This is a genomic window from Nocardia brasiliensis ATCC 700358 (genome assembly GCF_000250675.2).
Lineage (GTDB): Bacteria > Actinomycetota > Actinomycetes > Mycobacteriales > Mycobacteriaceae > Nocardia > Nocardia brasiliensis_B.
The window spans coordinates 9,128,055-9,182,716 of sequence record NC_018681.1 but is presented as its reverse complement, the minus strand read 5'-3'; the positions used below and the strand labels follow the sequence as shown (position 1 = coordinate 9,182,716).

At 68.3% G+C, this 54,662-nt stretch carries 56 protein-coding genes (2 of these 56 cut by a window edge); 29 read left to right on the top strand and 27 right to left on the bottom strand.

Features of this window, described 5'->3' with window-relative positions; genetic code table 11:
• The 3 genes from O3I_RS41130 to O3I_RS41120 all read left to right on the top strand — a co-directional run.
• Positions 1-395, top strand: the 3' portion of a protein-coding gene (locus O3I_RS41130; RefSeq protein ID WP_014988997.1) for an EXLDI protein. It extends 121 nt beyond the left edge of the window; only the last 395 of its 516 coding nucleotides appear in the window; its start codon lies beyond the left edge, outside the window; the stop codon is at positions 393-395.
• Between the two features lie 129 nt (positions 396-524).
• Complete coding sequence (locus tag O3I_RS41125; protein ID WP_041564970.1) at positions 525-1,502, top strand: daunorubicin resistance protein DrrA family ABC transporter ATP-binding protein; 978 nt, start codon at positions 525-527, stop codon at positions 1,500-1,502.
• A complete protein-coding gene (locus tag O3I_RS41120; RefSeq protein ID WP_014988995.1) occupies positions 1,499-2,269 on the top strand; it encodes an ABC transporter permease in 771 nt (256 codons plus the stop codon). The genes O3I_RS41125 and O3I_RS41120 overlap by 4 nt, the downstream gene beginning before the upstream one ends.
• Before the next feature lie 89 nt (positions 2,270-2,358).
• On the opposite strand, the gene O3I_RS41115 is transcribed toward O3I_RS41120, so the two are convergent.
• The 3 genes from O3I_RS41115 to O3I_RS41105 all read right to left on the bottom strand — a co-directional run bounded on the left by O3I_RS41115 (position 2,359) and on the right by O3I_RS41105 (position 4,297).
• Positions 2,359-3,084, bottom strand: coding sequence for an anti-sigma factor family protein (locus tag O3I_RS41115; RefSeq protein ID WP_014988994.1), 726 nt, complete (start codon positions 3,082-3,084; stop codon positions 2,359-2,361).
• Positions 3,081-3,590 carry a sigma-70 family RNA polymerase sigma factor gene (locus tag O3I_RS41110; RefSeq protein ID WP_014988993.1) on the bottom strand — a complete coding sequence of 170 codons (510 nt, stop codon included), beginning with the start codon at positions 3,588-3,590 and terminating at the stop codon, positions 3,081-3,083. The genes O3I_RS41115 and O3I_RS41110 overlap by 4 nt, the downstream gene beginning before the upstream one ends.
• 62 nt (positions 3,591-3,652) lie before the next feature.
• Complete coding sequence (locus O3I_RS41105; protein ID WP_014988992.1) at positions 3,653-4,297, bottom strand: YqgE/AlgH family protein; 645 nt, start codon at positions 4,295-4,297, stop codon at positions 3,653-3,655.
• Between the two features lie 116 nt (positions 4,298-4,413).
• Here O3I_RS41105 and O3I_RS41100 point away from each other — a divergent pair, with 116 nt between their 5' ends.
• Positions 4,414-5,175 carry a lysophospholipid acyltransferase family protein gene (locus tag O3I_RS41100; RefSeq protein ID WP_014988991.1) on the top strand — a complete coding sequence of 254 codons (762 nt, stop codon included), beginning with the start codon at positions 4,414-4,416 and terminating at the stop codon, positions 5,173-5,175.
• On the opposite strand, the gene O3I_RS41095 is transcribed toward O3I_RS41100, so the two are convergent.
• Positions 5,169-5,480, bottom strand: coding sequence for a GNAT family N-acetyltransferase (locus O3I_RS41095; protein WP_014988990.1), 312 nt, complete (start codon positions 5,478-5,480; stop codon positions 5,169-5,171). The genes O3I_RS41100 and O3I_RS41095 overlap by 7 nt on opposite strands.
• 195 nt (positions 5,481-5,675) lie before the next feature.
• On the opposite strand from O3I_RS41095, the gene O3I_RS41090 reads away from it, so the two are divergent.
• From O3I_RS41090 to O3I_RS41070, 5 genes are all read left to right on the top strand, one after another.
• Positions 5,676-7,265, top strand: a complete 1,590-nt coding sequence (locus tag O3I_RS41090; RefSeq protein WP_014988989.1) for an alpha/beta hydrolase — start codon at positions 5,676-5,678, stop codon at positions 7,263-7,265.
• 150 nt (positions 7,266-7,415) lie between these two features.
• Complete coding sequence (locus O3I_RS41085) at positions 7,416-7,787, top strand: hypothetical protein (protein ID WP_014988988.1); 372 nt, start codon at positions 7,416-7,418, stop codon at positions 7,785-7,787.
• A gap of 141 nt (positions 7,788-7,928) precedes the next feature.
• On the top strand, positions 7,929-8,618 hold the full coding sequence (locus O3I_RS41080; protein ID WP_014988987.1) for a nitroreductase family protein: 690 nt from the start codon (positions 7,929-7,931) through the stop codon (positions 8,616-8,618).
• 146 nt (positions 8,619-8,764) lie between these two features.
• The gene (gene secY, locus O3I_RS41075; protein WP_014988986.1) at positions 8,765-10,084 is read left to right on the top strand and encodes a preprotein translocase subunit SecY; all 1,320 of its coding nucleotides are present in this window, start codon (positions 8,765-8,767) and stop codon (positions 10,082-10,084) included.
• A 29-nt stretch (positions 10,085-10,113) separates the two neighbouring features.
• Positions 10,114-10,983, top strand: a complete 870-nt coding sequence (locus O3I_RS41070) for a LuxR C-terminal-related transcriptional regulator (protein ID WP_081594255.1) — start codon at positions 10,114-10,116, stop codon at positions 10,981-10,983.
• A 42-nt stretch (positions 10,984-11,025) separates the two neighbouring features.
• Here O3I_RS41070 and O3I_RS41065 read toward each other — a convergent pair whose 3' ends face one another.
• The 5 genes from O3I_RS41065 to O3I_RS41045 all read right to left on the bottom strand — a co-directional run bounded on the left by O3I_RS41065 (position 11,026) and on the right by O3I_RS41045 (position 14,771).
• Complete coding sequence (locus tag O3I_RS41065; protein WP_014988984.1) at positions 11,026-12,060, bottom strand: medium chain dehydrogenase/reductase family protein; 1,035 nt, start codon at positions 12,058-12,060, stop codon at positions 11,026-11,028.
• Positions 12,061-12,133: 73 nt separating this feature from the next.
• Positions 12,134-12,703 carry a TetR/AcrR family transcriptional regulator gene (locus O3I_RS41060; protein WP_014988983.1) on the bottom strand — a complete coding sequence of 190 codons (570 nt, stop codon included), beginning with the start codon at positions 12,701-12,703 and terminating at the stop codon, positions 12,134-12,136.
• Between the two features lie 69 nt (positions 12,704-12,772).
• Positions 12,773-13,405, bottom strand: a complete 633-nt coding sequence (locus tag O3I_RS41055; protein ID WP_014988982.1) for a TetR/AcrR family transcriptional regulator — start codon at positions 13,403-13,405, stop codon at positions 12,773-12,775.
• Between the two features lie 43 nt (positions 13,406-13,448).
• Positions 13,449-13,817 carry an MmcQ/YjbR family DNA-binding protein gene (locus tag O3I_RS41050; RefSeq protein WP_014988981.1) on the bottom strand — a complete coding sequence of 123 codons (369 nt, stop codon included), beginning with the start codon at positions 13,815-13,817 and terminating at the stop codon, positions 13,449-13,451.
• A 150-nt stretch (positions 13,818-13,967) separates the two neighbouring features.
• Positions 13,968-14,771 (bottom strand): ArsR/SmtB family transcription factor, encoded by an 804-nt coding sequence (locus tag O3I_RS41045; protein WP_014988980.1) that lies wholly within the window; start codon positions 14,769-14,771, stop codon positions 13,968-13,970.
• 162 nt (positions 14,772-14,933) lie between these two features.
• Here O3I_RS41045 and O3I_RS41040 point away from each other — a divergent pair, with 162 nt between their 5' ends.
• The 3 genes from O3I_RS41040 to O3I_RS41030 are packed head-to-tail and all read left to right on the top strand — an operon-like array spanning position 14,934 to position 16,937.
• Positions 14,934-15,863: an ABC transporter ATP-binding protein gene (locus tag O3I_RS41040; RefSeq protein ID WP_014988979.1), complete on the top strand. Its 930-nt coding sequence runs from the start codon at positions 14,934-14,936 to the stop codon at positions 15,861-15,863.
• Positions 15,860-16,711 (top strand): ABC transporter permease, encoded by an 852-nt coding sequence (locus O3I_RS41035; RefSeq protein WP_014988978.1) that lies wholly within the window; start codon positions 15,860-15,862, stop codon positions 16,709-16,711. Before O3I_RS41040 ends, O3I_RS41035 begins: the two co-directional genes overlap by 4 nt.
• Complete coding sequence (locus O3I_RS41030; RefSeq protein ID WP_014988977.1) at positions 16,701-16,937, top strand: helix-turn-helix transcriptional regulator; 237 nt, start codon at positions 16,701-16,703, stop codon at positions 16,935-16,937. Before O3I_RS41035 ends, O3I_RS41030 begins: the two co-directional genes overlap by 11 nt.
• Positions 16,938-17,011: 74 nt before the next feature.
• On the opposite strand, the gene O3I_RS41025 is transcribed toward O3I_RS41030, so the two are convergent.
• Positions 17,012-17,893 (bottom strand): NAD(P)-dependent oxidoreductase, encoded by an 882-nt coding sequence (locus tag O3I_RS41025; RefSeq protein WP_014988976.1) that lies wholly within the window; start codon positions 17,891-17,893, stop codon positions 17,012-17,014.
• Positions 17,894-18,036: 143 nt separating this feature from the next.
• Here O3I_RS41025 and O3I_RS41020 point away from each other — a divergent pair, with 143 nt between their 5' ends.
• The gene (locus tag O3I_RS41020; protein WP_014988975.1) at positions 18,037-18,387 is read left to right on the top strand and encodes a winged helix-turn-helix transcriptional regulator; all 351 of its coding nucleotides are present in this window, start codon (positions 18,037-18,039) and stop codon (positions 18,385-18,387) included.
• Positions 18,388-18,478: 91 nt separating this feature from the next.
• Here the strand turns inward: O3I_RS41020 and O3I_RS41015 are convergent, their stop codons facing one another.
• Complete coding sequence (locus O3I_RS41015; protein WP_014988974.1) at positions 18,479-19,600, bottom strand: glycerate kinase; 1,122 nt, start codon at positions 19,598-19,600, stop codon at positions 18,479-18,481.
• Positions 19,601-19,781: 181 nt separating this feature from the next.
• On the opposite strand from O3I_RS41015, the gene O3I_RS41010 reads away from it, so the two are divergent.
• A complete protein-coding gene (locus O3I_RS41010; protein WP_014988973.1) occupies positions 19,782-20,228 on the top strand; it encodes a nitroreductase/quinone reductase family protein in 447 nt (148 codons plus the stop codon).
• Positions 20,229-20,265: 37 nt separating this feature from the next.
• On the opposite strand, the gene aroQ is transcribed toward O3I_RS41010, so the two are convergent.
• Both aroQ and O3I_RS41000 read right to left on the bottom strand, forming a co-directional pair.
• Positions 20,266-20,706 carry a type II 3-dehydroquinate dehydratase gene (gene aroQ / locus O3I_RS41005; RefSeq protein ID WP_014988972.1) on the bottom strand — a complete coding sequence of 147 codons (441 nt, stop codon included), beginning with the start codon at positions 20,704-20,706 and terminating at the stop codon, positions 20,266-20,268.
• 17 nt (positions 20,707-20,723) lie between these two features.
• Positions 20,724-21,335 carry a hypothetical protein gene (locus O3I_RS41000; RefSeq protein WP_014988971.1) on the bottom strand — a complete coding sequence of 204 codons (612 nt, stop codon included), beginning with the start codon at positions 21,333-21,335 and terminating at the stop codon, positions 20,724-20,726.
• A gap of 408 nt (positions 21,336-21,743) precedes the next feature.
• Between O3I_RS41000 and O3I_RS40995 the strand changes: the two genes are divergently transcribed.
• Positions 21,744-23,420 (top strand): NTF2-like N-terminal transpeptidase domain-containing protein, encoded by a 1,677-nt coding sequence (locus O3I_RS40995; protein WP_237748214.1) that lies wholly within the window; start codon positions 21,744-21,746, stop codon positions 23,418-23,420.
• Positions 23,421-23,506: 86 nt separating this feature from the next.
• Here the strand turns inward: O3I_RS40995 and O3I_RS40990 are convergent, their stop codons facing one another.
• From O3I_RS40990 to O3I_RS40980, 3 genes are all read right to left on the bottom strand, one after another.
• Positions 23,507-23,887: a DUF3054 domain-containing protein gene (locus O3I_RS40990; protein ID WP_014988969.1), complete on the bottom strand. Its 381-nt coding sequence runs from the start codon at positions 23,885-23,887 to the stop codon at positions 23,507-23,509.
• 65 nt (positions 23,888-23,952) lie between these two features.
• Positions 23,953-25,041 carry a lysylphosphatidylglycerol synthase transmembrane domain-containing protein gene (locus O3I_RS40985; protein WP_014988968.1) on the bottom strand — a complete coding sequence of 363 codons (1,089 nt, stop codon included), beginning with the start codon at positions 25,039-25,041 and terminating at the stop codon, positions 23,953-23,955.
• Positions 25,042-25,095: 54 nt separating this feature from the next.
• Positions 25,096-26,631, bottom strand: coding sequence for an adenylate/guanylate cyclase domain-containing protein (locus O3I_RS40980; RefSeq protein WP_051067098.1), 1,536 nt, complete (start codon positions 26,629-26,631; stop codon positions 25,096-25,098).
• Between the two features lie 182 nt (positions 26,632-26,813).
• Between O3I_RS40980 and O3I_RS40975 the strand changes: the two genes are divergently transcribed.
• From O3I_RS40975 to O3I_RS40960, 4 genes are all read left to right on the top strand, one after another.
• Complete coding sequence (locus O3I_RS40975) at positions 26,814-28,064, top strand: AI-2E family transporter (protein WP_014988966.1); 1,251 nt, start codon at positions 26,814-26,816, stop codon at positions 28,062-28,064.
• A complete protein-coding gene (gene macS / locus O3I_RS40970; protein ID WP_014988965.1) occupies positions 28,045-29,226 on the top strand; it encodes a MacS family sensor histidine kinase in 1,182 nt (393 codons plus the stop codon). Before O3I_RS40975 ends, macS begins: the two co-directional genes overlap by 20 nt.
• Positions 29,223-29,891 (top strand): response regulator, encoded by a 669-nt coding sequence (locus tag O3I_RS40965; protein ID WP_014988964.1) that lies wholly within the window; start codon positions 29,223-29,225, stop codon positions 29,889-29,891. The genes macS and O3I_RS40965 overlap by 4 nt, the downstream gene beginning before the upstream one ends.
• Positions 29,892-29,971: 80 nt before the next feature.
• Positions 29,972-30,673 carry a DUF1707 SHOCT-like domain-containing protein gene (locus tag O3I_RS40960; RefSeq protein ID WP_014988963.1) on the top strand — a complete coding sequence of 234 codons (702 nt, stop codon included), beginning with the start codon at positions 29,972-29,974 and terminating at the stop codon, positions 30,671-30,673.
• 30 nt (positions 30,674-30,703) lie between these two features.
• On the opposite strand, the gene O3I_RS40955 is transcribed toward O3I_RS40960, so the two are convergent.
• The gene (locus O3I_RS40955; RefSeq protein WP_014988962.1) at positions 30,704-31,894 is read right to left on the bottom strand and encodes a helix-turn-helix domain-containing protein; all 1,191 of its coding nucleotides are present in this window, start codon (positions 31,892-31,894) and stop codon (positions 30,704-30,706) included.
• Between the two features lie 147 nt (positions 31,895-32,041).
• Between O3I_RS40955 and O3I_RS40950 the strand changes: the two genes are divergently transcribed.
• Positions 32,042-32,515: a hypothetical protein gene (locus O3I_RS40950; protein ID WP_014988961.1), complete on the top strand. Its 474-nt coding sequence runs from the start codon at positions 32,042-32,044 to the stop codon at positions 32,513-32,515.
• Positions 32,516-32,533: 18 nt separating this feature from the next.
• On the opposite strand, the gene O3I_RS40945 is transcribed toward O3I_RS40950, so the two are convergent.
• The 3 genes from O3I_RS40945 to O3I_RS40935 form a co-directional block, all read right to left on the bottom strand.
• Positions 32,534-33,559: an isopenicillin N synthase family dioxygenase gene (locus O3I_RS40945; protein WP_014988960.1), complete on the bottom strand. Its 1,026-nt coding sequence runs from the start codon at positions 33,557-33,559 to the stop codon at positions 32,534-32,536.
• A gap of 275 nt (positions 33,560-33,834) precedes the next feature.
• Positions 33,835-34,254, bottom strand: a complete 420-nt coding sequence (locus O3I_RS40940; RefSeq protein ID WP_014988959.1) for a PIN domain nuclease — start codon at positions 34,252-34,254, stop codon at positions 33,835-33,837.
• Entirely contained in the window at positions 34,244-34,438 is a 195-nt protein-coding gene (locus tag O3I_RS40935) for a type II toxin-antitoxin system VapB family antitoxin (protein ID WP_014988958.1), read from the bottom strand. The genes O3I_RS40940 and O3I_RS40935 overlap by 11 nt, the downstream gene beginning before the upstream one ends.
• A 1,014-nt stretch (positions 34,439-35,452) precedes the next feature.
• Between O3I_RS40935 and O3I_RS40930 the strand changes: the two genes are divergently transcribed.
• Complete coding sequence (locus O3I_RS40930) at positions 35,453-37,186, top strand: DUF2339 domain-containing protein (RefSeq protein ID WP_014988957.1); 1,734 nt, start codon at positions 35,453-35,455, stop codon at positions 37,184-37,186.
• Positions 37,187-37,249: 63 nt separating this feature from the next.
• Here O3I_RS40930 and O3I_RS40925 read toward each other — a convergent pair whose 3' ends face one another.
• Genes O3I_RS40925 through O3I_RS40910 form a run of 4 tightly spaced genes read right to left on the bottom strand, consistent with a single transcriptional unit; the run spans position 37,250 to position 43,280 of the window.
• Complete coding sequence (locus O3I_RS40925) at positions 37,250-40,297, bottom strand: MMPL family transporter (RefSeq protein WP_014988956.1); 3,048 nt, start codon at positions 40,295-40,297, stop codon at positions 37,250-37,252.
• Positions 40,298-41,026, bottom strand: a complete 729-nt coding sequence (locus tag O3I_RS40920; RefSeq protein ID WP_014988955.1) for an NYN domain-containing protein — start codon at positions 41,024-41,026, stop codon at positions 40,298-40,300. It abuts the gene before it with no gap.
• Positions 41,026-41,877: a tRNA (guanosine(46)-N7)-methyltransferase TrmB gene (gene trmB, locus O3I_RS40915; protein WP_014988954.1), complete on the bottom strand. Its 852-nt coding sequence runs from the start codon at positions 41,875-41,877 to the stop codon at positions 41,026-41,028. Before trmB ends, O3I_RS40920 begins: the two co-directional genes overlap by 1 nt.
• Positions 41,878-41,936: 59 nt before the next feature.
• Positions 41,937-43,280, bottom strand: coding sequence for a lipase family protein (locus tag O3I_RS40910; RefSeq protein WP_051067097.1), 1,344 nt, complete (start codon positions 43,278-43,280; stop codon positions 41,937-41,939).
• 153 nt (positions 43,281-43,433) lie between these two features.
• Here O3I_RS40910 and O3I_RS40905 point away from each other — a divergent pair, with 153 nt between their 5' ends.
• The 5 genes from O3I_RS40905 to O3I_RS40885 all read left to right on the top strand — a co-directional run bounded on the left by O3I_RS40905 (position 43,434) and on the right by O3I_RS40885 (position 49,666).
• Positions 43,434-44,216: an SDR family oxidoreductase gene (locus tag O3I_RS40905; RefSeq protein WP_041563191.1), complete on the top strand. Its 783-nt coding sequence runs from the start codon at positions 43,434-43,436 to the stop codon at positions 44,214-44,216.
• A 62-nt stretch (positions 44,217-44,278) separates the two neighbouring features.
• Positions 44,279-45,412: a hypothetical protein gene (locus O3I_RS40900; protein WP_014988951.1), complete on the top strand. Its 1,134-nt coding sequence runs from the start codon at positions 44,279-44,281 to the stop codon at positions 45,410-45,412.
• Positions 45,399-46,988, top strand: a complete 1,590-nt coding sequence (locus tag O3I_RS40895; RefSeq protein WP_014988950.1) for a hypothetical protein — start codon at positions 45,399-45,401, stop codon at positions 46,986-46,988. The genes O3I_RS40900 and O3I_RS40895 overlap by 14 nt, the downstream gene beginning before the upstream one ends.
• A gap of 244 nt (positions 46,989-47,232) precedes the next feature.
• Positions 47,233-49,065 carry a phosphoenolpyruvate carboxykinase (GTP) gene (locus tag O3I_RS40890; RefSeq protein WP_014988949.1) on the top strand — a complete coding sequence of 611 codons (1,833 nt, stop codon included), beginning with the start codon at positions 47,233-47,235 and terminating at the stop codon, positions 49,063-49,065.
• A 235-nt stretch (positions 49,066-49,300) separates the two neighbouring features.
• On the top strand, positions 49,301-49,666 hold the full coding sequence (locus O3I_RS40885) for a hypothetical protein (RefSeq protein ID WP_014988948.1): 366 nt from the start codon (positions 49,301-49,303) through the stop codon (positions 49,664-49,666).
• A 77-nt stretch (positions 49,667-49,743) separates the two neighbouring features.
• On the opposite strand, the gene O3I_RS40880 is transcribed toward O3I_RS40885, so the two are convergent.
• Positions 49,744-50,499: a phosphohydrolase gene (locus tag O3I_RS40880; protein ID WP_014988947.1), complete on the bottom strand. Its 756-nt coding sequence runs from the start codon at positions 50,497-50,499 to the stop codon at positions 49,744-49,746.
• A gap of 104 nt (positions 50,500-50,603) precedes the next feature.
• Between O3I_RS40880 and O3I_RS40875 the strand changes: the two genes are divergently transcribed.
• Together O3I_RS40875 and O3I_RS40870 are read left to right on the top strand one after the other, a co-directional pair.
• Positions 50,604-51,554 (top strand): GlxA family transcriptional regulator, encoded by a 951-nt coding sequence (locus O3I_RS40875; RefSeq protein WP_014988946.1) that lies wholly within the window; start codon positions 50,604-50,606, stop codon positions 51,552-51,554.
• A 499-nt stretch (positions 51,555-52,053) separates the two neighbouring features.
• A complete protein-coding gene (locus tag O3I_RS40870; protein ID WP_014988945.1) occupies positions 52,054-52,257 on the top strand; it encodes a hypothetical protein in 204 nt (67 codons plus the stop codon).
• Positions 52,258-52,285: 28 nt separating this feature from the next.
• Here the strand turns inward: O3I_RS40870 and O3I_RS40865 are convergent, their stop codons facing one another.
• Entirely contained in the window at positions 52,286-53,731 is a 1,446-nt protein-coding gene (locus tag O3I_RS40865; protein WP_014988944.1) for an aldehyde dehydrogenase, read from the bottom strand.
• 210 nt (positions 53,732-53,941) lie between these two features.
• On the opposite strand from O3I_RS40865, the gene O3I_RS40860 reads away from it, so the two are divergent.
• The gene (locus O3I_RS40860) at positions 53,942-54,244 is read left to right on the top strand and encodes a hypothetical protein (protein WP_014988943.1); all 303 of its coding nucleotides are present in this window, start codon (positions 53,942-53,944) and stop codon (positions 54,242-54,244) included.
• A gap of 25 nt (positions 54,245-54,269) precedes the next feature.
• Here O3I_RS40860 and O3I_RS40855 read toward each other — a convergent pair whose 3' ends face one another.
• On the bottom strand, positions 54,270-54,662 hold the end of the coding sequence (locus O3I_RS40855) for a class I SAM-dependent methyltransferase (protein WP_014988942.1). Its footprint extends 393 nt past the window's final position; 393 of the gene's 786 nt are visible here — the last part of the coding sequence; the start codon falls outside the window, past its right edge; the stop codon is at positions 54,270-54,272.

The following is a 54,662-nucleotide window of genomic DNA, read 5'->3' as shown; positions in this document are numbered from 1 at the left end:
TGGAAGAGGGTCGCCAGGAGGGGTTCGAGGAGATTATCGCCCGGGTCGGCCACAACGGGGTCCGGCAGGTCCGCTTCTCCGGTGCGCTGCTCATCGAATCGAACGAGTACACCGACGAGCGGCAGGAACACATCCGCGTCTATCGCAGTCGCAAAGGCAAGTACGTGCTGCACGCGCACTACAACGACTGGTCCGAATTTCCCCAATCCACCAATTGGGTCAAGGATTTGACGAACTGGCGGCGCATGCTCGGTGTCGGCGACCAGGACTGGGGTGAGTACGTCCTGGAGGTCGTCGACACGATCGAGGAGTTGAAAGACAAACTGCCCCCGAAGCTTTACGAACGGGCGGTCGATCTCGCGAAACGCCCCCAGATCGAAGACCTCGACATCTAGTCCGATTCCCGTTCCGCACAACTGAACAGCAGCTGACCGGCCCCCAAGCCGCCCCGGGACACCGGGAGCGGTGTCGATCAGTCATGCATGCATGCGCATTCAACAATGAAAATCATCGAAAGGACCGTCATGGTCAACGGCCATCGCGCACCCGCCATTTCGGCGCTGGGCCTGCGCAAAGCATTCGGCGAGCAGGTGGTGCTCGACGGGATCGACATCGTCGTCCCCGAGGGCACGATCTACTCGCTGCTCGGTCCGAACGGTGCGGGTAAGACGACCACCGTGCAGATCCTCAGCACGCTCATCCACGCCGACGGCGGCGACCTGCGGGTCGGCGGCTACGACGTGGCAGCCGAGCGGGCGTCGGTGCGCGAAACCATCGGCGTCACCGGTCAATTCGCGGCGGTCGACGAATTGCTCACCGGCCGGGAGAACCTGCTGCTGATGGGCGATCTGCACCATCTGCCGCGGCGGGACACCAAGCGGCTGGCGGCCGACCTGCTGGAACGGTTCGACCTGGTGGCGGCCGCGGACAAGCCCGCGTCCACCTACTCCGGCGGCATGACCCGGCGCCTGGACCTGGCGATGACGCTGGTCGGCGATCCGCGCATCATCTTCCTGGACGAACCGACCACCGGCCTCGATCCGCGCAGCCGGCGGGTGATCTGGGAGCTGATCCGCGGCCTGGTCGACGACTACAACGTGACGGTCTTCCTCACCACGCAGTACCTCGAGGAAGCCGACCAGCTGGCCGATCGCATCGCCGTGCTCGACCACGGCCGGATCGTCGCCGAAGGCACCGCGGCGGAACTGAAGCGGATGGTGCCCGGCGGACACATCCGGTTGCAGTTCGCGGTGCGCGAGGACCTGTTCGCCGCCTCGGCCGCGCTGGGCGTGGCCGCCAGGATCGCCGCCGACGACGAGGACGAGGATCTGACACTCGCCGTGCCGAGCGACGGCAGCGTGAAATCGCTGCGCGCCGTGCTCGATCGGCTCGACTACGAGCAGATCCAGGTCGAGGGCCTGGCCGTGCACACGCCCAACCTCGACGATGTCTTCCTCACCCTCACCGGTCAGCCCACCTCCGAAAAGGAAACCGTCGCATGACTACCATGTCCTTCGCCCTGGCCGACTCGGCAACGATGTTGCGGCGCAACCTGACTCATGCGAAGCGCTATCCGAGCATGAGCATCGGCGTCATCATGATGCCGACGCTGTTCCTGCTGATCTTCAAGTTCGTCTTCGGCGGGGCGCTCGAAAAGTCCTCCGGCGGTAACTATGTCGACTATCTCGCACCCGGCATGCTGCTGATGGTGCCCGCCTACATCACGGCGTCGGTGGCGGTGTCCATCGCGAACGACGCGGCCAAGGGGATCGTCAACCGCTTCCGGACCATGGGCATCACCCAGTCGTCGATGCTGACCGGTCACGTGCTGGGCGCGCTGCTGCAGGCCCTGCTCGGTATCGCGGTCATGTGCGTGGTCGCGCTGCTGATCGGCTGGCGACCCGATGCCAACCCGGTGGAATGGGTCGCGGCGCTCGGCCTGCTCACGTTCATGATCTTCGGGCTGAACTGGCTCGCCGTGGCACTCGGGCTGCTCTCGCCGAATGCCGAGGGCGCGAGCAACATCGTGTTCCCGATCATCATGCTGCCGTTCCTCGGCAGCGGCCTGGTCTCGCCCGACACCATGCCCGCCGGTCTGCGCCAGTTCGCCGAGTACCAGCCGTTCACGCCGATCACCGAGACCGTCCGCGGTCTGCTGATGGGCAGCGAGATCGGCAACAACGGGATCATCTCGATCGGGTGGTGCCTGGTGCTCACCGTCGGCGGATTCTTCTGGGCCAACGCGATTTTCCGGCGCAAGACCGCCTGATCCACCGTCGCCGGCCCTGGCCGGCGCCGGAACCGAAATCCCCCGCCAGGAATGGGGCCCGGCGGGGGATTTCGCTGTCGAGTCAGGACTCAGACCACGCCGCGCAGGATGGTCTGATCCGTCTTCAGCGACCGGATCTCCACGCTCTGGATGCGCTCCGGGGCCACCTCCGTGGTCCTGGTCAAGGTCAGGGCGTCGCCCGGTCCGGCCGTCCAGCCGGCCAGTTCGGCGGTGCTGCCGTCCTTCAGCGTCATCCACATCTCGAAGTTCCAGCTGTAGTCCGGACCGCCCGCGGCATAGCTGCACGACATCTCGACGGTCGTCTTCCCTTCGCTCGCGAGCAGCTTGAAGCTCGCCTGCACCGGCGTCGGCACCAGCGGATCCATCTGCCGCTGTGCGAAAACCGCTGCGGCAGCGGGCGAATCGTGTGCGGTGACGGTGCTGACCACGGGTACGGCGATGGCCACCGCCGCGGCCGCGGCCGCCACCGCGGCTCCGATCGAGACCCACCGGCTGCGCCGCCTGCGCCGCTCGGCCGCCTCGGCGAGCCGCGGCAGCAACTGCGGTACCGGCGGACTCGTCTCGAACGTATCCGGCTCTGCCGCAAGGGTTTCGGGCGGTTCGATCAGCGCGAGCGCGGTGTCCTGGTCGACCATGGCGAGCATGCCCGGCAGGCCGGCCAGTTCCGCCACGGCGGCCTGGCAGGCCGCGCAGCCCGCGAGATGCGCCTCGTATTCCTGACGTTCGGTGCGAGTCAGGGAGCCGAGCACGTACGGGGCGTCCCACGTGGTGTAGTCGTCGGCAAGGTCCGTCATTGGTTCGTCACCCCCATCTCCTGTAATGCCAGTCGTAGCGCCCGCATGCCGTAGTGCATCCGGGATTTCACCGTGCCCGGTGGAATGTCGAGTTCCTCGGCGATCTGGTGGGTGGACAGACCCCGATAGTAGGCCCGCACGATCACCTCGCGATGGTCGGAACTCAGCTTGCCCAGCGCGTCCGCGACCAGCCATTTGTCCAGGGCGCGGTCGGCCTGGTCCGGCGCGGCCTGCTCGGGCGGGCTGTCGGTGCGGTACTCGCGCCGGTTGCGGGCGCTGCGGTGTTCATCCACGGCGAGATTGCGTGCCACCGTGAACAGCCACGCGCGCGCCGATGTCGTGGCCTGATCCAACACGTTCGGGCGTTGCCACGCCCGCAGCAAGGTCTCCTGCACGATGTCCTCGGCCCGGCCCGGGTCGCGGACCAAACCGAGTGTGTACCGCCACAGAGCAGACGCGTGTTCGTCGTAAAGGACCCGCAGCAACTCGCCCTGGTCGTCCGGCATTGCTCACCTCCCGCACATCCCACGAATCAGCAGGGGCGAACGGTTCAATACCGACCGACATCTCAATTGCGTTCGAGTTCGATCGGGTGGGTGGCGAGCAGGGAAAGGGGGAGAGGCTGGCGGCGCAGCACGTGCGCCCACAGGTCCGCGCGGCCGGTGCTGATCGGATCGGAGGGCAACGCGGACAACACGATCCAGTCGTCGTTTTCCAATTCGCCTTCCAGCTGCCCGAAAGTCCAGCCCGCATAACCTGCGAAAATGCGGATGCCTTCGACCAGCCGGCCGATTTCTTCCGGGTCGGCGTCCAGATCCACGAGCACCACCCGTCCGTCGATCCGGCGCAGGCCGGGCACGCCGTCGATGCTCGCGCCGACCCGGACGGTGCCCAGGCACAGCGCCGCGTCGCGTTTGACCGGACCGCCGATGAACAGGGTGCGCGGCGCCGCGGTCAGCTCGGTCCAGCGGGGCAACACGTCGTGCACGGCGGTATCGCTCGGCCGGTTCAGCACCACGCCGAGGCTGCCTGCCTCGTTGTGCTCGATGATGTAGACCACGGTGCGCCGGAAGGTCGGTTCAGCCAGTTCTGTCGCCGACACCAGCAGGGTGCCGGCGCGCACCACCTGCTCGCCGTGCCGGAAATCGCGCCGCTTGCGGTCGCCGTGCCCGCCGCGAGTTTTCCGATCATCCGGGTCGTCTGCGCGTGCCACTCGGACATCATCGCAGTTGTTTCGGCGATTTGCTCCTTCTGCGGTGGAGTTCGCGGTAACGGATTTCGGCTCGGGGGCTCGAACTCGGCACCGCGCGGCGTCGTAGAGTCCGTGTCATGGAACCGCCCGAGGTGCGCCTCGAGAACAGCGACACCGTGTACGACTTCTATCTCGACCACCGCCAGAATCGGCTGAAAGCCTGGGGTGCGTACGCCATTCTCGCCCGCCGCTATTACCCGCGCGTGGCCTATGCCGAGGGTGCCCGCGAGGGCTTGCGCACGGCGATAAAACAACGGCGACCGCTGTTGATCTCGATCAACCATCTTTCCGAGAACGATCCGTACACCGTCGCGGCCGCGGCGTGGCGCAGTGCCCTGCGACCGGTGATCGGCCGGGTGCGGGTGCTGGCCAAGGACGAACTCTTCGAAGAGCCCGAGCAGCGGCGCAAGATCGACATGATGGGCGGGATCCCGGTGTTCCGCGGCAAGGACCACGGCATCCGCGCGGTGAACGCGGCCGGTCAGCGCATGATGGACATCTGCGCCCAGCGGATGGCCCGCGGTGACGGCGTCGCGGTGTTCCCCGAGGGCACCTGCAACGAGGTCGATCCCAGCCAGGTGCAGTCGGTCGGCAGCGGCATCGGGCATATCGCGTTCCGTGCGATGAAACTCGGGGCCGAGCCGGTGCTGGTGTCGATGGGGCTGAGCTACGGCAAGCGCGACGATCCGGCGGTGCAGCCGACGAAGGAGCAGGCCAAATCGGCGAGCTTCTATTTCGGCGTGCCGATCACCGAACTGCCGGCCAAGCCGGGCGAGATCGCGCGACTGGTCCGCACCGACCTGCAGCGGGCGCTCGACGGGGCGGTCGCCGCCTACTGAGGCAGGTTCAGGCTGTCGCGCGCCCAGTGCGGCACCATCACCAGATATTCCGGCCTGGTCTGGATGAAGTGGTGCACCATCGGACACATCGGCAGTGCGCCGAGCTTGTCCGCCGCGGTGCTGTTCAGTGCCGCTTCGAGCAGGTCACGGCCGTAGCCCTGGCCTTCGTAGCTGGGGTAGATCTCGGTGTGCACGAACGCGCGTTCGGACTGGGTGTCCTGGTATTCGGCATATCCGGCGATCGCACCGTCGACATGGATCTCGAAACGTTCCAATGCGGTGTTGAGACGGACCTCGGTCGACATGGCTCGACGCTACTCCCGTGCGACGTCATCCGCGTATTCCAGAGCGTATCTCGCGCTATGCCGGGCGCCGCCGCGGCCCGCGCGCTGACCGGCGAAAACCGGTGTTCGACTTGTCTGTTGCTCCCCACCTGCGCAGAATGCTCTTGATCGGGGTCGCGCGCGTGCGCGCGGCGGCGGCCCGGGGAGGTACGAAACATGATGAAGGTACGGCTGTTCTCGCGGGCGGCGGCTGCCATGGGCGCCGTGTGCCTGCTCGGTCTATCGATCGTGCCCGGCTCGGCCGTCGCCGCGCCCGGGGTCGGCTTCGGCGCCTGCCCGGACGGTGCGGTGGTCGCAGGGCACGGCGTGCGGTGCGCCGTTGTCGAGGTGCCGATGAACTACGCCGATCCGGACGGGCCGCGGATCGAACTGACCGTCAGCCGGATCGCGGCGAGCGGGGAACGCCGCGGCGTACTGTTCGCCAACCCCGGCGGGCCGGGCGCGGACGGACTGGACTTCTGGGGGCTGCGCACCGAGGTGGTGCCCGCCGAGCTGGCCGCCCATTACGACCGGGTCGCGGTGCAGCCGCGCGGTTTGCGCTGGGCCACACCGCTGATGTGCGCGGGTGCGGTGAAAGCCGAAGAGGGCGCCCAGGTATCGCTCGGCGGCGGCAATCGCGACGAGATCAAGCAGGCCTGCGAAGCGTCCCGGCCCGGTTACCTGGACACCATCACCACCGAGAACACCGCGCGTGATCTCGATGCCGTGCGGGCCGCGCTCGGGCTGGCGCGGATCAGTTATCTCGGCACCTCCTACGGCACCTACCTCGGAGCGGTGTACGCCTCGCTGTTCCCGGACCGGGTCGAGCGAATGGTGTTGGACTCCAACGTCAATCCCGACTGGGTGTGGACCGAGGAGTTCGCCCAGCAGCAGGTGGCCGGCAAGCAGCGACTCGACGACCTGTTCGCCTGGATCGCCGAGCACAACACCGAATACCACCTGGGCGACACCGCTTTACAGGTCTATCAGCACTGGGTGCGGCTCGCGGTCGACCAGGGCGGCGGTTGGTACGCCAACCTGACCCCGCCGCCCGCCAGCCTCGCCGACCTGCCCGGCGCGCTGCCCGAGCCGCTCGCCGAGATCGCGCGCGACGGCTACAGCGGCAGCGTCGAGCAGGCGGGCAAACTGCAGAATCTGGTGCGCACCTTGATCTCCGGCGGCGTCTCGGCCCAGGGGCCGCTGCTCGGCGCCACTTCCGTCGCCAGCTACACCCGCACGTTCTGGCCCGCGTTCGCGCGCGCCATGTCCGAGGCCGCCGCCGATCCGGCGAACGTGCAGCGCCTGCGCACCATCGCGGGCGCGACCTCCACCGACCCCACCGGCCGGTTCGTCTTCGCCGCGATCACCTGCAACGAGAACGCGATTCCCGGGCGGGTGGACGTCATCGGTTCGGCCATCGCCACGATAGTCTCCGGCGGCAATGCGATGGACGCGCGGGCCGATCTGGTGCGTTCCGGAATGAGTTGCGGCACTTGGAAACCCGTCGCCACCCCGGTGCGGATCAGTGGCGCCGGCCTGGCCACACCGCCGCTGGTGTTGCAGAGCCGGCACGACGCGCTCACCAAATACGAAGGGGGACCGGCGATGGCGCACGCGCTGAACGGTTCGCTCGTCACGGTGGCGGGCGGCGATCACGGCAACTTCGCCCGCGGGAACCCCGCCGTCGACGACGCCGTCATGACCTACCTGCGCACCGGTCAGGTCACCATCACCGAAGCGGCCGAGGCCCCGATACCGGGCCGTTGACGGACACTGTTTCTTCCTCCTGAAAGTGTCCGGCACCCCTCGGTTATTCTTGGCCCCCGAAACTCGGGGGCAGCCGATTCGATGGCGGCAAATGTAACGTTTCCGCGCGCGGCCCCGACGAACAGCACAATGCAAACCGGAGGAGTTTTCATGAGAAGTGCAATTGCCACCGCCGCTCGGGTCGCGGCCGCGGGCATTTCGGGGCTGGCGTTCGTCGGCGTGGTCGGTGTGGCCGGAGCGGGCACCGCCCAGGCGGCCCCGCAGGACTGCGTCGTCGAGAAGGGCCTGTTCGACGCGTCGGCGGTATGCCAGGCCGACGGTGGTTCGAACTATGTCCTGCACCTGGACTGCGTCGGCCTCTACGCCGGGCCCGCTTTCCCGATCTACAACATCGGGCCGTACAAGGTGCTGAGCTATCCGTTCACGCCGTCGGGTCAGCGTACGACCGCCGCGTGCACGGGAATGGGCCCCGGCGTTTTCGCCTTCGCCACCAATGCGTATGTGGAGATCTATAACGGGTGAATCCCGTCGCGTAGCCCGTCTCGGGCCTGGATCCGGCCGCCACCGGACCATTCCGGGACGGGCTTTTCGTGCGTCTGGTGGAGTGGACAGTAATCGTTGCGTCGCGTTGTCCGGCCCGGCGTCGCGGCTCACACTCCACCTATGATGACGTGGACTCCGCTGCATGGGCACCCGTACGAACCAATTCCCTACCACCCGAACCGGATTCCGGTCGAGCAGGCGCTCGCCGCATCCGCCGTGCTGCGCGCCAGGATGGACGAGCGCCGCACGGTGCGGATGTTCTCCCCCGATCCGGTTCCCGAGCAACTCGTGCTCGACGCCATCGCGGTGGCGAACACCGCGCCCTCGGGCGCGCATCAACAACCGTGGACCTTTGTCCTGGTGGAAGATCCCGAGGTGCGCGCCCGCATCCGGGAGGCCGCCGAAGCCGAGGAGCGCATCTCCTACGGCGGCCGCCTCGGCGAGGAATGGCTCTCCGCCCTGCGTCCGCTCGGCACCGACGAGCACAAGCCGCATTTGACCGATGCCCCTTACCTTTTGGTGGTTTTCCAGCAGCGCTACGGCCTGCGCGCGGACGGCACCACCTACAAGCACTACTACGGCGACGAATCGGTCGGCATCGCCGTGGGCATGCTGCTCACCGCCCTGCATCTGGCCGGTCTGGCCGCCCTCACGCACACGCCGAGCCCGATGAAATTCCTCGGCGAGGTCCTGGCCCGGCCCCGCAACGAGAAGGCTTTCGCCGTCATCCCCATCGGCTACCCTGCCGACGATTCGGTCGTCCCCAATCTGACCCGCAAGTCGCTGGACCAGGTGCTGGTCCGCATCTGACTCGACGACACAGCCCGCGTTCCCCCGATGGAGGGAGGCCGAATTCCGACTCGCGGGCGACGTGAGCAGAGCCCGGTGCTCCGTACCGTTCGAAGGCCCCGGCAGGTATCCGCCCTGTCCGGCACTGCCTTTCGTCAGGAGGACCCGTGCTTTCCGCCCTCGTACCGGCCTTTCGGACTCCGGATCTGCGGCGGAAAATACTCTGCACGCTGGGGCTGCTCGTGCTGTACCGCCTCGGTGCGGCACTGCCCTCGCCGGGGGTCGACTTCCAGGCGGTGCGCACCTGCGTAGCGATCGCCTCCGGCGGCGACGCCGCGGGCATCTACCAGCTGATCAACCTCTTCTCCGGCGGGGCGATGCTGCACCTGTCGGTGTTCGCGATCGGCATCACGCCCTACATCACCGCGGGCATCATCACCCAGCTGCTGACCGTCGTGATCCCGCGCTTCGAGGAGCTGCGCAAAGAGGGCGCCACCGGTCAGGCGAAGATCACCCAGTACACCCGCTACCTGGCGATGGCGCTGGCGGTGCTGCAAGGGTCGACGCTGGTCGCGCTGGCCGCGCGGCGGCAGCTGCTGCGGGGGTGCCCGCACGACATCCTGGCCGACAACGGACTGTTCGGCATGGTCGTGCTCGTGCTGGTGCTGACCGCCGGGGCGGCGCTGGTCATGTGGTTCGGTGAGCTGATCACCGAACGCGGACTGGGCAACGGGATGTCGCTGCTGATCTTCGCCGGTATCGCGGCCCAGCTCCCGAGTCAGGGCACGGCGATCCTGGACAGCAAGGGCGCGTTCGTTTTCGCCGGCGTCTGCGTCGCGGTGCTGCTGGTGATCGTGGCCGTGGTCTTCGTCGAACAGGGCCAGCGCCGGATTCCGGTGCAGTACGCCAAGCGCGTGGTCGGCCGGAAGATGTACGGCGGCTCGTCGACGTATCTGCCGTTGAAGGTCAATCAGGCCGGCGTCATCCCGGTGATCTTCGCGTCGTCGCTGCTGTACCTGCCGAACTTGCTCACCCAGCTCACCCAGGGCAGCGCGGGACCGACCGCGACATGGCAAGAGCTGATCCAGCGGTACCTGGTCAACCCCGACAACCCGGTGTACGTCGCGAGCTACTTCGCGCTGATCGTGTTCTTCACCTACTTCTATGTCGCGATCACCTTCAACCCCCAGGAACGTGCCGACGAGATGCGCAAGTTCGGCGGGTTCATCCCGGGGTATCGCCCCGGCAAGCCGACTGCGGACTATCTGGCCTTCGTGCTCAGCCGGACCACGCTGCCCGGCGCCTGCTATCTCGGGGCGGTCGTGGTGCTGCCGAACGTACTGCTCGGCGTCGGTGCGGGCGGCGGGGTGTCGAGCCTGGCCTTCGGCGGCACCTCGGTGCTGATCATGGTGAGTGTGGGGCTCGACACCGTCAAACAGCTCGAGAGCCAGCTGATGAGCAGGAGCTACGCAGGATTCCTGCGCTGATCCGCGGCACGGAACATAAGGTCGGAACCATGACACACCCACTGCGTCGAGTGGCGTCATCGCTCGTGCTCGCTGTCACCGCGGCCACGCTGTCGGTGAGCGCCACGCACAGCGAGCCGGCCGCGGCCCGCTACGCCACCGAGGAGCAGCGGCCCCCCGCGATCGATCGGCTCGATGATCGCGGGCCGGATCGGATCGAAACCACCTCGGGCTCGGCGATTTCGGTGGTGCTCGCGGACAACCACGCGATCTTCCGGTCCGGCCTGCGCGCGGCGATCGGTACCCAGCCCGATATCGAATGCGTCGCCGAGGCCGACCACAGCGCCGCCGCGGTCCGTGAGATCGAGCGCCTGCGGCCCGACGTGGCGCTGCTCGACCTGGATCTGCCCGGTTTCGAGAGCCCGGCGGCCGTCGACGCGATCGCGGCGCTGGGCGGCAGCACCCGGATCCTCACCCTCACCGGTAGTGACTCCGACGAAAATCTCTACCGCGCACTCTGTCTCGGCGCGACGGGCTTTCTCGTCAAGACGCTGCCCGCCGACGGGCTGATCTCGGCCATCCGGATGGCCGCGCGCGGGGACGCCCTCATCGACCCGCACCTGACCCGCCGCCTCGTCACCCGGCTGACCAGCGGCATCGAGCCGTTCCCCAGTGCCCCGGAGGTCGAAACCCTCACCGCCCGTGAGCATCAGGTGCTGTTACTGATCGCCAAGGCCTACACGAATCCGGAGATCGCCGCGGTGCTCGGGGTCGGCGAGCAGACGGTCAAAACCCACGTGTCCAACGTGCTCGCGAAACTCGGTGTCCGGGATCGGGTGCACGCGGCGGTCTACGCGCACACCCGCCGGATCGTGCCGCTCCCGCACCAACCTTGGCTGGCCGACCCGATCCGGGCGTAGCGCCGCCGCATTCGGGGCGAGAGTTGTTGTCCGGGAGAGCTTTCAGCGCTGCACGTCGGGGACGAGCACGACTTTACCGGTGACGGTGCCGGATTCGGCGAGTTCCAGGGCGCGGGCCGCCTCGGTCAGCGGGAAGCGCGCGGCGACCTGCGCGCGCAGCGTGCCCTGGGCGGCGAGTTCGAAGACCGCGCCGAGGTCCTCGGTGATCCGGTTGCGGAACCGCGCGGCGTTACGCTTGCCCGCCCAGATGTTGTAGAAGTGCGCGTTGCGCTTGTTGGGCAACGCGTTCCACCAGAGCAGCCGGGCGAACAGGCGCAGCACCGGCAGCCGGGAATTGCCCTCGTCGTTCTTGGTCGCCGCGGTCCCGTAGGAGACCAGGGTGCCGCCGGGGGCGAGCAGCCGGAACGAGTCGACGATGCCCGGCCCGCCGACGTGGTCGAAGACCGCGTCCACGCCGTTCGGGGCCAGGGCCCGAACCTGTTGTGCCACATCGCCGCGGTAGTCGATCCAGGTCGCGCCGAGCGCCTGCACCGCCGCCGCGTTACGGGCCGACGCGGTGCCGATGACGGTGATTCCGGCGGCGCGAGCCAACTGGACCAGGGTCGAGCCGACGCCGCCGTTGGCCCCGTGCACCAGGATGGTCTGGCCCCGGCGCACCGCGGCGGTGCGGTGCAGCATCTGCCAAGCCGTGATCCCGTTCACCACAAAGGTTTCCGCTTCGGCCGGATCGAGCGCGCCGGGCACCCGCACGAGTTCCGCGGCTTCGAGCAGGACCATGCTGCTCCAGCCGCCGACCTTGGTCAGCGCGGCGACGCGACGGCCGAGCAGCGTGGGATCGACGCCGGCGCCGAGCTCGGCCACCGTGCCGACCAGGTCGTAGCCGGGCACGAAGGGGAAGGCGGGCTGGTCGTAGTACTTGCCGCGGCGCATCTGCTGCTCGGCGAAGGAAACCCCGGAGGCTTCCACCTGGACGAGCACCTGGCCCGGTCCGGGGGCGGGCAGTTCGCGCGTCGTGACCTGCAGGCCGTTCGGTTCGACACGGTCCGGCAGCACGATTTCGAGGGCGGTGGTGGTCATGGCATTCTCCTGGTGTGTGACTGGTCAATCACTATGAAGGTAAAAGAAGTGCCCCGGCGGGGGCGCGGTCGGACTAGTGGGTGTTCGGGTGCCGAATGCCCGCGGTCAGGAGGGCGGCCCAGGGGCCGTCGCCGGCGTCGAGGCCGAGGGTGGTGATCATGTGGCAGAGCTCGCCGTACGCGATGAAGTGCTGGACCTGGTCGTCCCCGGCGCCCGAGCGCTGCTTGGCGAACGTGGTGATCCGCTGGGTGCCGCGGCGCATCGCGTCGGCGACCTCCGGGATGTCGTTCGCCGAGCGGGCGTGCACCTGCAGCATCAGCAGCCGTTTGTCCGCGATGAGTTCGGCGTAGGCCCCGCCCATTTCGTGCAGGATCTGTTCCGGGCTCGCCCCGGCGGCGTGGGCCGCGCCCGCCGACATGGCCTGCTCGACCAGTTCGTAGCAACGGTCGAGCGCGGCCACGAACAGCGCGACCTTGCCGGGGAACAGCTTGAAGACGTATGCGGGCGAGATCTCCGCCCGTGCCGCCACGTTGTTGATCGGCGTGCCGTGGTAGCCGGTCTTGGCGAACTCGGTGATGGCCGCGTCCACGACGGCGTCGCGGCGGACCTCCGATGTGGAGAGAGTGGCACCTCGCTTGCTCATGTGAGTGACTGTACACTCACTCTTCGGAAAACGTCAACGACTCCTTCGAACCTGCTGGTAGACGTGGCTTCAGCGCTTCTTCAGATCGGCGGCGTAGGTGGCGAGCATGTCGAGGGTGACCTCGAGGATGCGGTCCTGGATATCGGGGCGCGGGTACGCGACGCGGGTGAGGGCTTCGCCCGAGAACAGGTGCACCACGATGAACGTGAGCGGCTCGCGCACGTGCTCGGGGAACTGCGCCAACGCGTCCGTCTGCTCGGCGTGCGTGGTGAGTTCGCTGTAGTAGCTGCTCACCGCGGGCGCGATCCGCGCCTGCAGTTCCGGATCGTGCAGGGTGGCGATATAGATCTGACGCAGGGCGTGGGTGAGCGGCGTGCTCATCGCCGAACGCAGGAAGCCCACCGTCGCCTCGAGCGAACTCTCACCCTGCGCCAAATGGTCGACCACCGCATGGAACTGACGCAGCAGGCGGGCCAGGATCTCCTCCGAGGCGGCCGCGATCAGTTCCGGACGGCCGTCGAACTGCTTGAACATCGCGCCGCTGGACAGTCCGGCGCGACTGCAGATCTCCCGCACCGAGGCCCGATCGATTCCGACCTCGCAGATCGCCTCGATGGTCGCGTCGATCAACTTCGCGATCGTGGCCTCGCGGCGCTGCTGCATGGTCCGGCGCCGGGGCGCTCGTTCGATCGCACTGCTCATGCGATCCATCCTGCCGCGTGACCGATTTCCGCGCCCGGCGTGGCTACCGCGATTGCCGGTGCGGTGCCGGGCTCCACTCGGGGACCTCGGCGAGCAGCGCATCGGGGGCGGACAGGCGCCAGGCCTCGAAGACGAGTTCGGCCAGTTCGTCGGCCTCGATGCCGTCCAGGTAAACGACGACCCAGCCGAAACCGCCTGCGGTGAACTGCTCTTCGAACACCTTCGGCCGCTCGGCGACCAGGGCCTGCTGCTCGGACAGCGTCTGCTTCAGGCCGACGGTCTGGGTGCGCGGCCAGTAGTAGCCGAAGAGTTTCCCGCGCACCTTGTAGGAGGTGTATTTCTCACCCGCGCTGCTGCGCACGTCGACGAGCGCGTCGATGATCCGGAAGAACTCGTCACTGTGTACAGCCATCGCAAAACCCCTGGCCTTCGAACTCGCTCGGTGCCGGCCGGCGTCCGACACCCTCGGCCGCGTATTCCTCGGTCCGAGCCGTCCCCGGCGGGTGCGGCCTCGATGCCGGAGTCCGAATATACAACGGCGGCCGCCCCGCCTGTGGTGCCGTCAGGACTGCGCAGGTTCCGGGTCGGGCAGCGGCTCGCCGGTCTCCAGCAGGGTCTTGAGTCCGGACAGGATCGCGGGCCAGCCGCCGCTGATGCCCTCCAGCACCGCGCTGCCCGGCGCGAAGCCGTCGTGCACGACGGTCAGCTTGACCACCTCGCCTGCCGGCTCGAGCTCGAAGGTGACCTTGGAGCGCGGTTCGCGGCCCCAGGCGGCGACCTCGTCGGGGTTCATCTCGAAGGTCGCGGCGAACTCGGCGTCGAAGCTGTGCCAGGTGTAGGAAAGCCTGGTGTACGGGTCGGCTTCGAGTACCACCTGCTCAGGGTCCTTGCTGCGCCAATCACGTTGGTGCCACACCATTTCCGAGCCCGGCTGCCAGTCGGTGTCGAACGTCGCGCCCCAGTAGCGACTGGTGAACGCCGAATCCGTCAGCGCCCGCCACAGCTGTTGCGCGGTGGTTTTGATGTAGGTGGTGTAGACGAAAGTGTTGTCGCTCATGGGGTTTGCCTCCAGTGCTTGCTTCAGGTCGGCGAGTGCGCGCACTCGCGAGCGGTCGTACCGGTTGATCCAGCGCTCGGTGATGGCGTTGATGGGCTCGGCGTTGAGGTAGTGCAGCTTTTCGCGGCCGCTGCGCCGGGTGGTGATCAAGTTCGCCACCTCGAGCACGGCAAGATGTTTGCTGACCGATTGTCGTGCCATCGCCAGCCCCCCGCACAGTTCGCGCAGGGTCTGCCCGTTGCGCGCGTTGAGACTGTCCAGCAGTCGTCTGCGGTGCGGATCGGCCAGTGCTCGGAATACCTCGTCCATGCCCCACCTTACCGGAAATATGCACCCTTTCGGCTGCCTGTTGGAGGATAGGCAGCCTTTTGGCTGCGTGTCAACCTGGGATCGATCATTACTGCGCATTGTCGCGGCGGAATGTAGTAGTTATGCTACGAATCGAGGGATGCCCACCATCGGGAGGGAATTATGACCGTGGGTCAGGACGTCGTCCTCGACGTCGAAAAGCTGCGGATGCGTTACGGCTCGACCGACGTGCTGCACGACGTGACCTTTCAGGCCCGCCACGGCGAAGTGCTCGTGCTGCTCGGCCCGAACGGGGCGGGCAAGACCACCACCATCGAGATCCTCGAGGGCTTCCGGATGCGGTCGGCGGGCCGGGTCGAGATCCTCGGCGTCGATCCGGCGCACGGCGACGAGACGTGGCGGGCGCGCGTCGGCGTCGTCCTGCAGTCGTGGCGCGATCACGGCAAGTGGCGTGTGCGTGAACTGCTCGACTATCAAGGCGCCTTTTACGCGCCCTATGGCACGGATCGGATCCGAAGGCCTTGGGACACCGACGAACTCATCGAAGCCGTCGGCCTCACGCATCGGGCGAATCATCGGCTGCGTGATCTGTCCGGTGGCCAGCGGCGCCGGATGGACGTGGCGATCGGCATCGTCGGGCGTCCCGAGGTGCTGTTCCTGGACGAGCCGACCGCCGGCTTCGACCCGGAGGCCAGGCGCGAATTCCACGACCTGGTGCACCGGCTCGCCGACGACCAGCAGACCACCATCCTGCTCACCACGCACGACCTCGACGAGGCCGAGAAACTCGCCGATCGGATCATGATCCTGGCCGGCGGGCGGATCATCGCCGACGGCTCGGCCGACGAACTGTCGCGGCGGGTCTCCGGCAAGGCCGAGATCAGCTGGACCAACGACGGGCAACGGTTCGTGCACTCGACCGCCGAATCGACCGAGTTCGTGCACGAACTCTTCCGGCAGTACGGCAGCGCGATCGGCGACCTGGAGGTCCGGCGCGCCTCGCTGGAGGAGACGTACATGACGCTGGTGCGCCGGTACGAGGCCGGCGAACTCGAGTCCGACGTGCACACCCTCGAGGAGGTAGGACGATGAACCCGCTGCTGCCCGCGGTCCGGCAGGGCCTGATCCGCGGCCGGATCGAACTGCGCCAAGGGCTCACCAACGGGCAGGACCTGTTCGGGCTGCTGTTCTGGCCGTTGGCGATGCTGGTCGTGCTGTTCTTCATGCGCAATGCCTCGTTCGAGTCGAGCGGACTGCTGCTCGGCTCGCTCGCGCTGCCCAGCGTGATCGGCATGCTGGTCGCGATCAACGGGATGATCGGGATGGGTCAGCAACTGGCCATGGATCGCGAGGACGGCACGCTGCTGCGCGCCAAGGCGACCCCCAATGGCATGGTCGGCTACCTGCTCGGCAAAATCGTCCAGGTGTCCGGTTGGGTTGTCATTCCTGGTGCCATCGTCCTGATCCCCGGGATGTTCATGGTCGACGGCCTGGCGCTGCACACGGTCGGGGCGTGGCTGACGCTGATCGGGGTGATGGTGCTCGGGCTGCTCGCCACCCTGCCGATCGGCGCGATCTTCGGGTCCATGTTCGACAACCCGCGCAACTTCTCGTTGATGACCTTTCCGGTCATGGGGGTGATCGCGGTGTCCGGCATCTTCTATCCGATCACGTCGCTGCCGGGCTGGGTGCAGGGGCTCGCGCAGGTGTTCCCGGTGTACTGGCTCGGGCTGGGGATGCGCTCGGCGATGTTGCCCGGCGAGGCGGTCGCCATCGAACTCGGGCAGTCCTGGCGGCACCTGGAAACCGTTGCGGTGCTTGGTGTCTGGGCCGTGGCCGGCCTGGTGGTCGCACCGTTCGTGCTACGGAGGATGGCCCGGCGGGAATCCGGTTCGAGCGTGGCCGAGCGCCGCGAGAAAGCGATACAGCGTGCCTACTGAGGTCATCTACAACCGCATCGCGATGCTGCGCGCCGAGCGTGGCATCTCGCGGCGTGAGTTGGCGGAGGCGCTCGGCGTGCACTACCAGACGATCGGCTACCTGGAACGCGGCGAGTACAGCCCCAGCCTGCATCTCGCCCTGCGGATCGCGGCCTACTTCGAGGTGTCGGTGGAAATCGTCTTCTCCACCAACCCCTTTCCTCGCCTGGGCACCGAAACGGCTTGAGCGGGCGGCGCTCTCGCGCCGCAGCCGGGGATGACCGCCGCCCGGTGGGGCGGCGGTCATCGGTCCCGGCCGGCTCACGCGTCGGCGCCACGCATCAGGGCGTAGGTGGAGACGGCCTCGCCCTTCTCCTCGCTGGCCGCGACGGCCTTGCGCCAGTAGGCCTGTGCGGTGTGCGAGAACGTCGCGTCGACGCCGACCTCTTCGCTGGCATCGATGATGTGCTGCGCGCCCGCGTCCATCATTTTCAGGCTCGCCAGCGTGGCCCAGCCGCCGTTCTGGTTGGCGACCGAGAACTCCTCCATGAAGTAGGGGTACGCGGCCGCGGAGCGCACGGCGAACGGGATGAACTGCGCGATGCTGTTGCCGGACCGCTCGATCATCGCGGTCGCCTGGTCGAAGGCGAGCAGCCACGGATGGAAGATGGTCAGCAAGGCCTGGTAGTAGACCTGCGACAGACCGTCGTCCGTGCCGAGGTACTCCTGCGGGCTCAGCGGGCGCAGCAGCTCGGCATGCGCGTCGAAGACCTCGCGCGGACCGCTGTAGAAGATGTACGACGCCGGGTGGGCGATGTTGTCACCCGCCGACATCACACCGCCGGAAAGGAATTCGGCGCCGTGCGAACGGACCCACTCGGCGCCCTTGCGCGCCTTCTCCGGGGAGTCCGAGGACAGGTTGACGATCACCTTGCCGGCCAGCTGATCCGCTGCCTGCTCGAGCACGCTGTACATGGCCGCGTAGTGGGTGAGGCTCAGCACCGTCACGTCGTTGGCCGCCAGCGCCGCCGCGACCGTCTCGGCCCGCACGGCGCCGAGTTCGACCATCGCGTCGACCTTGTCGGTGCTGCGATTCCAGACCGTCACCTCGACGCCGGCGTCGAGCAGGGCCCGGACCATGGACTGGCCCATCGGCCCGAGGCCCACGACGGAAACGGAACGGGGGGTGTGCTGCTCGGACATTGTGTGTCCCTTCGGTTCTCGATTCGGATGGTTCGGCGCCGAGATCAATGGTCGTTGTCGCAGGTAGAGTCGGGAAGACCGCACGTTCAGGTGTGGTTGCTTACCTCGAGGTTCGAAACGAGGTCAGAAGGAGTGCGGGGAACATGAGTAGTGACGCGGATCACGACGTGTGCGGCATGTCCGTGGCGATCGACGTCGTGGGCGGCAAGTGGAAACTGCACCTGATGTGGGCGCTCGGCGCCAGCCCGCAGCGCTTCGGCGAGATCCGCCGCCTGCTCACCGGCGTCAGCGAAAAGGTGCTCGCGGAGAACCTGCGCCAGCTCGAAGCCTCCGGCGTCGTGCACCGCGAGGTCTATCCCGAGGTCCCGCCCCGCGTCGAATACTCGCTCACGCCGCTCGGCCAGGAACTCGCCGTCGCCTTGCGTCCGCTCGAAGAGTGGGGCGACAAGCACCGCACCGAGCTGCTCGGCAACCTGCTGGCTTCGGCGAGTTAGGCGAGTCCGAGCGCTCGGCCCTGCGCAGTCGCGGCTGTGATCGATGGTTGCGAAGCGGCGCTGTGCAATTCAGAGGTGACGGCGGGGCAATTCAGAGGCGACAGCGGGCGATCTGCGTGCCCACCTGCTCCAGTAGCGTGGCGGCCGCGGCGATCGAGCGGTCCGGGTCCGGTTCGAGATCGCTGAGCGCGTAGCAGTCGGCGAAGCCCGCCGCTCGAATCTCCTGCGCGGTGAGCGAGGTTCGGCCGACGGCCGCGACGACGGGGACGTGCAGCGAATTCGCGACCGCGCAGACGCCGATCGGCGCTTTGCCGTGCAGGCTTTGCCGGTCGAGGGCGCCCTCGCCCGTGACGACCAGTGCCGCGCCCTCGAGAAGTGTTCGGAAATCTAGTAATTCGAGGATCACCTCGATGCCGCTGCGCATCCTTGCGCCCAGCACGGCCAGCGCCCCGAACCCGGTCCCGCCCGCGGCACCCGCCCCGGGGCGGTCCACGAACTGCGGCCCCGCGAGCCGCGCCCAATTGGCGAGCGCCGTCTCCAGTGTGTCGAGATCCGTTGCGCCCGCACCCTTCTGCGGCGCGTAGACCGCGATTGCGCCTGCCGGACCGAGGAGGGGGTTGTCCACATCGGAGGCGACCGTAACGGTGACGGAACCGAGCCCGGGATGCAGTCGCGACCGGTCGAATCGCGCAGCCTGCGCCAAAGCCGCACCGCCGCGCGGTAATTCGTGACCCTCGGCGGTCAGGATGCGTCCGCCCAACGCCTGCACCATGCCCGCGCCGCCGTCGGTCGAGGCGCTGCCGCCGAGCCCGAGCACGATATCGGTGACCCCGTGGTCCAGTGCGTGCGCGAGCACCATGCCCAGCCCATAGGTACTCGAGCCGAGTGGATCAGGCTGTCCCCTTGGAAGTTTCACCAATCCCACCACGGCGGCCAATTCGATGACGGCGGTCGTGCCCTGCACCGCGTACGACGTTTCCGTCACGACACCGGTCGGGCCGGGCGCGCGCAGCTCCACCCGCTGCCATCCCGCCGCCACGAAGGCGTCCACCGTGCCGTCGCCCCCGTCGGCGACCGGTACCTGCTCGACCGTCACCTCCGGGGCGACGCGTGCGATGCCGTCGGCCAGCGCCGCCGCCACGCCAGGCGCGGGCAACGACCCTTTGAACTTGTCCGGCGCTAGCACCACCCGGCGCGGGGCTTCCCGTGTCATCCCCACATTGTCCGGTGCCGACGACCACGCGGGTTATGCACAGGGCTGTCGACCGCCGTGCACGGTTGTATATCGGGTCTACCTGCGACTATGTAAATAGAGAGCAGTGCTCTTGTTTTTCGGATCGCCCTGTGGAACACTTATCGCAACAGAGAGCAGTGCTCACGCAAGGAGTGAAGAAATGGACCTCAGCACCCGGTACATCGGCCCGTCCGGCCTGGATCCGATCATGAACCGGATCGCCAACTGGCTGCCCCGGCTGGGCATCAGCGTGCTGGGTTCGCGGTTGCTCGCGGTGCGTGGCCGCAAGAGTGGGGAGTGGCGGACCACGATGGTGAATCTGCTGGTGCGCGAGGACGGCGCGCGATTCCTGGTCGCCCCGCGCGGGCACACCCAGTGGGTGCGCAACCTGCGCGTCGCGGGCGGCGGTGAACTGCGGCTCGGCCGCAGGGTCGAGGAATTCACCGCGATCGAGCTGGCCGACGCGGACAAGGTGCCGCTGCTGCGGCTCTACCTGCAGAAGTGGGGCTGGGAGGTGGGCAAGTTCTTCGAGGGCGTCACCAAGGACGCCACCGACGACGAACTCGCCGCCATCGCCCCGGGCTTCCCCGTTTTCCGGATCGCCTGACCCCGGCTCGACGAGACATCGAGCCGGAATCGGCGGATCAGGCGGAGCGGACCAGGAATTCGATGGCTGCCGCGTAGCCCTGGATGCCCATCCCGGCGACCACCGCGGTGGCGATCGGCGAGATATAGGAGTGGTGCCGGAATTCCTCCCGCGCGTGCACATTGCTGATGTGCACCTCGACGATCGGCACCTCCGGAATAACCAGCGCGTCCCGCAGGGCCACCGAGGTGTGGGTGAGTCCGCCGGGATTGATCACGATGGCCGATTCGACGCCCCGCGCCCGATGGATGCGGTCGATCAGCGCGCCTTCGGAATTCGACTGGAACGCCGCGATCTCGCGGCCGTAGCGTTCGGCGGTCTGCCTGCAGAGCTCGACGACGTCGTCGAGCGTCGCCGACCCGTAAACCTCCGGCTGCCGGGTGCCGAGCATGTTCAGGTTCGGGCCGTTGAGGACCAGGATCGGACCAGGTGCGGACATGCCCGCAACACTAGTCCTCAGAGACCCTGTGGCCCCTCCGCGCGCAGATCATCCACTTTGCGCATGGCGTCGCGCAGTTCCGCCAGCCACGATTCCGCGTGCTGCCCGGCCAGTTTCACCGTCCAGGCCAGCGCGTCGGCGCGCGAGCGCGCCACGCCCGCGTCTACCAGGGTGTCGAGCACTTTGCGCTCGGGCTGACGCAACCGCGTCATCACGGGCACGGCCAGGTGGGTGAACAGGAGACGTTCCCCGTCGACCGACACGCCCCAGGCCACGCTGCGGCCGTAGCGTCGCTGCGCTTCGTCGGCGATCTGCGTCCGGGCGGCGCGGGTGGATTCGCGGAATCGGGAGATGGCCCCCTCCTTGGTCGCCCGCGGAACTTCCTCGGTCGGCGCTTCGGGATCGCCTTCCGCGGGTGCTTCGACAGGGGTCTTCTCCGGCTGCGGGATCGGCAGTTCGCCGATGACGACGATCTCGTCCCGGTCGATCTCGATGACGGGCGGGCCGGTGAACCAGTCGTCGGGCAACCTGCCCGCGAACCAATCCGGCGCGTCCGCGGGATCCGGGAGGTCGGCTTGCTGCCAGCCGCCGGGTCGGCCGAAGCCGCGTCCCCGATGGTGCTGTCTCATGGGGAATCACCTACTTACCGTGTAGTGCTATATACGTTGATTACAAGATTACGTCGCAATTCGCGCGAATGGTTCCGCTCTGTGCGAACAGAGTTAGCCACTGGTTCAGGCGGTGGTCGGGGCGACTGTTCTACGGTTCGTCCGGACCCCGTCTGGGTACCCATTGATCCGAAACGCCGAGTAAGTCAGTAAGCGCACGACTTTGCGGGAGTGCCCGGTACGGTAGCGGCGCCGGTTGTCGCCGTAGCACTGGACACCGATCATGATCGGGCCCCCGAGATGGGAGATTTCGGGCACAATTGAGATGCTGAGCATGGGTAACGTCCTTGCGGCGGAGGCACCGCAGACAGGTCTTTTTCAGGTACGGTGGTCTTGTTACTGGAGTGACAAGAGTGAAGAGTGGGCGACATGGATGTGTGGGGATCCCGCCGCTTCCGCGTCCGGGGCGCTATGGCACTCGCGGGGGTGGCGGCGCTTGCGATCGCAATGGGATCGTGCGGGATACACGAGGGTAAGAACGAGGCCGAGGCGGTCGTCGAGCGTTTCACCGAACTGCTCGACAAACAGGACTACACCCGCGCCTCGGAACTCACGTCGTATCCCACCGCAGCTTCGGCAACCCTGAAGCAAATGTTTGCCGGCCTGCAGCCGGGCAAGGTGGATTATCGGAAGACCCAATTCATCGGGCTCGACGCGGAATCGGCCATCTTCAGCATGGATGCCGACTGGAACTTCGGCGACCGCAAAAACTGGAACTACAGCCTGCAGGGCAACGTGCGCAAGCTCGCGATCGGCTGGCGCATCTCGTGGGATCCGGCGATCGTGATGCCGCAGCTCGATCACAACCGCACCGTCCGTCTGGTGCGCACCCAGCCCGCCCCCGCGCCGAAGGTCAACGACATCGTGGGCCAGCCGCTCATGACCGAGCAGCCGATCAACGTGATCAAGCTCGACCCGGCGAAGATGCCCGACCCCGTCGGCTCGACCAACGCGCTGGCCAAGGCGATCGAACCGGTCGCTCCGCTGATCACCGGGCCGTCGCTGATGCAGCAGGTGGCCACCTCGCAGGGCAAGCCGGTGGTCGCGGTGAACCTGCGGGAATCCGATTTCGAACTGCTGCAGCCGGATATGGCGCCGATTCCGGGCGTCGTGATGGAGAAGCAGCAGCGGCTCATCTCCGCCGACCGCCGCGTCTGGTCGCCCATGCTGGACGCGCTGCGCAAGGTGCAGCAGGAAAGCCAGGATCAGCATTCCGGCTGGGGCGTGCAGGTATTCGAGCAGGACGGCCGGTTCGTCACGCAGCTGGCCGGCGAGCAGGGGCCGCCCGGCCCGGATATCGCGGGCACCATGGACCAGCGTTTGCAGCGCGCCGCCGAGGACGCGGTGGTCAGCGCGCCGACGCCCGCCTCGATCGTCGCGATCCAGCCCTCCAGCGGCGCGGTGGTCGCGGTCGCGCAGAACACCCAGGCCAGCGAGCACGGGCCGGTGGCGTTCACCGGGCTCTACCCGGTCGGTGGCAATATCGAGCTGTTCCGCGCCGTCGCCGCGCTCGCCAAAGGCAAGGCGCCGCAAGATGTTCCGGTGCCGGAGGCGGCCGAGTTCGCGCCCGCGCTCGGGGTCGGCGTCGATTTCAAGGTGCCCGGCCTCGACGAGGTGACCGGGCGGCTCGCGGTCGCGGGACGCAGTGAGCAGGTGCGCCAGGGCGGCGGCTCGGACGCGGTACTGGCCAGCCCGTTCGGCATGGCGATCGCCGCGGCGGCGATCGCGCGCGGCTCGGTGCCGCCGCCGCTCATCGAGGTCGCGCGGCCGAGCACCACCGACGCCCAGCTCGCGCCGCTGGCACCCGAGATCACCGATCGGCTGCGCGCGATGCTGCGGGACGCGACCAATGCCCCGGAGTTCGCGAGCCTGCGGATGTACCGTGACGTCACCGGTTTCGCGGCGACCGCGGGACGTGACGGATGGCTGATCGCGAACATGGGTGACCTGGCCTTCGCGGTGCACATCAACGATGTGGACAGCGGCGACGCGACCGCGCGGATGGCGGTGCGGATGCTGCAGTCGCTGGCAACCCCGGAGCCCTGAGACAGCACCGCAGCGGTTCAGTTCAACGCAGCGCCTAGTTCAACGCAGCGCCTAGTTCAACGCAGCGTCCTAGTTCGACGCAGCGGCTAGTTCAACGCTTTGATGGCCGCGCGCCAGCCGAGCAGGAACAGCGCCAGCACCACACCCGCGACCAGCACGAAGCTGAACGCGGTGCCCTGACCGCTGACCACGCGCAGCAGCATGCCGCCGCCCAGCGTGCCGAGCCACACCAGAATCCCGGTGGGCCACAGCGCGGTTCCGTCGAAGCGGGCGATCCGCCCGGCGTCGCCGAACAGCCTGCTCGCCGCGGCGATGGCGACCAGCCAGCCCAGGGCCAGGCCGATCGCGAACGGCCACAGCGTGCGCAGCAGGCCGGTGAGTACCGCTTCGTCGTGACTGCGCCTGCCGATCGCGCAGAACAAGATCACCAGCAGCGCATCGACGACCAACGGCACCAGTTTCTTCACGCGGGCCAGCGTAGTGGGCGCGGCCGCGCCGAATGTGAAGCACCTGCGGCACTGCGTGTTCGCGCTCAGAACCGGCGCTGGGAGAATTCCTTCTCGTATTCGGCGTCGTCGTCCTGCGGGGTACGGAACAGGAAGAGGAACACGATCCAGCCGACGATCGCCACCAGGATGAAGCTCACCAGCCGGTAGACGAACGCGGCGGCCACGGCCTGCGCCGCGGGCAGCCCCGCCGCCGCGGTGAGGCCGTAGATGAGGGTCGCGTCGACATAGACGATGCCGCCGGGGGCGAACGGGATCGAGCCGACGGCCTTACCGATGGCGAAGGCGAGCAGCAGCCCGGCCAGCCGCGGGTCGGCGCCGACGGCGTAGCAGGCGGCGCCGAGGCAGGCCACGTCCGCGAAGCGGTGCAGCAGCGCCCACAGCGCGACGAGTGCCCCATCGCGTTTGCCGAGTTTCACCGACTCCAATTGCGCCAGTACGTCGCCGACCTTGCTCGCGCCCTGGTCGGCGGGGCGTTTGCGGAGCCGGTTCAGCAGCCCGAGCGCCCGGCGCAGCAGGGCCTCCAGCGAGCCGGGATTGTTCGAGACATAGTTGCCGCCCCACACCAGGGCGATCACCGCGGCGATCGACAGGACCAGCTTGAACGGCCCGATGCTGCCGCCGGACAGGAACGTGCCGCCCACCCCGAGCAGCGCGAGTCCGACCGCGGCCACCACGCCGGAGAACACCAGCTGCCAGGACGCCACGATCGGGCTGGCGCCGAAGCGGCGGGTCTGCCGGTAGGTGAAGGCGGTGGAGAACACCTGCCCCGCGGGCAAAGTGACGGACATGGCGGTGGCGCCGTAGACCACCGCGACGGATTTGCGCTGGCTCACTTCGACGCCGCCCGCGTTCAGCAGTTGTTTCTGCACGCGGCCGAATCCGCTCATCGACAATGCCTGCAACCAAATACACGCGGCGACCCAGCCCCAATGTATGTCGCTGAGTTTTTGCCATGATTCGTGCAGCCGGGGCCACAGATAGATGCCCTCGGCGATCAACAAACCCAGCAGGGCGATGCCGCCGACCCATTTCAGCCACCAGAATTTGCCACGGCGGGTCTCGTCCGTGTGCGCCGGCGCAGGTTCTCCTGCCAGTTCCCCATTGGCCGTCACCTGGTCAGCCTAACTCGGGAACGCTGGTGTTTCATCGGTCTACCGCGTGGTCGGCTAGGTGGCGACCTGCGTGCCGGCCGCATCATCCGGGACTTCCGATCCGGCCCGAGCGACATCGAGGCTTTCTCTCGGCCACGCGAGCATGGTTTTTCGGCGCCGGCCGCGCAGTTGTACTTCTTCGCCGGTTTCCCATTTGTCCTGCTCGCTTTCATCGGCGAAATACAGCGCGCTGCCCGAGGCCAAGGTGCGCCCCGGCTGATCTTTGGCGAGCTCGGTCAGCCGGGATGCCTCGTTGACCGGATCGCCGATCACCGTGTATTCGAAACGATTTGCCGCACCGATATTTCCGGCGACGGCCAGTCCGGCCGATACCCCGATCCCGATATCGAGGCCGGGCACCTCGCGCAGCACTTCGCGCAGTTCCCGGGCGGCGGCCAGCGCCGCGGTCGGCGCGTCCGGGCGGTCCAGCGGCGCGCCGAAGATGGCCAGCGCGGCATCGCCGACGAACTTGTTGACGAACCCGTTGTGCCGGTCGATCACGTCGACCACGATCCGGAAGAACTCGTTGAGCAGGCTCACCACCTCGGTGGGCGGTCGCTCGGCGGCGGTCGCGGTGGAGCCGACCATATCGACGAACAGCACCGCCACGAACCGGGTCTCGCCGCCGAGTTCGGTGCCGTAGTCGAGCGCGCGCTGCGCCACCTCCTCGCCGACGTGCTGGCCGAACAGTTCTTGCAGCTGGCGGCGTTTGGCGGCCTCTTCCATCATCCGGTTGAAGCCCACCTGCAGCAGGCCGATCTCGCTGCCGTCGAAGACCTCGACCTGTACGTCGCGCGCGCCCTCCTGCACCCGGTCGATGGCCTGGCTGAGCTGGCGTACCGGATCGGAGATGCTGGAACCGGTGAGCATCGAGAGCGCGAGGGCCTGCAGGATGACCACACCGCAGAGCAGCAGGATGGAGATCGCCAGCGATTGGGCGGAGAACTTCACGTCCGAGGAGATCTGCGTGATACACAGCAGCACGATGGCGATGGTGGGGGCGAAGGTGCCCATGCCCCAGGTCATGGCCATCCGGGTGCCGACGCCCGGGGTCAGCGTGTGATCGAAGGTGCCCGCGGTCAGCGCCTCGGCGGCGACGGGGCGCAGGATCCGCTCGCCGAGCATGTAGGTGAAACCGAACACGATGGTGGCGGCCATGCATTCGGTGACGATCACCGCGCCCGCCAGCTTGGGTTCTTCGGAAATGATCAAGGCCGCCAGGATCGCGCCGCCGATCAACCACAGCGCCAGATGCAGGATCGCCTGGCGCAGCGGCGCATGCAGCGCGGCCATCTGTTCCTGCCTGCTCGGTGGTCCGCCGCGCATCTGCCAGCGCATCACCGGGCGCAGCATCAGCGCGGACGCGGCCGCGCTGAGCACGCCGCCGGTGATGAACACCAGGCCGGGAACCACCAGGCCGGTGTGCCTGGCACCGCGCTGCGCGTCTTCGGGGACCGGGAGGCCGTACTGGATGAACGCCCACACCAGCACCGCGCCGAAGGCGTTGGCCAGCAGCATCGATGCCAAGTACAGCGGCCAGCGCGTTCGCATGGTCTGTTTGACCGCTTCCAAGGGCGCTGACACAACCAACAATCTAGCGTTTCGATCATGCGTCCACCGCTGCGGCGCTGTTGCGCCGGTGCGGCTCAGCATCGGTCGGGGTCCGGCCCGGCCCCGGTTCGGCGCGGGTCGACGCGGGACTTTGCCCTGGTGTGCCCGTTAAGCTCGGCGAGGTGACCGACCCCAAGCCGAACACGAAGCGGAAAGCCTCCCTGGCGCGGCCTGCCGCTGACTCCGTGCATCCGATCGTGCGGGTGTCAGCGGAATGGGGTTGGCGGATGCTGATCCTCTTCGCGGTGGCGCTGGCGCTGGTCGCGATCATCCAGAAGCTGGCGACGGTGGTGATTCCGCTGGCCATCGCCCTGCTCGCGGCCGCATTGCTCGCGCCACTGGTGGATTGGCTACAGCGAATGGGGGTGCCGCGCTCGGTCGGTGTCTTCGTCGCGCTGGTCGGCTCGCTCGGGCTGGTCGCGGGCATCATGACCTTCGTCGTGGAGCAGTTCATCGCCGGCGTGCCGCAGCTTTCCCGCGAGTTCACCAACAGCATTCACAAGATTCAGGATTGGCTGATCACCGGTCCGCTGCATATGAGCAACGATCAGATCGGCAATGCCGGCGACCAGATCGTCAAGACCATCCAGTCCAATCAGGACCGGCTCACCAGCGGGGCGCTGACCACCGCGACGGTTATCTTCGAACTGCTGACCGGCATCTTCCTGACCCTGTTCATCCTCATCTTCTTCCTCTACGGCGGCGATCAGATCTGGCAGTTCGTCACCCGGATCGTGCCCACGCCGCAGCGGGAGCGGGTGCGCACCGCCGGACAGCTGGGCTTCGGCACGCTGGTCGGGTTCGTGCGCGCCACCGTGGCCGTGGCGGCAGTGGACGCCATCGGCATCGGTGCCGGGCTCGGCATCCTCGGTGTGCCGCTGGCGCTTCCGCTGGCCTCGCTGGTGTTCATCGGCGCGTTCATCCCGATCATCGGCGCGTTCGTGGCCGGGTTCGTCGCGGTGTTCATCGCGCTGGTGACCAAGGGCGTGATCACCTCGTTGATCGTGCTCGGCATCATCATCGCGGTGATGCAGCTGGAAGGCCATGTGCTGCAACCGCTGCTGCTCGGCCGGGCGGTGAGCATCCATCCGCTGGCGGTGGTGCTGGCGATCACGGCGGGCGTGGTGCTCGGCGGGATCGCGGGCGGTCTGCTCGCGGTGCCGTTCGTCGCGGTGATGAACACGGCCATTCGCTCGCTGCTCGCGGACACGCCGGAGGAATTGTTCGAGGACCTGCAAACCGGGGAGGTCGAACCCGACGAACCGGACCCGGGCCGCTTCGACGTGGCGGCGACCTTGGCCAAGGCCGCGGACGAGACACCCGAGGCCGGGTCCGCCGAGCCCGGATCCGGTGATGGCGCGCCGCGGGGCTGAGCCGCGCTCGTCCGACGTGGCCACCACGCCGCTGTGGCGGGCGGTGCAGGCGCTGCGCCTGGTGACCCTGCTGTACGCGGTCGGTCAGCAGGTCGCCTCGGTGCCCTACTACCAGAATCAGCGGTTGAGCTGGGTGCTCGTCGCGCTGATGGCGGTCTGGTCGGGTGCGTCGGCGATCATGTTGTCGCAGTGGCAGTTTCCCGAGGTGCGGCGGCTGCGCGGCTGGGTGGTGCTCGGCGACCACGTCGTCGTGATCGCGCTGATGGCCGCGACCCGGCTGGTCGCCGACTACGACTGGTATCACGGACATCAGACGCTGCCGACCACGCTCTGGGCCGCCAACGCGGTGATCGGGGCGGCGATCCTGCGCGGGCCGATCGCGGGCGTGCTCTCCGGCGCGCTGATCGCCTCGGCGGCGCTGACCGTGCGCGACCAGTGGGGGCAGGACGTGTGGACCGATGCGACGGTGCCGGTGCTGGTCTCCGTCGGCCTGGCCCTCGGCCTGGCGGCGAACACCGCGCGCCGCTCGCAGGACCAGCTCGAACGTGCCGTCCGGCTGACCGCCGCCGCCGAAGAGCGCGAACGGCTTTCGCGCGAGGTGCACGACGGCGTGCTGCAGGTGCTCAGCTACATCAAGCGGCGCGGCACCGAGATCGGCGGTGCCACCGCGGAACTGGCGCAGCGGGCCGGGGAACAGGAAGTGGCGCTGCGGGTGCTGATCAGCGAACAGGCCGATCGAGGCGATTCCGGCGGCGCCGAGGTCGACCTGCGACCGCTGCTCACCGTGCACGCGAAGCCGGCCGTGTTCGTCTCCACCCCCGGTGATCCGGTGCTGATCGGGCGGTGGGCGGCGGGCGAGATCGCGGCCGCCGTCGCCAACGCGCTGTCCAATGCCGAACTGCATGCCGGGCCGGACGCGAAAACGTATGTGCTGCTGGAGGACACCGGCGACGAACTGGTGATCTCGGTGCGCGACGACGGTGTCGGCATCGCGCCCGGCCGCCTGGCCGAAGCGGAAGCCGAAGGGCGACTGGGGGTTTCCCGGTCGATCGTCGGACGGATCGCCGCCCTGGGCGGTACCGCCGATCTGCTCACCGAAATCGACGGCGGCGTCGGCTTCGGCACCGAATGGGAATTCCGGGTACCGAGGAGCGGACTATGACCGACAGTGCTGCGACCGAAGCGATTTCGGTGATGGTGGTGGACGACCACCCGATGTGGCGGGACGGGGTGTCGCGCGACCTCGCCGAGGCCGGGTTCGCGGTGGTCGCCACCGCGGACGGGGTGGGCAGCGCGACCAGGCGGGCCGCGGCGGTGCAACCCGCGGTGGTGCTGATGGACATGCAGCTGACCGACGGGAACGGCGCGCAGGCGACGGCCGAGGTGCTGCGCGTCTCGCCGCAGAGCCGGGTGCTCGTGCTCTCCGCCTCGGCCGAACGCGACGACGTGCTCGACGCGATCAAGGCCGGGGCCTCGGGGTATCTGGTGAAGAGCGCGTCGGTGGCAGAGCTGATCGAGGCGGTGCGCGCGACCGCGGCCGGGCAGCCGGTGTTCACCCCCGGTCTGGCCGGGCTGGTGCTCGGCGAATACCGGCGGATGGCCACGGCGCCCGCCGCGCCCGACGAGCCGCACCGGCCCGCGCTGACCGAACGCGAGACCGAGGTGCTGCGCATGGTCGCGAAGGGGTTGTCCGCCAAGCAGATCGCGTCCCGGCTCAACCTGAGTCATCGCACCGTGGAGAACCACGTGCAGGCCACGCTGCGCAAGCTGCAGCTGGCCAACCGGGTGGAGTTGACCCGCTATGCGATCGAGCAGGGACTGGAGTAGTCCGGCGGAGGTACGAAACGCCGCTCCGAATCCGGGATCGCCCTGATACGCCGGAGCCGGTGAATCGGTAATCTCGAACCATGGGCGGACCCGAATCGACATCCCACGGCGTCGGCCCCGGTGACGCGATCGGTGACCGGGATCTACGCGTATCCGACGCCGAACGCGAGCACGTCGGGCAGCTGCTGCAACGTGCCGTCGGTCTCGGCATGCTCTCGCTGGGCGAGTTCACCGAGCGGATGGACACCGCGCTCGCCGCGAAAACCCGTGGTGAGCTGAACGCCGTGCTCATCGACCTGCCCGGGGTCCGGCTGGTCGGTCAGCCCACCGCGCCGCCCTCCACCTTCGTGAACACCACGCCCTCGTTCGTGAAGCACCGCCCGGCGCCGCCGCCGATCAGCCCGGTCACCGGCAACGGCAGCGTGATCCGCAGCAGGCTGTCCGGGGTGAACCGGCGCGGGCCGTGGCAGGTCGCGCCGACCCTGCACCTCAACAACTGGCTCTCCGGGGTCACCCTCGACTTCACCGAGGCGATCATGTCGACCCAGGTGGTCGAGGTGAACGTGGACGATTTCTGCAGCTCGCTCACCCTCATCGTGCCGCGCGAAGCCACCGTCGACCTCAACGAGGTGGATCTGATCGGCTCCAGCGTCAACAACAAGGTGCGCACCGGCCCGCCCATCGGACCGCTGCACGTCGTCGTCCGCGGCCGGATCCGCTTCGGCTCCCTCACCGCCAAGCACACCTTCATGGCGCACTGGCGCCGCATGATGGGCCACTGAGCATTTCGATCGGCGTCGGGTCCGGTTCGCTCAGGTGTTGACGCCGATGCGGCGGGCGAAGGCGCGCAACGGGACTCGGCGGTCGTGGTCGAGCAGCTCGGCCACGATGTGGCGGGGCAGCGACTGGTATTTGAGCCAGTCGGTGCCGCCTACCCGTTCGGCGGTGAGCAGGGCGCCGAGCGCGCGCTGATGCTGGCCGGTGCGGGTCAGGGCCACCGCGGTATCGGCGAGGTGACGGGCGCGCGAGGACTGCGGCAGGCCGCCGTTGGCGGGCATCTCGCGCGCGGCGGCCAGCGCCTCCGGATAGCGCTCGGACGAGACCTGCACATCGACCGTCTGCATGACGATTTGCGCTGGGCCGAAATAGGTTTCGTAATCGGTGCGGTCACTGCCGATCCGGTCGGCGACCTCGCGTGCGGCCTCGACCAGCGACAGCGCTTCGGGCACGGCCTGGGCCCGGCCCGCGGCGGTCGCGCCCTGCAGCATCAGCGAGCCGTAGGCGGACAAATGGGCGAGCGGGACCTCACCCGTCGGCTCCAGCTCGGCCGCCGCGCGCAGCGCGACGCCCCGGGACTCCGCGTAGCGGCCCTGCACGAGCAATTGCCAGGCGACCGAGCCGCGAATGGTGCCGAGCAGCAGTGGGTCGTCGCCCGCGGCCGCCGCCACCAGCGCCTGCCGGATCGCCAGGAACGCCGGATCGGTCTGCCCGAGGTGCACCAGCGTGCAGCCGGTCACCCAATACATCCGCGCCAGTAGCTCGTTCGCCACCGGGACCGAGCCGTTGCGCGCGGCGTGCACGGTCGCGCGCAACTGGGTGATCCCGGTCGGCAGCACCGAGGTGAGCAGCTCGTAGCGGCCGGCCCAGTACGCGCCCCACGCGTAATCGACCGCGCGCCGCCCGTCCTCGAGGCTGACGGCGGACTCCTCCTCGGTCACGCCGAGCAGGTCGTCGACCGGGGTCAAGGCGCGGCGGATCGCGACGATGCCGGAATCCGGATCGCCGGACGGCACGCCGGCGCGCTTGCCGATGAGGTCGGCGATGTCCACATCCAGTGCGCGCGCAAGCTTTTGCAGGCTGGCGATGGACGCGGTCTGCCGACCGCCCTGCTCGAGTTTGCGCACCAGGTCGACGCTGACCCCGGCCTGATCCGCCAACTGGCGCTGGGTGAGCGCCCGGCCGCGGAACATGCGGATGCGGACGCCGATCGACGAATCGTCCATGGACCCAATTCCTTTGTTAAATCTGGGTTTCAGAGTACGACGCTAAGCCACGGTGTTCGGCCGAAGTGGGACATTACGTACGACCCGTTTACCGGCGCGTGGAATATCGTTGCCTTTCTGCAACTTTCATAGCAAAGGGCGGCGGCAATGAACATCGTGCCGAACACCGAGCGTTGTCATTCATCCCATGAGATCGCGCATCGGCTGCGCCATTTGTATGGGCTGCCGGTGCAACTACTCGGCGGACGACCGGTGGTGACCACCGGCTCGGTCCTCGGCGCCGTCGCGATGCCGCCGGACCTGGGCCGCACCGTGCTCGCCGCGCTCGAGCGCACCTACGCGGCGCCCGTGATCGCCGATCCCGGCGAACACACCTGGATCTTTCTGGTCGCGCCACCGAGCCCGGCCCGCCCCGTCGAGGTGCTGGTGCGCCGATACCTGGCCGGCCATCAGGTCACCGTGCTGCCCGGTGGGCATCACATCATGCTGCCCACCAGCGACTGCGCGCGCGGCTGGCACTGGGCGGGCGAACCGGCACCCGGCGTGCTCCGGATGCCGCCGCGCACCGCGGTGCTCGACGCCGTCCAGCAGATGACGACCCGGCATTCCGGCACGGCGTGAGGATCCGCCGGCCGGCGCTCAGCCGGCCGTTCGGTAGTGCTGTGGATCGGCGGCGAACGTCTTCTGCATCTTGCGCGAAATCCATTGCCCCGCAGTTTCGGCACCGAACTTCTGCTGCGCCGGCCGGCCCGCGAACGAGCCGATCGGGTCGATCGCCGCGTCGTGACTCGGCAGGTAGAAGAACGGGATGGACAGGCGTGACGACGTATTGCCTCGTTCGGGATTGATCACCCGGTGCAGGGTGGAGACCCAGCGGCCCGCCGTCCACAGGGCCATCAGATCGCCGATATTGACGATGAAGCCGCCGGGAATGGCCGGGACGTCGCGCCACTCGCCGGTGCCGTGGCGGACCTGCAGGCCGCCGACCGCGGTGTCCTGATACAGGATGGTGAGGCTGCCCCAATCGGTGTGCGCGCCACGGCGCAACTGTCCGGGCAGCGGCGATTCACGTTGCGGGAAATAGTAGTTGACCGCCACCGACGAGACGTGGCGGGCGAAGATGTCGTCGAAGAAATTTTCCGGCAATTCCAGTGCCAGAGCGAACAATCGCATGAGATCGGCCGCCAAATCAGTGAGGGCCGCCAGGTATTCGCGCCAGGTGTCCGCGAAATTCGCGGGCACGGCAGGCCAGATATTGGCCAATTTCCAGGACGCCCAATAGTCGCCGAGACCCGCGCGTTCCTCCTCGCTCAAATCACCGGTCACGTGCGCCGAGAAGACTTCACACAGATCCGGTGGTGACTGCTGGTCCAGGCTGTGCGCGGTCGCACCCGCCATCCGCCGGAAACCGGACACGCCCGGCCGATGCGCGACCGCATCCTTCAACGCATCGGGCAGCTCGAAGAACTCCCGGGTCGTCGCGCACATCCGCGTCACCAGCTCCGCCGGAACCCCATGGCCCACGATGGTGAAGAATCCCGAACTCGCACAGGCCTGTCCGATCGCCTTCGCAATGGCCCCGCGTTTGTCGGCACTGTGCCGGTCCGACAGATCGATCACCGGCACGAACCCGTCCAGCACCGTCACGCCGTTATCCGCCGTCATCTCACTCAATGTCGTTGTCCTTCCTCGATTTACGAGCAGACACCGAGTATTCGATCCAGGCCTCTACGAAGTCGCCACCCAACCGAGTCTCCAGGCTTTTCCGCCTTCGCCCGACACCGTCACACGAAGAACCTCCACCCACGAGCCCTCTCGGCGCCAAAATCCTGCACCCCGATCGCCGGCCGCTGGTAGCGGCAACGCCTGAGAGCGCCGCCGCGATCAGCCCCCAACACCGAGCAGGCATCAACCATGCGCTTGCGCCGCAACGATCTTCGTCAGTCTGCGTGCCCGGCGGGGACAACCCAGCGGCTCGGATGCCCGGTGACGGCGGCGATCAGGTCGTAGTCGCCGTCATAGTGCATAACGGTGTAGCCGTGGCGTTCAGCTGTGGCGGCAATGATCAAGTCGGGCAACGAGATCGCGCGATGAGTGCCTGCGCGGATCAGGTCGAGTTGGATGTCGTTGACGCGGTCCCAGACGTCGTCGGGTGTGGGCAGCCAGTCGAAACCGCGCAGCATGTCGCGGACCGACTCGAGTTCGGTGGATTTGCGGACGCTGTACAGCACCTCGTATTCGATCGCACCGCAGATGGCCAGCGTTCCGCGCGACGACAGGTCGTCGAGGATCGGCGCGACGGCAGGCTTACCCCAGCGGGCGAGGGCGGATTTGTCGACGAGGTAGCGCTCACTGCTCACTTGGAGCCGACGGTTCGTCGTTCAGTCCGCCGGACTTCACCCAGGCGGCGAACTGCTCGCGTTTGCGGCGGCGCACCACGTCGGCAAGGGCGGCGTTGACCGTCGCGACCTTCTTCGAGGTGCCGAGAATCTCCGCGGCCTGGGCCAGTAGATCGTCGTCGAGATCCAATACGGTGCGAGCCATCGGGACCTCCCGAATTGATATCATTTGCCGCTTCAAAGTATATCATCTCCTTCTTTTTCGCTGGTAGAGCTAGGTTGTGGTCGCCGTTGCCACCCGCGAGGACCAGGATCGGCGTCTGGATCGGGCGCGGTCGGTCGAGCGATGTGGTCTTCAGCAGGTATTCGCCGGTGCGGGATCCGGCGGATCGGACGTAGACAAGGCCGAGCAGAGGTTGGCAGTCTTGGCAGTCGGGTAGATCTCGGGTGGTCAGCAGGGGTTACTACTCATGTTTCGGGGGTGGGTGGGGGTGAGCATGGGTGCATGACCACATCTATCGATCCGGCGCTGATCTCGCGCCTTTCGGGGGAATTCGCTGCGTTGGGGACGCAGATGGGTGTGCTCGGGCGGGACCTGGAGCTGTTGCGTACTCAGGTAGTGACAGGTTCTGCTGGGGCGCAGGGGGTTTCGGCTCCCGACCAGGAGTCGGCCGCGGAGACTGCCGGAACTACGACCGCGCCGGAAGCGGGCCGGGTGCCGCCCGCATTGGCCGCGACTCCGGGTGCGGGTGGAGTTCCAGGCGCACAGGATTCGGCGGCGCGGACGCCTGGCGCGGATACCTCCGCGGCGTCTGCTGCGGCAGCGGGCACGGTACCGGGCGAGGCGGCGGGGGCGGGTCCGGATCGGGTTCCGGGTGTGGGTTCGGTCCCTCAGACGTATGGCTCGAGCACGGCTCCTATCTCGGGTGCCGGTTCGCCGGGGTCAGGTGCCGCAACGGGGGCGGACGCGGTTCCGCCTGCAGCCGCTCAGGTCCCGGGTGCTGCGCTGGCACAGGGTGGGTTTGCGGCGGGCACAGGTTCGCCTGTGGCGGGTCGAATCCCCGGCGTTGCGTCGGCGCCGAGTGCGCCTGCGGGGGCTCAGATGCCGGGTGCTGTACCGCCTGCGCAGGGCTTCGGCGCGGTTCCGCCTGCGGCATCGCAGGTGCTGGGTGTTCCGTCGGGGCCTGAAGGGGCTTGGGCGGCAGCAGGTTCCGGGGCGATGCCGCCGCAGGGTCCGCCGTACGTGCCCATGTACGGTCCGCAGGGTGGGGCGTGGGGTGGGCGGCCGCCGATGCCGATGCGCGGGATGCCCGGGCCGGGGCTGCGGCCGCCGGTGCCGCCGCGGGCCGGGCCGCCGGTGCCGCATACGCCGTGGTGGCAGCGGGACGGGTTGATCAGCAAGCTGCTGGCGGTGGCGGGGGTGGGTGTCACGTTGATCGGTGTGGTGATGCTGCTGGTGCTGGCCGCGCAGGCCGGGTTCTTCGGCCCGGTGCCCAGAGTGGTTGCGGGCGCCGCGTTCTCGGCCGCGCTGGTGGCTGCGGGTCTGCGGGTGTTCGATCGGCCGGGCGGGCGGGTCGGCGGTATCGCGTTGGCGGCCACCGGTATCGCGGGCGCGTACCTCGATGTCGTCGCGGTGACCGCGATCTATCACTGGCTGCATCCGGTGCTCGGGTTCGCGGTGGCGCTCGGCGTCGCCGCCATCGGGGTGGCGCTGGCGATGCGCTGGCAGTCGCAGCCGTTGGCGGTCCTGGTGGTGCTCGGAGCTGCGGTCTTGTCGCCGGTGCTCACCACCGAGCTGGTGCTGCTCGCCTTCCTGATCGTGCTGCAGCTGGCCTGCCTCCCGGTGCAGATGCTGCGGGACTGGCCGTATCTGCACGTGGTGCGGACGCTGCCCGCGGCGTTGGCCACGTTCGTCGCCGTCGCCGGTGCGCTGCTCGACACGTCCGACGATCGGTTGCGTCTGCTGGCCGCGGCAGCGGCGGTGGCGGTGGTCGGACTGGCCGGGACCATCCTGGTGGTCCGGCGGCGGCCTGCCGATATCACCGCCTCGCTGACGCTCGCCATCGCGACCGTCCCGCTGCTGGCCGCGCCGGGGATGTACGAGTTCGATCGCCCGGTCGCGACGCTGATCGCCGCGGTCTGCGCGTCGGTGCTGCTGCTCGTGGCCGCCACCGCCCTGGTGCCGAAAGTCGCGGCGCTCGTGAAGATTCCGGGTCACACCGCAACGGTTGCGGCGGTCGCCGGAGCCATCGCGCTACTGGAGGTCTGCGTCGCCGTCACCGATGCCCGCACCTTGCCGATCGCGTGGTTCCTGGTGGCACTCGGCTTCCTCGGCGTGGCCGGGCAGCGCCGCTCCGGTGTCGCCGCCGGTCTCGGTGCGGCCTTCGCGGCGCTGGGCGCGCTCGCGTTCCTGAACATCGCGAGCCCGGAAATCCTGGCCGCGCAGCAGCGTTCGGAGCAGAGCCTGAACTTCGCGACGGCGCTCGCCGCCGTGCTCTTGATGGCCGTCGTGGCGGTAGGAGTGTGGTGCGCGCGCACCGTACCGGCTCTGCGGAACACCGCCGAATTGCAGTGGATCGTGGCCGGAATCGCGGGGTTGTACTCGGTGACCGCCGCGGCGGTGTCGATCGCCGTCGCGACCGGCACGGACGACGGCTTCGTGATCGGGCACAGCGCGGCGACGATCCTGTGGATGGCCGGCGCGACCGCGTCCCTGTTCTACGGGCTGCGCAACCTCGGAAAGGCTTCGGCTGTAGCGAAACTCGCTCTCGGCTCCGGCCTCCTGGTCACGGTCGCCGCACTGGCCAAACTGTTCCTGTTCGACCTGGCCACTCTCGACGGCCTGGTGCGGGTGGCGGCCTTCCTCGTGGTGGGCGTCCTGCTCCTGGTCGTCGGCACCAGGTACGCACGGGCCTTCGCGGAGGCCGCGGCCACGCCGCCGTCGGCGGACTGACCGGCGGAAGAGAACCGCCCCCGCGCCGAGTTACGGTGCGGGGGCGGTTCTTTCGTGTGCTGACTATTCGGTGTCGCGGCGGCGCAGCAGTTCGTTCACGCTGACGGTCCGTCCGTCGCCACCGGAATGACGGCCCTCCTCGGCCTTGCCGGGCGCTTTACCGCCGCGCCGTGAGGAGCGCAGTTCGGCCATCCAGTTCTCGATGCTGTTGCGGTTCGGATCGTCGGCGGGTTCGGCGGGTTCCGCCGCGACCTCCGGCGCGCCGTGCTGAGTCGAATTGTCCTGTGTCGCATTGCGATCGATGAACCTGGGCAGCGGCATGGACGGCCGCGGGTCCGCGCCGGCGAAGGGTGCGACGGACGGCGTGGGCTGCGTCGGCTCGAACTTCGCCTCGGGACGCCGGGCGCCGTCCGGGGTCGCGGCCGGTGGCTCGAAGGGGGCCGGGGCGGGCGGCTCGAAGGTGTTCGCCGCGGGCGACTCGAACGCCGAGAACGGGGCGCCGGCGGACGTTTCCGTCCGGGGCGCCGGCGGCGGAGTGGGCCGCGGACCGGTGGGGTCGTGCGGGATGGACGAAAACGGGCGTGCCGCAGCCGGATCCGGTCTGCTCGTGGTCGGCGGGCTGACCCGCGGTGTGATCGGTTCCGGCGGGACCGCCGAATATCCGGTCGGGCGCGGCATGTTCGGGTCCGACAGGAAGCCTGCGGGCGGGATCGGCCGCTGCCGCGTCGGGTCGAGTGGCGCCGGGGCGGGCGCGGCCTGCGGCGGCTTCGGCGCGCCGGGCTTGATCTTGTCGAGGTGCTTGGTCGGCGCCTCGGCCTCGATCTCCTCCACCGTGCGCGGTCTGCGTGGCTTGCGCGGCTTGTTGGGGTCGGCCACGGCGGGGATCTGCATGGTGACCGGGTCGGTGATCGGCGTGGTCTTCACCAGGTCGACGACCTCGCCGCCACCGGGCCGCTCGTCGTCGAGGATGGGTTCGCCGAGCCCGATCTTCTGCTGGATCTTCTTCATCCAGGCGGGCGCCCACCAGCAGTCGTCGCCGAGCAGCTTCATGGTGGCGGGCACCAGCAGCATGCGCAGAATGGTGGCGTCGATGAAGAGCGCGGCGATCATGCCGTACGCGAGGTACTGCATCATCACCAGGTCGGAGAACGCGAACGCGCCGGTCACCACGAGCAGGATCAGCGCGGCCGCGGTGATGATCCGCCCGGTCTGCGCGGTGCCGATGCGGACCGCCTCGGTGGTGGACGCGCCCTGGGTGCGCGCCTCGACCATGCGGGAGAGCAGGAAGACCTCGTAGTCGGTGGAGAGGCCGTAGATCACCGCGATGATCAGCACGAGCACCGGCGACATGATCGGCTGCGGGGTGAAGTTCAGCAGCCGCGCGCCGTGCCCGTCGACGAAGATCCAGGTCAGGATGCCGAGCGTGGAACCCAGACCGAGCGCGCTCATCAACGCGGCCTTGATCGGCAGCACCAGGGAGCCGAAGGTCAGGAACATCAGCAGCGTGGTCACGAACAGCACCAGCGCGATCATCAGCGGCATGCGATCGAGCAGTGCGTCGATGCTGTCCTTCTGGATGACCGGCTGTCCGCCGACGTACATGGCCACGCCGTCGGGCACGTCGATCGAGCGCAGGTACTCGATCGTCGGGTCGGCGTTCTCCGAGTCGGCGAGCGTCGCGCTTGTGCGGTAGACGTTCGGATCGGTGTTGGAGCGCGACGGCACCTCGAAGGTGCCCGCGAGGCCGGGAGCCTGCTTGGCTTCGGCCCACGCCTTACCGACCTCGTTGCTGTTGTCCGAGACGAACACCAGCTGGATCGGATCGGACTTGCGCAGCGGGAAGATCGAGTCGAATTTCGCCTGCGCGAGCCGGGTCGAATTGTCCGGCGGCAGGTACCGCTCGTTGATGCCGCCGAAGGCGAGGTTCTTCACCGGGATGATCAGCAGGAGCAGCAGGATGCAGATCGGGATGGCGATCTTGAGCGGATGCCGCATCACCCAGCGGGTGCACTTGCCCCAGAAGCCGTTCTCGACTTCCTCGGCGGTCTTGGTCTTGCGGAACCGCTTGAGCCCCAACGCGTCCACCCGCGGCCCGAGCACGCCGAGCATGGCGGGCAGGATGGTGATGGAGGTCAGCGCGGCGAGCGAGACGGTCGCGATGGAGCCGTAGGCGATCGACTTGAGGAAGCCCTGCGGGAACAGCAGCATGCCGCCGAGGCTGGCGATGATCATGGTCGCGGAGAACACGACGGTACGGCCCGCGGTCATCACCGACCGGCGGACCGCGGCGGAGGTGCTGTAGCCCTCGGCGAGTTCCTCGCGGAACCGGCTCACGATGAACAGGCCGTAGTCGATCGCCAGACCCAGGCCGATCATCGAAACGACCGGCGCGACGAACGAATTCACCTCGGTGAACCTGGTGATGAAAAGGACGATGCCCTGCGCGCCGATCACGGTCAGACCACCGACGATCAGCGGCAGCCCGGCCGCGATCAAGCCGCCGAAGATGAAGAACAGCAGCACCGCGACCGCGGGGATGGCCAGGATCTCCATCCGGTGCTGGTCTTCGGCCATGGTGTCGTTCAACGTGCCCGCGACCGCCTGCAGCCCCGCGACCTGCACCGTGACGCCCGGAACGTCGAAGACGTTCTTGACCTTGCGGAAGTTGTTCAACATCTCGGTGTCGTTGTCGCCCTTGATGGCCAGCGACGCGAACGTGTACTTCTTGTCCTTCGAACCGAAGGTGAGCGGGGAGGCGGGGCCGGTCTCGGTCTGCCAGTAGGCGCCGTTGACCTTGGTGATCTCCGGGTACTTCTTCGGCAGGCTGTTCAGGCTGTCGAGCACCTTCGCCTTGAAGTCGGGATCATCGATCGTCTTGCCCTCGGGCGCGGTGTACAGCACGATCACGTCGCTGGTGTGATCGCGGCCGAACGCGGCGTCGGCGATCTTGGCGCCCTGTGCGGATTCCGACGTCGGGTCGTCCCACCCGCTGGAGCTGAGGTGGCTGCCCAGACCGAGGCCGTACCCGCCCAGCGCCAACAGCGCGGCCGCGACGACACCGACCACGCCGAAGCGCAGTTTGTAGACCAGATCGCCCCAGCGTGTGAACACTTAAGCGACTCCTTGGGCGGGGCGAGAGGTGAGCAGCGCCGACAGCGGCCGGAACGGCTGCAGCCAGGCGCCCTCGTCGGGCAGCGAGTCGAGGCTGACCCGGGGCAGCGGTTCACGGAACACGCCCGGGATGTCCTCGAGATCGATGAACTCGAGGGTATCGGATGTGACGGCCCAACTCGCGTGCTCGCGGAACCCGAGTACCTGAACAGGGATTCCGGCGGCGGCGAGTTCCTCGAGCGGCTCCCGGAACGCCTGACCGTCGGCCGAGGCGACCATGATGCCGGCCAATCCGGCACCGCGGCTGCGCAGTTCGATGTGCGCCAGCATGTCCGCGTCGACGTCGGAGTCCTCGTCGATCTTCGGCTTCGCGAACACCGCGTAGCCGACGTTGCGCAGCGCCTCTACCCACGGCCGCACCACGTCGGCGGTGCCGGGGGCGATATTGGTGAAGACGGTCGCTTCCGGTTCGACCCGGTGCACCGTGCCGACGGACAGCTCGGCCGTGCGCGCCAGCAGCCACCGGCCGAGCGCGTCGAACCGGGGCCGGTAGGCGGCGGTCGGCCGCCCACCGAGGATGGCTCCGAGACCCATGTCGAGGTTCGGGGCGTCCCACACCAGCAGGACCCGGCGCACGTCCGGCGTCGCGCCACCGAGACCCTCGGATCCGGTGCCCTGCACCTCCCCGGCAACTTCGACCACCTCGTGGGCCATCTCACTGACACTCATTATTCGATCTTCCCCCATATGAGCTCCGTGATGGCGCTACCCGCACGATGTGCCTTGCCTTCGAATTTCGTGACGGGCCTTTCGAAGCCGATCGGGGCGCTGTCCCGATGGTCCGCGCTGACCCCGCCCGTGCTCTCGTTCAGGCCTCTGAGCTGGCTCTCTTGCGCGCCGACCTCGGCAATGTGTTCGGCATAGCCTGCGTGATCGGTCGCGACATGCAACACACCGCCGGATTTCAATTTATTCGCGATCAACGTGAATGTGGCGGGTTGCAAGAGTCGGCGTTTGTGATGGCGGGCCTTCGGCCACGGGTCCGGAAAGAAAACTCGGACGCCCGTCAGCGACTCGTCAGCAACCATGTTTTCCAGCACGTCCACGGCGTCGCCGCGCAGCAGCCTGATGTTCGGGATCTGCTCGCGTTCGATCCGCTGCACCAGTTGCGCCAGGCCGGGCTGATAGACCTCGATCCCGATCAGGTTCAGGTGCGGCTCGGCCTGTGCCATGGCGGCGGTGGCGGTGCCGGTGCCACAACCGATTTCGATGACCAGGGGAGCTTCGCGGCCGAACCAGGCGGCGGCGTCCAGTGGTTCGTCGGCCACTTCGCGCCCGATGGTGGGCCACATGCGGTCCCACGATTGCTGCTGGGTCGCGGTCAGGGCGCCACGGCGCGACCGGAAACTGGTCACGCGTGGGTACAGGCGGGAGCCGGTGGTGCTCCGGGGGCCACGTTCCGCGGGACGGCCGGCGGCGGAGCCGACGGGGTGGGTGGGTTCAGTCGGGGCCGATCCTGTGGACGGCGGGCCCGGAACTGACTCGGCAGTATGGTTCGCGGCGTCGTTCACGGCGTCCATTGTCCAGCATCCGGCCAGTGGTGCGGCAATCGACTGCGCGCAAGCCGGCGAGCAGGAGGTCAGGCGGCGCGCGCGGGGGCGATCGGGGCCGCCGCCGCACTCTCCTGACGCAGCGGACGGCCGAGCGCGACCTTGGCCGCGGTCACCATCATCGCCAGCAATCCGCGCGCCGCCGCCGGCGACGCGGCGACCGACCACACCGTGCTGTCGCCCTCGTCGCTCACCGGTTGCCCGGCCAGCCGGTCGGCGAGCCAGTCCAGGCTGAGCGGCGTGGACAGCGGCAACAGCGAGAAATGCTCGCTCAACCGGTCCCGCACGTAGCTGACCAGCGCGCCGCCGCGTCGATAGCGGTCCACCTGTCCGTCTATGCCGTCCATGTGGATGACCTGATCGTGCACCGGCTGCACCACGAGCAGCGGACAGGTCGGCGTCGAATTACCGAGGCGCAGATCGTCGAACATCGCCTGGAACTCCGGGGTGGCGATCACCTCGTCGAGCGGGCGGGTCAGGTAGTCGTCCATGCGCTTGTTGGCCAGGCCGAAGATGGCGCCGAACGGCGTCGAGGTCTCGGCGCGGGCGACGAAACGGTGCCCGTCCAGGGTGAGTTCGTTCTGCAGCAGCGCGCCGAGCGCCGGGTACAGCCTGCGCAGGGCGGAGATCACGATCGCGGGCAGGCCCGCGTAGCTGGTGCCGTTCAACCGGGCGAACACCGCACCCGGATCACCCACGGGCGCGCCGAGTACCGCGCCGACGATATCGAGTTCCGGGGCGTAGGTCGGGGCCATCTCGACCGTCCACGAACTCGCCATGCCGCCACCGGAGTAACCCCACACCGCGATCCGGGTATCCGGACGCAGGCCGAGCGGCGCGAAGCGCAGTGCCGCGCGCATGCCGTCGAGCGCGCGGTAGCCGGGTTCGCGTGGGGCGCCGAAGTTTCCGCGCGGACCCTCGTGATCGGCGATGCTCACGGCCCAGCCGCGGCGCAGCGCGTTCGCCACGAGCAGCCATTCGAACTGGGTGACCGAGCCGAGCGCGCGGGCGCCGTAGCGCAATGCGTAAGAAGGAGAACATCTCTCGGTGACCGCGTCCATCGCGGTCTGAAAGGCCAGCAGCGGACGGTCTTGCGACGGGTCGGCGTCCTGAGGCAGCAGGACGGTGGTGATCGCCGCCTCCGGCGTGCCGTGCATATCGCTGCTGCGGTAGAGCAATTGCCAGGCGCAGACCTGCTGGGGCACAACGCCGAACAGGGCGAGTTCGATCTTGCGGCTGCGCAGGATGGTGCCGGGCGCCTTGGCGGCATACCCCTTGGGCGGCCGGTGGAACGGATCCGCGCTGGGCAGCAGTGGTTTACGGCCCGCTAGGGCGGGCTCCGATGCGCCGGCGTCGACGATATCCGCGGTCATCTCGACCTCCTCATCCGTGAGGCCGGTGTACCGCACTCGAAAAGCGAAGTTACGCACCAACTATGGCGCCGACCGTATTCAGCAGGGTAAATGACCGGCGCCGGGTCTGGGAAGACGGCAGGATCCTGCCAGTTCCGCATTACACTCGCCGACATGGGCAGACCAGCAGTGTTCATCACCGGCGCGGCAGCGGGTATCGGCCGGTCGACGGCGCTGCTTTTCGCTGCGCAGGGATACCAGGTCGGTGCCTACGACATCGATGAGGTGGGCCTGAGCAGGCTCGCCGCCGACATCACCGGCCAGGGCGGCAGCGTGCGCACCGGCGTACTGGATGTGACGAACGCCACCCAGTGGGCCGAGCGGCTCGCCGAGTTCCACGCCGAGGCCGGCGGCCTGGACGTCCTGATCAACAACGCGGGCATCCTGCGCGCGGGCCAGTTCGAGACGCTCGAACTGGCCGCCCATCAGGCGATCATCGACGTCAACCTCGGTGGGGTGCTCATCGGCACGCATGCGGCGTTCCGTTATCTGCGGGACACACCGGGCGCTCAAGTGGTGAACCTGTGCTCGGCCTCGGCCATCTACGGCCAGCCCGAACTCGCCAGTTACGGGGCGAGCAAGGCCGCGGTCAAAAGCCTCACGGAGGCACTGGATCTCGAATGGGAGCGGTTCGACATCCGGGTGATCGCGATCTGGCCGCTGTTCGTGGACACCGCGATGACCGACGGCGTGCAGACCGGCACGACCAAATCACTCGGCGTGCGACTGACCGCGCAGGACGTCGCCGAGGGCATTTGGGAGGCCACCCGTAAGCGAGGCAGGCTGCCCCGGGTGCACTACGAGATCGGGGCGCAGGCGAAGGTATTGGCCACCGCCGCCAAATACGCCCCGAACTGGGCGGTGCGCACGGTGAACAAATACTTCAGCGGCACCTGACCGGTCGCTGCCTGCGCCGCCGCGACTTCTGCAAGAATTGCGCACCGTAAAGGGGGTGCAGCATGCCGACAGCCACCGAGCACGAGGGACCGTTGCGCGAACGCGGCGTGCCGACGGGGGAAAAGGACTACCTCGATCAGCTGCTCGCGGACCTGGCCTTCGGGACCGGGCGGGACGCGCAGATCGGGTATGCGGCGGGGGCCGCGGTCAGTACGTGGCGTAAACCGCCGCGAATCCAAGTCACCGGCCGGGCCAACGCGGGCCGCACCACGGTGCTGCACGCGCTGGCGCTCATGTCCGCCGTCGAAACCGGGCCGGTCGACGAGCCGGAGACGCCGGAGCCGGCGCTCGACGCCGACATCGTCGTCTACGTACTGTCGGCGGCTCCGTCGCCCGCGGATCGACGGTTGATCGCCACGTTGCCGCCCGAGCGCACCGTCGTGGTCTTGAACAAGGCCGATGCGATCGGCGCGCGCTGGGCCGACGCGGTCACCGCCGCGGAGCAGTACGGCAGAGAGCTCGGCGTCGCTGTGCTGCCGGTGGTCGCCTCGCTCGCCGTCCGCACCCGAGCCGGCGCCATGACCGACGTCGATATCGCCGCGCTGCGCCGACTGCTCGCGAACGACGATGCGGCGCTGACCCTTTCGCCGGACCTCTTCGTCGCGCCCGGCCCGGACCAGGCCGCCCGCGTCGAACTGCTGCAGCGCTGGGACCTGTACGGGGTGACCTGCGCGCTCGCCGCACTCCGGCACGATCCGGAACTCGCGCCGCAGACCCTGCTGCAGATCCTGCACGCGGCGAGCGGTATCGACACGCTGCACCGGCTGCTGCATCGGCGCTATGAGCAGGTCTCCGCGCTGCGCGGCGGCGAACTGCTCGACGAACTCACGCGCCTGGCCGCCCGCGCGGTGCCCGCGGAGCAGAGCCGGGCCCGCGAGATCCTGGAGAAGTATCTCTTCGGGGACGACGCCCGCTGGCTCGGCCTGTGCGCCGGGCTGGCGCATCCGTCCGTCGCGCACCTGGCCGCGGGCTATCCCTCGCCCGCGCCGGCCGACGCCGACGACGCGATGGCCCGCGCCGCCCGCTGGCGCGCGGTCGTCGCCAGCGATATGCCCGCCACCGCCCGCCGTGCGGCGTTACGGGTGCACAACGGCTACGTCCGACTATGGGAACGGATGAGCAGTGCCGGTCTCTGACATACCGGACGGACCGCCGGGCGCCGGTCCGGCGGCCGATTCGCTGGACCTGCCCGCCGAGGACGAACAGCCGGGATCGGCCGCGCGCCCGTCCGGTCCGCTCGCGCCCGACGTCGAAGCGGTTGTCGCGCGGTGGAATCCGCAGGGGACCGCGCTGCTGCGCGCCGTGCGCGAGGGCGGCGCGGCGGGCTCGGTCCTGCTGATCGGCCCCCTCGACGCCAACACCACGCTGCTGCGGACCGAACTCGCGCGCTTCGAACCGCGGATTCCGCTCGCCGACCCGGTGGCCGAGGTGGGCCTGCCCGCGGAGACGGGATCGGCGCCCGCGTCGCTCGCGCTGATCCTGCTGGACGCGGGCACCACGCTCGGCGCCGACACGCTGCGCCTCGTGCGGCGCCTACGGTCCGACGGCACGCGGATCCTGCTCGCCATGAACGGCATCCACGCCTATCAGGACTGGCGCGCCGTGCGCGAGCGAGACCTGGCCCTGTTGGCCGGGCAAGGCGCGGGCGAGCTCGACATCCTGCCGGTCTCGGCGCGGCTGGCCGCGGCGGCCCGCACGTCCGGGGATGCCGGACTGATGGACCGCTCCGGGCTGGGCGCGCTGCACGCGCAGCTGGCCGCGGCGGCGCAGAGCGCGGAAGCCGACGGCGGCGACCGGCTCGCCGCCGTGACCGCGCGCGTGCTGACCGAAACCCGCCAGCGGGTCACCGAGCAGGTGACCACCCTGCGCTCCGGCGCCGAATCGGCCCGGCTGCGCGAGGAACGCGCGGTGCTGCTGGCCGGGCGCGACGGCGGCCGGGCCACCGCCATGTCCACCCTGCGCGGTCAATTGCACCTGGCCCGCGTCGACCTGATGACCGAGGTGGGCGCGCGGATCCGGGCGTTGCACACCGCGACCCGCGGCGATCTCGACCGGTTGCGCCGCCGCGACCTGACCGGCTACCCGGATCGGCTGCAGCACGCCGTGACCGAACTCACCGGCGGCGTCGATCAGGCCATCGACCAGCGGCTCGCCGAGCTGGCCGCGCATATCGGCGGCGTCGCCGCGCCGGAGACCGGACTGCCGCCGCGCCGCCGCGACCCCGCGCCCAGAGTCGGTCCGGACCCCGATCCGCGGCACCGGGGTGTCGAAGATCACCTCATGATCGTGCTGGGCGCGTCGGCCGGTGTCGGCCTCGGCCGGCTGCTGGTTTCGCCCTTCGCGCTCGTTCCGGCGCTCGACGTGGCAAGTGTGCCGGTGACCCTGCTGCTCGGCGCGGGCGCCGCGGGCTGGGTGGTGCGGGCGCGCGGGCAACTCGCCGATCGCGCGCACGTGCGGCAGTGGGTATCCGACGCGCTGATCAACGTAAAAGCCCAGCTCGAGCAGCGCGTGGCGACGGCGCTCGTGGAAACCGAGACGGTGCTGGCGGATCGCGTCGTGCGCGCCAGCGCCACCCGCATGGTCGATACCGATCGCCGGGTCGCCGAGGTCGAAGCGCGATTACGCCGGACCGTCGCCGAACAACCCGGACAACTCGCCGCATGTGAACGCGACATCGAGATCCTCGACCGCTGGATCACGCCGGTTGAATAACTATTGGGAATGGGTACATAGTGACGAACCCGATTCCGTACCGGTCGTCACATCGCGTTAACCTCTAATCAGGAACTTGGGCGTCCGCTAAGTCCTCGTCCGCCGTCCAGCCGGGGCGCGGCTTTCGACTGGTCGTAGCGGGTGCCTTCCCGCCAATGGTGGCGCTCGGTGTGTTACCGCTGGTCAAGGGCCTTGGGCCAAGCGGAGACAGATCGTAGGGACCGCCCATCTCAGGAGAGTTTTCATGACCTCAGCGACCATTCCTGGTCTTCGTGGATCCGACGGCAAACCGCCGACCGAGCACAGCGAACTACTCGCCTGGGTACAGGAAGTCGCAGAACTAACTCAGCCAGAGCGCGTGGTCTGGGCGGACGGTTCCGACGAAGAATGGGATCGCCTCACCACTCAGCTCGTCGAGGCGGGCACCTTCAAGCAGCTCGACCCGAAGAAGAAGCCGAATTCCTTCCTCGCGCTCTCCGATCCCTCGGACGTGGCCCGCGTGGAGTCGCGCACCTACATCTGTTCCAAGAGCGAGTCCGACGCCGGCCCGACCAACAACTGGGTCGACCCCGCCGAGATGCGCGCCACCATGACCGAGCTGTACCGCGGCTCGATGAAGGGCCGCACCCTATACGTGGTGCCGTTCTGCATGGGCCCGCTCGGCGCCGAGGACCCCAAGCTCGGCGTGGAGATCACCGACTCCGAGTACGTCGTCGTCTCGATGCGCGTGATGACCCGCATGGGTACCGCCGCGCTGGAGAAGCTCGGCACCGATCGCCCGTTCGTGAAGGCGCTGCACTCCGTCGGCGCCCCGCTGGCCGAGGGCCAGGCCGACGTGCCGTGGCCGTGCAACGACACCAAATACATCACCCACTTCCCGGAGGACCGCGAGATCTGGAGCTACGGCTCCGGCTACGGCGGTAACGCGCTGCTCGGCAAGAAGTGCTACTCGCTGCGGATCGCCTCGGCCATGGCCCACGACGAGGGCTGGCTGGCCGAGCACATGCTGATCCTCAAGCTGATCTCCCCCGAGAACAAGGCCTACTACATCGCCGCCGCCTTCCCGAGCGCCTGCGGCAAGACCAACCTCGCGATGATCCAGCCGACCGTCCCGGGCTGGCGCGCCGAAACCCTCGGCGACGACATCGCCTGGATGCGGTTCGGCAAGGACGGGCAGCTGTACGCGGTGAACCCGGAATACGGTTTCTTCGGCGTCGCGCCCGGTACCAACCGCAGCTCCAACCCGAACGCCATGGCCACCATGGAGGCGGGCAACACCGTCTACACCAACGTCGCGCTGACCGACAACAACGACGTGTGGTGGGAAGGCCTGGAGGGCGAGCCCGATCACCTGATCGACTGGAAGGGCAACGACTGGTACCTGCGGGAAACCGAGACGCTGGCCGCGCACCCGAACTCGCGCTACTGCACGCCGATGGCGCAGTGCCCGATCCTGGCCCCCGAGTGGGACGATCCGCAGGGCGTGCCGATCTCGGCGATCCTGTTCGGTGGCCGGCGCAAGACCACCGTCCCGCTGGTCACCGAGTCCTTCGACTGGCAGCACGGCGTTTTCATGGGCGCCACCCTGTCGTCGGAGCAGACCGCGGCCGCCGAGGGCAAGGTCGGCACCGTGCGCCGCGACCCGATGGCGATGATCCCGTTCATGGGCTACCACGTCGGTGACTACCTGAACCACTGGATCAACCTCGGCAAGAACGCCGACGCCACCAAGCTGCCGAAGATCTTCTACGTCAACTGGTTCCGGCGCGGCGAAGACGGCCGCTTCCTGTGGCCCGGCTTCGGCGAGAACTCCCGCGTGCTGGAGTGGATCGTCGGCCGTGTCGAGGGCACGGCCGAGGCCGAGGCCACCGCGATCGGCAACGTCCCCGTCGCCGCCCAGCTCGACCTCGACGGCCTGAAGGTCGACCCCGACGACGTCGACGAGGCCCTGAAGGTCGACGCCGACGAGTGGCGCAAAGAAATCCCGCTCATCGAGGAATGGTTCGAATTCGTCGGCGACAAACTGCCTTCCGGAGTTCGTGACGAATTCGAGGCCCTGAAAGAACGCCTCGGCTGATCCCCCGAGTTCGAACCGCCCGCACCGTTTTCGGTGCGGGCGGTTCCCTTTTGCCCCCCAAACAATTTCCGCACAGAATCAGCCGAATTCGTTGTGCGCCAGCCGGTGTGCAGTGCGCCCACGCATCGACAGATCCGGCGTCGCGGGGCCGCAACCGGTAGAACAGCCCTACGCGCCGCGGGTCGCTACCACGGCACTGTCGTGCCATCGACTGAGAGGATGTGACGGATAAGCCGTGAGTAGCTATCTGGTCGTCCAGCTGTACTGCACGCCGACGCAGGCGAAGGCAACCCGTTCAGCGTTGGAACGCGAGATTGCGAGGTTCCCGGAGTTCGCCGACGCGCGGATCGAGTTGGCTCGAGAGACCGAGGCCGATTACGAGATGCACCTGCATTGGGCTGCCGATCATCCTGGACAGGATCCTGCCGACAGGACGTACTACTTGATCCGGGTGGATTCGCCGACCGATGTTCCAGAGCCTGCACTGAGGGAGGCGGAAACCAAGGTCACTGAGTGGATCGACTCGGCCTACAACGACTCCGCCGACGAGATCGTCGAAGTGCAGTGGGGCAGCTACGCCGGGACCAAACTCCTGAGCTGAGTGAATCACGCACAGAAGGGCTGTCACCGTCGAAGAGACAGCCCTTTCGGCTCAGTCGCCGATGCTGAGTGACAAACTCATTCGTCGAAGGGGGCGTGGGTTATCAAGGGGCGCATGGCGGCTCGGGTGAGGAGCCATCGGGTGCGGCCGCGGGGGACGGCGGCGGCCTCGTTGGTGAGGGCGGCGGACATGTGGGCGGCGAAATTGTGGCGGGGGTGCCGGTGCAGGAGTTCGGTGACCCAGGCGGGGTCGAGGTCGGCCATGCGGGCGCCGACGACGTCGACGGACGCGCCCGCGTAGATGAAACGGCCTGGCTCGCTGAGGTCTTTGCCGGTGCCGGGGGTGATGTGGGTGGCGATGGCGGTGCCGATCGCGGCGGCCTGTTCGGCAGTGGCGCCCGCGCCGGTGACGAACTCGACGGCCCGTTCGGCGCCGGTGACCGCGAAACAGCGACCGGGCGTGGGGTGTTCGAGTTGCAGGTCGTGCAGCAGGCTGGCGACGTAGACGAGTTCGTCGTCGTAGCGAGCACCGTCGAGATCGGCGAGGACGCGGCCGAAAAAGTAGGTGCGGTAGGAATGTCCGAGCACATGGATGGAAAGTGCTTCGCGTGCTTGCTCTTCGGCAGCACGCGCGAGTGCGGAATCGGGTACTCGCAGGCCCGCGAAGTCGAGCCGTCCCGCACCGCGCCGACCGGCGGCGAGTCGTGCGCGGTCGGCGATGAGGGCGGGCAACGCCCGTGTGACGGTGACCAACAGCTGCCGGCGCTGCTTGCCCGACAGCGCACCGCCTGTCCTGATCGCCCATTCCCCGTCGATGCCGCGCGGCGTGCCCATTGCGAACCCCTCTCCACTGACTCGGGTTCAGTGAATCGCACGCGGGAGCGAGCAACGAGTGGCAGAGATGCCACGAATGCTCGGATTCGTGCCAAACTGCAGGGGTGAAACAGGTCGTCGCGCTCGCCCTGGACGGCGTCATGACCTATGACCTGGCCTGCGCCGTCCAGGTCTTCCGGCACGGACCGAGCAAGTTCGGCGAAGCGGCGGGCTTCGAGATGACCACGTGTGGCCTGCGCAGTGGGCCGGTGTGGACGCCCAACGGATTCGATCTGCGGGTGGACAGCGGGCTGGAATCCCTCGAGCAGGCCGACATCGTCGTCGTCCCCGGCATCGCCCTGCCCACGCTGCCACCACCGGACGACGCCCTCTCGGCACTGCGTGCCGCCGCGGCCCGGGGCGCGATCATGGTGAGCATCTGTGTCGGCGCGTTCGTGCTGGCCCGGGCCGGGCTGCTGGACGACCGGCCCGCGACCACGCACTGGGCGTACTGCGACGAGTTCGCCGATCTTTTCCCCGCGGTGAAATTGGACCCGGCAGCGCTCTACGTGGACGACGGCGATGTCCTGACCTCGGCGGGGTTGTCGGCCGGATTCGACCTGTGTCTGCATATCGCGCGCCGGGAACTCGGTGCCGGCCCCGCGGCCGAACTCGCCCGATGGAACGTGACGCCGCCGCACCGGACCGGCGGCCAAGCGCAATACATCCCGGATCCGTTGGCGGGCGGCAGCTTCCACGGCGGCCTGGCCGCGACGCTGGCGTGGGTGACGCGGGACCCGGCTGTCGCCCCGGATGTTTCGGCGATGGCGGCGCACGCGCTGATGAGCGAACGGACGTTCATTCGCCGGTTCAAACGGGAGGTCGGTACGACACCGCGGCGGTGGTTGGACGCGCAGCATACGGTGCGAGCCCGCGAATTGCTCGAAACCACCGACCTGCCAGTCGAAGTGGTGGCCGAGCGGTCCGGTTTCGGCAGTGTCACCGCACTGCGGGCGCATCTGCGTGCGGCGACCGGTGCGACCCCGGCGGACTATCGCCGGTCGCTACGCCGTTGACGTGTGCTCCCCAGTTGCGCTCCGGTGGGAAGTGGGGATGACGCGACAATAGGTACGCGTGAGCCTTCCGGCCGCGCACCGGTTTTCACGGTGCAGGAGTCGAATCCCGTTCCATGCCAACAAATACCCGGCGAGAACGGCTCGGGACGGGTGTGGGAATCCTCGCGGCAACCATCCCGTCCGCGGCCGGTCTATGACACGTCATCCACACCCGTTGCGCGTGTTTCCCGCCGCGTGAGCCGGAATGTGTGGTGCTATTGGTCATGGTCGGTGGTCACGGAATCGCGAGCAGGGAGCGTTTGCCAAGGCGCGGCATGGGGTAGTTGCCTGATGTGTGAGGTTTGCGCACAGGTGGCTTATGCTTGCAGTGTTCTTGGTCTCATGACCTGCCAGTCCGATTGCTAACCGTTAACTGATCGACTGAACTACTTCCCTATCGACATCGAATTCCCGCGCTGCGGCAAGACGATGAGATCGACGCGCGAGAGGTGGTTGGAGCATGACCGATCTGGAGACGGGCGCGTCCATCGCGCCCCTGGTGACCGGCTTCGAGCTGGCCACGCTCAGCACGCCCTTGCGCCGCGCCGCCGGGCGCCTGCAGGCCGTCCTGCCGCCGGGATGGCGCGTCGAGATCGTCGACGCGCCGGGCCTGACCGGCCGCGAGAGCGAGCCGGTCCTGCGGGTGGTCATGCCGACGGACTGAGGCGCCGCCACGTCCCGGCTGGGTTCCGCTAGCCGGTCCACCCCATCGGCATGAGCACCGACTTCTGCTCGCAGAACGAGTCGAGCCCTTCGGGGCCGTTCTCGCGGCCGAGTCCGGAATTCTTGTAGCCGCCGAACGGTGAGCTGGGGTCGAACGCATACCAATTGATCGCGTAGGTGCCGGTGCGCACCCGCGCGGCAATCTCGGCACCGTGCTCGACGTCGGTCGTCCAGACCGAGCCCGCCAGGCCGTAGACCGAGTCGTTGGCGATGGCCACCGCCTCGTCCTCGGTCTCGTAGGGGATCACCGACAGCACCGGCCCGAAGATCTCCTCCTGCGCGATGGTCGACTTGTTGTCCACATCGGCGAAGATGGTCGGCTCGACGAACCAGCCCCGATCCAGACCCTCAGGGCGGCCGCCGCCCAGCACCAGGCGCGCGCCCTCCGCCTTGCCCTTCGCGATGTACCCCTCGACCCGTTCCCGCTGCCGCTCGGAGATCAGCGGGCCGAGCTGCACCGCGGGGTCCGCGGGATCGCCGACCTGCATGGTCCGCACGTGCGCGACGAGCGCGTCGACGGTCTCGTCATAACGACTGCGCGGCGCGAGGATTCGGGTCTGCGCGACGCAACCCTGCCCGCTGTTCATCAGCCCGGAGAAGGCGAGCACGGGAATGGTGGCCGCGATGTCCATGTCCGGCAACAGGATTGCCGCGGACTTGCCGCCGAGTTCCAGGGACACGCTCTTGAGCCGGCCGGTGGCGATCGCGCCGATCTTCCGGCCGACCGCGGTGCTGCCGGTGAAGGTGACCTTGTCGACGCCCGGATGTGAAACCAGGTACTCCGCGGCCTCGGGTTCGGCGGGCAGCACCGAGAGCACGCCCTCGGGCAGGCCCGCCTCGGTGAAGATGTCGGCGAGCAGATTGGCCGTGATCGGTGTCAGCGGTGCGGGTTTCAGCACCACGGTGCAACCGGCGAGCAAGGCCGGTCCGAGCTTGTTGGCGGCGAGGAACAGCGGGACATTCCACGCGGTGACCGCCGCGACGACTCCGCGCGGCTCACGGCTCACCCGCGCGGTGCCGAAGAGTCCGGTGCGAGTCTCGTTCCAGGGGAACGTCTTCGCGAGTGCCGCGCACGCGTCCAGCGCGGCGACCGCGGGAATCTGGTTGAGCGTCATGGCGATCATCTGCGGTGCGCCCATTTCCGCGGTGAGCGCGGCGAGCAGCTCGGCCGAACGCTGCTCGATCAGCCGCGCGGCCCGGGTGAGTACTTCGGCCCGCTCCTGTGGCGGCGTAGCGGGCCACGGGCCGTGGTCGAAGGCGTGCCGGGCGGCGGCGACCGCCGCGTCGACGTCGGCCCTGGTGACCGCGGGGACGCTGCCCACCGGCTCGACCGTGACCGGCGAGATGACCTGAACGCGCTCGGTGGAGGCCGGCGCAGTCCAGCGGCCGCCGATGAACAAGCTGTCGTAATGCATGAGAACACGTTACAGTTTTGTGGTCCGGTTGTCTGTAACCTGTTCCAGTTCTGCGCGCGGAGGGCGGCGCTGAGCTGGACGGATCCCAACCTGTCGGTTCGCTTTTCGTAGAACGCACTATTGCGTTCTGTTGCTGAAAAGAGGATGCTGTTAGCTACTGATCAGCTCGCTCGATTTCTGAACCGATACCGCAATTGGGGAGACCGAGTCATGGCGGTGCAAGTAGTCGGCAGATCGCTGATGACCAGCGACCAGACCGAACATCAAGCGAAGAGCGTCGGCGCGGGCGGCTGGGTGGTGTCCTTCCTACCGGGGCGCACGCTGACCATCGAGCAAGCAACCGCAGCCATGCAAGCCGCTGAAGCAGTAGCCGTCGTGGGGGCTTTAGCCGATCAGGTCGGTCTCACCACACTGGAAACCGTCGGTCTCGCGATCCAGGAATCGCCGTGGAGCCGGCCGCTGCACGAACCGTGCGGCAGGCGCACCTGGCGGCGCGGGTGGCTCGAGCACTGAGTCGCCTTCGCGCACTGAACCGTCGCTACGCCTTGGTGGCGACCACGACGAGATTGCTCACCAGTAACTCCCGCAGTGCCGGGATGCGCACGAGCCACCACGCCCAGCGCGGATGGTAGCGCGGGAAAACGGTGCGCACGTCGGCTGAAGTCGTTGCCGCCCACCGTAATCCGTCCGCCGCACGAACCGCGAACAAGGACCTGCCGAATCGGTTCTTCGGTTCCCGCCCCTGCTTACGCCGGTACCGCCGCGCCGCGTACTCGCCGCCGAGGTAGTGCCACGGTCCCGTTTCGTGCCCGCCGAACGGGCCGAGCCACACCGTGTACGACAGCACGATCAACCCGCCCGGCCGCGTCACGCGCACCATCTCGTCCGCCATCAGCCACGGGTCCGGTACATGCTCGGCGACATTGGACGA

What these genes read in the sequence shown, in the direction of transcription:
- O3I_RS41125 (WP_041564970.1), top strand. Translation starts at nt 525, where the DNA reads ATGGTCAACGGCCATCGCGCACCCGCCATTTCGGCGCTGGGCCTGCGC.
- O3I_RS41120 (WP_014988995.1), top strand. Translation starts at nt 1,499, where the DNA reads ATGACTACCATGTCCTTCGCCCTGGCCGACTCGGCAACGATGTTGCGG.
- O3I_RS41115 (WP_014988994.1), bottom strand. Translation starts at nt 3,084, where the DNA reads ATGACGGACCTTGCCGACGACTACACCACGTGGGACGCCCCGTACGTG.
- O3I_RS41110 (WP_014988993.1), bottom strand. Translation starts at nt 3,590, where the DNA reads ATGCCGGACGACCAGGGCGAGTTGCTGCGGGTCCTTTACGACGAACAC.
- O3I_RS41100 (WP_014988991.1), top strand. Translation starts at nt 4,414, where the DNA reads ATGGAACCGCCCGAGGTGCGCCTCGAGAACAGCGACACCGTGTACGAC.
- O3I_RS41095 (WP_014988990.1), bottom strand. Translation starts at nt 5,480, where the DNA reads ATGTCGACCGAGGTCCGTCTCAACACCGCATTGGAACGTTTCGAGATC.
- O3I_RS41090 (WP_014988989.1), top strand. Translation starts at nt 5,676, where the DNA reads ATGATGAAGGTACGGCTGTTCTCGCGGGCGGCGGCTGCCATGGGCGCC.
- O3I_RS41085 (WP_014988988.1), top strand. Translation starts at nt 7,416, where the DNA reads ATGAGAAGTGCAATTGCCACCGCCGCTCGGGTCGCGGCCGCGGGCATT.
- O3I_RS41080 (WP_014988987.1), top strand. Translation starts at nt 7,929, where the DNA reads ATGATGACGTGGACTCCGCTGCATGGGCACCCGTACGAACCAATTCCC.
- O3I_RS41070 (WP_081594255.1), top strand. Translation starts at nt 10,114, where the DNA reads ATGACACACCCACTGCGTCGAGTGGCGTCATCGCTCGTGCTCGCTGTC.
- O3I_RS41065 (WP_014988984.1), bottom strand. Translation starts at nt 12,060, where the DNA reads ATGACCACCACCGCCCTCGAAATCGTGCTGCCGGACCGTGTCGAACCG.
- O3I_RS41060 (WP_014988983.1), bottom strand. Translation starts at nt 12,703, where the DNA reads ATGAGCAAGCGAGGTGCCACTCTCTCCACATCGGAGGTCCGCCGCGAC.
- O3I_RS41055 (WP_014988982.1), bottom strand. Translation starts at nt 13,405, where the DNA reads ATGAGCAGTGCGATCGAACGAGCGCCCCGGCGCCGGACCATGCAGCAG.
- O3I_RS41050 (WP_014988981.1), bottom strand. Translation starts at nt 13,817, where the DNA reads ATGGCTGTACACAGTGACGAGTTCTTCCGGATCATCGACGCGCTCGTC.
- O3I_RS41045 (WP_014988980.1), bottom strand. Translation starts at nt 14,771, where the DNA reads ATGGACGAGGTATTCCGAGCACTGGCCGATCCGCACCGCAGACGACTG.
- O3I_RS41040 (WP_014988979.1), top strand. Translation starts at nt 14,934, where the DNA reads ATGACCGTGGGTCAGGACGTCGTCCTCGACGTCGAAAAGCTGCGGATG.
- O3I_RS41035 (WP_014988978.1), top strand. Translation starts at nt 15,860, where the DNA reads ATGAACCCGCTGCTGCCCGCGGTCCGGCAGGGCCTGATCCGCGGCCGG.
- O3I_RS41025 (WP_014988976.1), bottom strand. Translation starts at nt 17,893, where the DNA reads ATGTCCGAGCAGCACACCCCCCGTTCCGTTTCCGTCGTGGGCCTCGGG.
- O3I_RS41020 (WP_014988975.1), top strand. Translation starts at nt 18,037, where the DNA reads ATGAGTAGTGACGCGGATCACGACGTGTGCGGCATGTCCGTGGCGATC.
- O3I_RS41015 (WP_014988974.1), bottom strand. Translation starts at nt 19,600, where the DNA reads ATGACACGGGAAGCCCCGCGCCGGGTGGTGCTAGCGCCGGACAAGTTC.
- O3I_RS41010 (WP_014988973.1), top strand. Translation starts at nt 19,782, where the DNA reads ATGGACCTCAGCACCCGGTACATCGGCCCGTCCGGCCTGGATCCGATC.
- aroQ (WP_014988972.1), bottom strand. Translation starts at nt 20,706, where the DNA reads ATGTCCGCACCTGGTCCGATCCTGGTCCTCAACGGCCCGAACCTGAAC.
- O3I_RS41000 (WP_014988971.1), bottom strand. Translation starts at nt 21,335, where the DNA reads ATGAGACAGCACCATCGGGGACGCGGCTTCGGCCGACCCGGCGGCTGG.
- O3I_RS40995 (WP_237748214.1), top strand. Translation starts at nt 21,744, where the DNA reads ATGGATGTGTGGGGATCCCGCCGCTTCCGCGTCCGGGGCGCTATGGCA.
- O3I_RS40980 (WP_051067098.1), bottom strand. Translation starts at nt 26,631, where the DNA reads ATGCGAACGCGCTGGCCGCTGTACTTGGCATCGATGCTGCTGGCCAAC.
- macS (WP_014988965.1), top strand. Translation starts at nt 28,045, where the DNA reads ATGGCGCGCCGCGGGGCTGAGCCGCGCTCGTCCGACGTGGCCACCACG.
- O3I_RS40965 (WP_014988964.1), top strand. Translation starts at nt 29,223, where the DNA reads ATGACCGACAGTGCTGCGACCGAAGCGATTTCGGTGATGGTGGTGGAC.
- O3I_RS40960 (WP_014988963.1), top strand. Translation starts at nt 29,972, where the DNA reads ATGGGCGGACCCGAATCGACATCCCACGGCGTCGGCCCCGGTGACGCG.
- O3I_RS40955 (WP_014988962.1), bottom strand. Translation starts at nt 31,894, where the DNA reads ATGGACGATTCGTCGATCGGCGTCCGCATCCGCATGTTCCGCGGCCGG.
- O3I_RS40950 (WP_014988961.1), top strand. Translation starts at nt 32,042, where the DNA reads ATGAACATCGTGCCGAACACCGAGCGTTGTCATTCATCCCATGAGATC.
- O3I_RS40945 (WP_014988960.1), bottom strand. Translation starts at nt 33,559, where the DNA reads ATGACGGCGGATAACGGCGTGACGGTGCTGGACGGGTTCGTGCCGGTG.
- O3I_RS40935 (WP_014988958.1), bottom strand. Translation starts at nt 34,438, where the DNA reads ATGGCTCGCACCGTATTGGATCTCGACGACGATCTACTGGCCCAGGCC.
- O3I_RS40930 (WP_014988957.1), top strand. Translation starts at nt 35,453, where the DNA reads ATGCCGCCGCAGGGTCCGCCGTACGTGCCCATGTACGGTCCGCAGGGT.
- O3I_RS40920 (WP_014988955.1), bottom strand. Translation starts at nt 41,026, where the DNA reads ATGAGTGTCAGTGAGATGGCCCACGAGGTGGTCGAAGTTGCCGGGGAG.
- trmB (WP_014988954.1), bottom strand. Translation starts at nt 41,877, where the DNA reads ATGGACGCCGTGAACGACGCCGCGAACCATACTGCCGAGTCAGTTCCG.
- O3I_RS40910 (WP_051067097.1), bottom strand. Translation starts at nt 43,280, where the DNA reads ATGACCGCGGATATCGTCGACGCCGGCGCATCGGAGCCCGCCCTAGCG.
- O3I_RS40905 (WP_041563191.1), top strand. Translation starts at nt 43,434, where the DNA reads ATGGGCAGACCAGCAGTGTTCATCACCGGCGCGGCAGCGGGTATCGGC.
- O3I_RS40900 (WP_014988951.1), top strand. Translation starts at nt 44,279, where the DNA reads ATGCCGACAGCCACCGAGCACGAGGGACCGTTGCGCGAACGCGGCGTG.
- O3I_RS40890 (WP_014988949.1), top strand. Translation starts at nt 47,233, where the DNA reads ATGACCTCAGCGACCATTCCTGGTCTTCGTGGATCCGACGGCAAACCG.
- O3I_RS40880 (WP_014988947.1), bottom strand. Translation starts at nt 50,499, where the DNA reads ATGGGCACGCCGCGCGGCATCGACGGGGAATGGGCGATCAGGACAGGC.
- O3I_RS40870 (WP_014988945.1), top strand. Translation starts at nt 52,054, where the DNA reads ATGACCGATCTGGAGACGGGCGCGTCCATCGCGCCCCTGGTGACCGGC.
- O3I_RS40865 (WP_014988944.1), bottom strand. Translation starts at nt 53,731, where the DNA reads ATGCATTACGACAGCTTGTTCATCGGCGGCCGCTGGACTGCGCCGGCC.
- O3I_RS40860 (WP_014988943.1), top strand. Translation starts at nt 53,942, where the DNA reads ATGGCGGTGCAAGTAGTCGGCAGATCGCTGATGACCAGCGACCAGACC.